Source organism: Blastomonas aquatica (assembly GCF_014639875.1).
GTDB lineage: Bacteria > Pseudomonadota > Alphaproteobacteria > Sphingomonadales > Sphingomonadaceae > Blastomonas > Blastomonas aquatica.
Genome location: NZ_BMGD01000006.1, coordinates 170,066 through 226,031 on the forward strand (window position 1 = coordinate 170,066; position 55,966 = coordinate 226,031).

Here is a 55,966-nt window from a genome sequence, read left to right on the forward strand (position 1 = left end):
TGCTGCGGTCGATGCCAACGTGCTGATCAATGAACGCATTCGAGAAGAACGCAAGAACGGCAGGCGCATCATCCAGGCGATCGAGGTCGGCTATACCGAAGCGTCGCGTGCCATTTTCGATGCCAACATCACCAATGTGATCGCGGCGGTGCTGTTGTTCCTGTTCGGCTCCGGGCCGGTTCGCGGCTTTGCGGTGGTGCTGATGATCGGCATCGTCACGTCGGTGTGGACTGCGGTGTATGTAACGCGCATGTTCGTCGCCATCTGGCTGAAGCGCGAACGTCCGCGCGAACTCGTAATTTAACAAGGCTTGATCCCATGAAGCTCCTCAAGCTCGTCCCGGACAACACCAATTTCCGCTTTCTGCGCTGGCGCAAGCTGGCCATGACGATCAGCCTGCTGACGATTATCGCGTCGATCGTTCTGGTCGGTGTGCGTGGTCTGAACCTTGGTGTCGATTTTGTCGGTGGCCAGATGATCCAGGTCACCTTCGATGAGGTCGAAGAGGCTCCGGTTGCGCAGCTGCGCTCCGATATCCAGGCGTTGAACCTGGGCGAATCGACCATCCAGCGCTTTGGCCAGCCCAATCAGGTTTCGGTGCGCATGCGGCTGGACGGCGACAATGCCGAAGAGGTCAACGCGGTGACGAGCCGGGTGACGCAGATGATCACCACGCAATACGCCGAGCAGGGCGCGCGGATCGACGGCGTGGATTCTGTATCGGGCAAGGTTTCAGGCGAGCTGCTATCGACCGGGGTTTATTCGCTGGTGTTCGCGATGATCGCCATCGCCATCTACATCTGGTTCCGGTTCGAATGGCAGTTCGGCGTCGCCGCGCTGTTCGCGCTGTTCCACGATGTCACGCTGACCTTCGGCTTTTTCGCGCTGACCCAGCTTGAATTCAATCTCAATATCGTGGCGGCCCTGCTCACCATCATCGGCTACTCGCTCAACGATACCATCGTCGTGTTTGACCGCGTGCGCGAGAACCTGCGCAAATACCGCAAGATGGACATGATTGCGCTGCTCGACCTTTCGACCAACGAGACGCTGGCGCGCACGATCATGACCACGCTGACCATGCTGATCGCGCTGATGGCGCTGCTGCTGATCGGCCCTGGCGTGATCTTCGGCTTTACTGCCGCTATGACCCTGGGCCTCTTCGTCGGCTCCTATTCGTCGGTCTATATGGCCAACCCCATCCTCGTGTGGCTGGGCGTGGGCGCGCACAGCTTTGTTCCGCATATGAGCGATGCCGACCGGGCCGAGGCCAAGCTGAAAGAGGGCATCGGCGGCGCCAAGCCTTGACAGGCCGTTGAGACATGGCTGAATTCAATCAGGACCCGCGCGCATCCGGCCCGGTGATCACCGGGTTCACCGCGCATGGCTTCAAGCTGGATGGCGACAATCTGGGTCCGCGCCGGGTGGAATCGAGCCTGGTGCTCACCCCCGTTTCGGCCATGCCCTGGAATGCGCCCGCCATCGATGCACTCGATATCGCGGCATTCGATCAGGTGCTGGCGATGTCTCCACCGCCTGAATTCATGCTGCTGGGAACCGGCCCCGGGCTGGCGCATCCGCCCCGGGCGCTCATCCGTGCCATGGAAGCGCACGGCATCGGTGTCGAAGTGATGGACAGCCGCGCCGCGGCCCGCGCCTGGGGCATCCTTCGATCAGAAGACCGCTGGATTGCAGCGGCGATCATGGGGCTCTGATCAGCCGCGAGGCCTTTCGTTCAGGCTGATGATCGGCGCCGTGCCCAAGGTGTCGTTCTGATCTGACAACCGAGAGTTTGGGCGTCGGCAGCAAGGTGCACTTCCTCGCCGTCGCGCCGAGCGCTCCGCAGATTACCGAACCATAATTTGACCAAGCCAGCCGCGGCTTGCTGTTGTGTGCCCCTGTCTGAATCAGGGGGGAGATCACGACATCATGGCCCATCGGCACTCTCTTGCCGCCATCGTGGCTTGCGCTGCGGTTCTGAGCGGATGCACCAGCCTGAGCGGAGCGCAACGGCCGGTGCTGGCGCCCTCCGATAGCGTCGCTGCGGCGCAGCAGTTCAAGCCTGAGGTTTCGATCCGCAGTTTCTATGCCAGCGCCAACAGCGCGCGACTTGACCTGTCCCCCATGGATTACCGCAATCTGGTCATCGCGCTGTACCTTGAAGCGATAGATGCCCGCTTTGCCGAGTTTCGCGCGCAGGCAGGGTCCGAAAGCCGGGCTTCGGGACTTGCCTTCGATATCGCCCTGCTGGGCCTTACCGGGGCCGCCGCTGTGGCCGAGGCGGACGAGGTCAATCCCTTCGCCACCGCAGCCGCCGCCTTTTTGGGCGCGCGCAGCGCGTTCGACAAGAACCTGTTCTATGACCGCACCTTGCCTGCGATGTTCGCAACAATGGAGGCCGAACGCGCGCGGGTTCGCACCGATATCGTCCGCGCGATGAAGAAGGATCACAAGACCTATCCCCTGCCGTTGGCCTTCGGCGATCTCGCCGCCTATCAGCGCGCCGGATCGTTCGAATATGCGATCGCCCAGGTGGTCAACCGCGCGGTCGAAGCCCAGACCGAGAATGAAGCCATTCTTGCCAATGCATTGACCGCCTGTACCTTTGCCGAAGATATGGAGGCCTCGACCGAGACGCTGGCAGAACTGCTGCAGGACGAAAAGGACGCAACCGTGCGTGCCCGTCGCATCGCGCTTGCCGCGCAGGAATTCGGAACGCCCGAAGGCGCGACCCCGGACGAGACGCTGCGCAACATCGGCATCGCGCTGGATACCAATTACTGCCGCGCAAAAGATCGCGAAGCCAAGGTTCTCGATATCCAGACCAAGATACAGGCAATGGAGGCAACACCGTGAGCGAAGACAGGAAATATCCGCCAACCTATACGCTGGCGCAATTGCAGACTGCACTGCGCACCGATGAAGCGTGGTGGGGGGCAATCACCGCGATCCGCGCCATCGGCGACTATACCGTGGTGACATTCGTACGGCCACGGCCCGCCAAAAGACCGGTCACGCTGCTGCCGATGATCGGCAATGCTGCCCCGCCCCCACCCGAAGGAACAGCGCTGGTCGTAACGGGGGAAGCGATGATCAAGTCGGTCTCGATGAAAATAGCGGCGTTTCGCAAAGGTTGACCGTTCCGCAGCCCTTGCCCGCTTTGGCTGGATGGGTAGCGCTTTTGGGACATTGCACATCTTCCAGCCCCGTGGCCTATTGTCATTCTCGATCTGGCTGATGGGTTTTCCTTGTTTGGAGGATAGGCAACCGTGCCCTAGCTTGGCATCCTAAAAACAATCAGGAGACAGGCAATGGACATGAAGACGAGTGGTATGGGCGGCAGCTGCCCATTTTCCGGAAGCGATGGCGGTGTTCGCTCGCTACTCGGGCGGACCAACCGCGATTGGTGGCCCGATTCCCTCCAACTTGATATTCTGACGCAGAACGGCACTTCGCCCGACCCGATGGGGCCGGACTATGACTATGCCGAAGCGTTCAAGAAGCTCGATTACGCGGCGTTGAAGGCCGACCTCAAGGCGCTGATGACCGACTCGCAGCCCTGGTGGCCGGCGGACTACGGACACTACGGACCGTTCTTCATCCGTATGGCATGGCACTCGGCGGGGACCTATCGCACCGCCGACGGGCGCGGCGGGTCGAGCAGCGGGCAGCAGCGCTTTGCCCCGCTCAACAGCTGGCCCGATAACGGCAATCTCGACAAGGCGCGCCGCCTGTTGTGGCCGATCAAGCGGAAATACGGCAAGCACATCAGCTGGGCCGATCTGTTCATCCTCACCGGCAATGTCGCGATCGAATCGATGGGCGGCCCGGTGTTCGGCTTTGGCGGCGGCCGCAAGGACGTGTTCGAGCCCGAGCGCGATGTCTATTGGGGCACCGAGGAAGCCTGGGTCGACAATGGCGCCGAAACCCGCATCCAGCCCGACAAGGGATGGGAGCTGGAAAACCCGCTCGCCGCGATCCAGATGGGGCTGATCTACGTCAATCCCGAAGGCCCCGGCGGCAACCCCGATCCTTTGCAGTCGGCACGCGACATGCGGCTGACCTTCGAGCGGATGGCGATGAACGACGAGGAAACCGTTGCACTGACGGCTGGCGGCCATGCCTTTGGCAAGTCGCACGGCGCGGTGCCTGCCGATCAGCTGAGCGGTGCCCCCGAGTCCGAGGCGATGGAACTGATGGGCTTTGGCTGGGCGACCGACGCCGAGCAGATCGAGCAGGGACATATCACCACATCGGGCATCGAAGGCGCCTGGACGCCCAACCCTACGGCCTGGGGCGGCGACTATTTCCGGCTGCTGTTCAAGTATGACTTCGAGCTGGTGCGCAGCCCGGCAGGCGCGCAGCAGTGGCAGCCGATCAATCCCGATCCCGAGGACATGGCCCCCGATGCACGCGACCCTTCCAAGAAGGTGCCGACGATGATGACCACCGCCGACATGGCGCTGAAGATGGACCCGGAATATCGCAAGATCTCCGAACGCTTCCGCGACGACCAGGCGGCGCTCGATGATGCCTTTGCCCGCGCATGGTTCAAGCTGACCCACCGCGACATGGGTCCCAAGGTCCGTTACCTCGGCCCCGAGGTTCCGGCCGAGGACCTGATCTGGCAGGATATCGTGCCCGCAGGTACGACGCCGTCGCAGTCCGACGTCGATAGCTTCAAGTCGGCGATCCTGGCCAGCGGACACAGTGTCAGCGAGCTGGTCAAGGCGGCCTGGGCCTCGGCCTCGACCTATCGCCGTTCGGACCATCGCGGCGGTGCCAATGGCGCGCGCGTCCGGCTTGCGCCGCAAAAAGACTGGGCGGTCAACGATCCGGCCGAGCTGGCGGCGGTGCTGGCGACCATCGAGCGCTTGCGTGGGTCTTTGTCGGTAGCCGACGCGATCGTGCTGGCGGGAACCGCAGCGGTCGAAAAGGCTGCGCGTGATGCCGGGTTCGATGTCACCGTGCCGTTCACCGGGGGCCGAGGCGATGCCACCGACGCGCAGACCGATGCCGCAAGCTTCGAGCCGCTCGAGCCGCGTGCCGATGCGTTCCGCAACTATCTGGCAACCCGGCAGAGCGTGAAGACCGAGGCACTGATGCTCGACCGCGCGCATCTGCTCGGCCTCTCGATCCCGCAGATGGCGGTGCTGGTCGCGGGCCTGCGCGTACTGGGTGCCAATGCCGGCAACTCAAGCCACGGCGTGCTCACCGATCGTCCAGGCCAGTTGACCAACGACTTCTTCGTCAACCTGCTCGATATGGGCACGGCGTGGAAGGTGGTGGACACCAGCAGCGACGAGGAGTTCGTCGGAACCGATCGTGCCACCGGCGAGCAGCGCTGGACCGCGACGCGGACCGATCTGGTGTTCGGATCGAACTCGCAGCTGCGGTCGGTCTCTGAGGTCTATGCCGAGCGTGGCAACGAGGCGAAGTTCGTGTCCGACTTCATCGCCGCATGGACCCAGGTGATGAACGCCGACAGGTTCGACATCGCCTGACCGGCTCAAAAGAGCGCCAAGACAAGAACCCCGGGCGGCAACGTCCGGGGTTTTTGCGTGGCCGCCTAGCCGATCCGGGCGAAACCCGCAGCGCCGTGCGGGACACGCGCGGACGGCTCGGCACTGACAGGCGTCTGCAGGGCCTGATGCAGCGCGGCAGCCGGATCATCCTTGCCCCCCATCATGGCCTCCATCGTCCGCAGGCACAGAGCCACCGTGTCGTCAGCCAGCGTGTAGAACACCTGCTTGGCCGCACGGCGGGTTCGGACCAATTCGGCGCGGCGCAGTTCGGCGAGCTGCTGGCTGAGCGCGGGTTGACCGATCGCGGTTGCGGCATCGATCTGCCCGACGGTCTTTTCCCCCGCCAACAGGCTCGAGAGGATCATCAACCGTTGCGGCTGGGCATAGGCGCGCAGTTTTTCGGTCATCGCCTCAGCCAGCGCGCGGCTTTGATAGATCGCGGTCATGATGCTGCGACCTTGCGGCAGAACCAGTCGGCTGCAGCCCCATCGGGCATCGCTTCAGGGTCGGGAGCCTGCAGCAGATCATCGCCAGGTTGCCAACCTTCCGGCGTCATCACCGATCCATCATCCGCGCGCTGCAATGCTGCCAGCAACCGCAGCATCTCGGCCACCGATCGGCCGACATTGTGCGGATAGGTCGTGATCGCGCGGACTATCCCCTGCGGATCAATGAAATAGGTGCACCGCATCGCCGCACTGCTCTCGGCCAGCTCATCGATCATGCCGTACGCGTGACCGATCGCCATCGACGGGTCTTCAACCACGGGAAAGCTGATGGTGACGCCGAAGCTTTCGCGGATCGCGTGCAGCCAGGCGTGGTGCGCGTACAGGCTATCGACCGACAGCCCCAGCAGCGCACAGTCCATCGCCCGGAACTGGTCCGCTGCGCGCTCCATGCCGATGAACTCGGTGGTGCAGACTGGGGTGAAATCCGCCGGGTGCGAGAAGAACACCAGCCAATGCCCACGATAGTCTCGCAACGACTTTTCCCCTTGGGTCGTACGTGCGGTGAAATCGGGTGCGGGATCGCCGATCCGGATCGCGCGCGCCGGGAGGCGGGTGGAGCTTTCATACAGGTTCATGTCGTGCGCCATCTCACATCTGTGGGGACCAAATCAATTGGCTTGACGGCCCCCTCTTACTTAATTACATAATTCCTGTAAATATGAATTTAAAGAGGATTCCCCATGTCCGACTCCGTCCTTGCAACCGCTTCCGCCCAGATTGCCAACGCCCAGCACGGCGTGCCCGTCATCAAGGCGTTCTTCGACACGGCCACCAACACGGTGTCCTATGTCGTCCACGATCCCGAATCCCTCCGCGGAGCGATCATAGACAGCGTGCTGGACTATGATCCCGCATCGGGTCGCACCTCCTTCTCTTCGGCAGATACGATCATCGATTATGTCGGGGAGAAGGAGCTTGCGATCGACTGGATGCTCGAAACGCACGCGCATGCCGATCACCTCTCGGCCGCACCGTATCTGCAGCAGCGCCTGGGCGGACAGATCGCCATCGGCGCATCGATCACCCTGGTGCAGAACGTGTTCGGCAAACTGTTCAATGCCGGCACCGAGTTTGAGCGCGATGGCAGCGATTTCGACGTGCTGTTCCACGATGGCGATCACTTCAAGATCGGCAATCTCGACGTGACCGTGATGCATGTTCCCGGCCATACGCCTGCCGATATCGCCTATGTCATCGGCGATGCGGTGTTCCTGGGCGATACCATGTTCATGCCCGATTACGGCACCGCGCGCGCCGATTTCCCCGGGGGCGATGCGCGCACCCTGTTTCGCTCGCTCCGCCGCATTCTCGAGCTTCCGGCGGATACCCGGCTGTTCATGTGCCACGATTACCTGCCCGAAGGCCGCGAGCACTTCGTCTGGGAGACGACGGTGGCCGACCAGCGCGCGCACAATGTCCATGCGCATGACGGCATCACCGAAGACGAGTTCGTCGCAATGCGCGAGAAGCGCGATGCGGGGCTCGATATGCCCAAGCTGATCCTGCCGTCGATCCAGGTCAACATGCGTGCAGGCCATCTGCCCGAGCCCGAAGATAACGGCGTGCGGTATCTCAAGATTCCGCTCAACGCACTGTGACGACGACAGCGCTGATGCTTCCGGGTTTTCCTGATGCGATGCCGCTGCAGGGGCTGGCTGGCGGGCTGATGATCGGTCTGTCCGCCGCGATCATGCTGCTGGCGCTGGGGCGTATCGCAGGCGTCAGCGGGCTTGCCGCGCGCGCGACCGGGCTTTCGGCCAGCGGCGCACCGCGCGGCATCGCGATCGCGTTCATACTCGGCCTGCCGCTAGGTGCGCTATTGATCAGCGTTATCAGCGACGGCGTGCAAACGACTTTCCCGATCAGCCCCTGGCCGCTCATCATCGGGGGGCTGCTGGTCGGCTTCGGCACCCGGCTGGGGTCGGGCTGCACCAGCGGGCACGGCGTGTGCGGCATGTCGCGCCTCTCGCCGCGCTCGCTGTTTGCCACCGCGATGTTCATGGCCAGCGGGTTCGTGACGGTCGGGTTGCTGCGGATGGGAGGATGGTTGTGAAACAGACTGCAATTGCCTTGGCCGCCGGGCTTATCTTTGGCGCGGGGCTCGCCGTTTCAGGAATGGCCGATCCGCAGCGGGTGCAGGCGTTCCTCGATCTGTTCGGCGCATGGGACCCGACGCTGGCCTTCGTGATGGGCGGCGCGATGATCCCGATGGCCATTGCCTGGCGCATCCAGCGGCGGATGGCAACGCCTGCTGCCGCTGGAAAATTCGAACTGCCCGGTACCACCGGTATTGACCGCAGGCTGGCAATCGGCGCGCTGATCTTTGGTGCAGGTTGGGGCATCGGCGGACTGTGCCCCGGCCCCGCCATCGCCGATCTCGCCATCGCGCCAGCGCCTGCCGCGATGTTCATCGCCGCGATGCTGGCGGGCATGGTGGTCCACAAGTTCGCATTTCGATAACGATACTCCGCCAATGCGCGGGACGGGAGAGACCTATGCAGATCACCAGACTGACCGACCGCATCAGCGTCTCACCGCAGATCGCCCCGCACGATATCGCTGAACTTGCCAGGCTCGGCTTCCGCGCGATCATCTGCAACCGGCCCGATGACGAGGAGACCGGCCAGGTCTCTGAGGCGACCATATGCGAAGAGGCGACACGGCACGGACTGGCCTTTGCCTATGTGCCCGCCGTGTCGGGCGCGATCACCGCCGCCGATGCCGAGGCGATGGCCAATGCGCTCGCCACCCTGCCCGCTCCGGTCCTGGCCTATTGCCGCTCGGGCGCGCGCTCGACCAAGTTGCATGAAATGGCCCGGGGCAGTGCAGAGCCGTTATCGTCGCTTGAGCACCACCCCTCTGCCAGAACCTTCGACGTCGTGATCGTCGGCGGCGGCAGCGCAGGTATCGCGACTGCCGCCAGCCTGCTCAAGCGCAACGCGAAGCTCAGCATTGCGATCATCGAGCCGTCCGAAGTGCATTATTACCAGCCCGGCTGGACGATGGTCGGCGGCGGCATTTTCGACGCCCCATTCACCCGCCGCTCGCAGGCGTCGGTGATGCCCGATGGCGTCGAATGGATCCGCGCATCGGCCAGCGGCTTTGCTCCGGAGGACGACCGCGTCATCCTGACCGATGGCAGCGACGTGCACTATCGCGTGCTGGTCGCCTGCCCCGGGATCAAGCTCGATTGGCATGCCATCCCCGGCCTGCCCGATACGTTGGGAAGCAACGGCGTGACCTCCAATTACCGCTATGACCTTGCGCCCTATACCCTCCAGCTGGTCGATGGGCTGCGCGGGGGACGCGCATTGTTCACCCAGCCGCCGATGCCGATCAAATGTGCGGGCGCACCGCAAAAGGCGATGTATCTCTCCTGCACCCGCTGGGAGAAATCGGGTATGTTGCCCAATATCGACGTGCAGTTCCACACTGCAGGCGCGGTGCTGTTTGGCGTGCCCGCCTATGTCCCTGCGCTGATGGAATATGTCGAGCGTTACAATGCGCACCTCAATTTCGAATCGAAGCTGGTCGCGGTCGATGGCGCTGGCGGATTCGCTACCTTCGAGCAAAAGCGGGGCGATACCGTGACCCGCGTCGAGGAGCGCTTCGACATGATCCATGTCGTGCCGCCGCAGACCGCGCCAGATTTCGTTCGCTCCAGTCCGCTCGCGGCGGCATCGGGATTTATCGAGGTCGATAAGGCGACACTGCGCCATGCCCGCTACGCCAATGTTTTCGCGCTGGGCGATGCCTGCTCAGCATCGAATGCCAAGACCATGGCCGCCGCGCGCAAGCAGGCGCCGGTGGTCGCGGTCAACGTGCTCGCCGCGCTCGAAGGCAAGCCGCCGGTCGCCGATTATGACGGCTACGGCAGCTGCCCGCTGACCGTGGAGTCGGGCAAGATCGTGCTCGCCGAATTCGGCTATGGTGGAAAGTTGCTCCCCAGCTTCCCCACATGGCTGATCGACGGGACCAGGCCCTCGCGGCTGTCGTGGCTGCTTAAGGATACCATCCTGCCGCCGATCTATTGGCACGGGATGCTCAAGGGCCGCGAATGGATGGTCAAACCGCATATGATCGGCGCCTGATCCATGGCGCTTGCCCGCTATCTGCCGGTGCTCGAATGGGGCCGGGGCTATAACCGCACTGTCCTGACCAACGATCTGGTTGCAGCAGCCATCGTCACGATCATGCTGATCCCGCAAAGCCTCGCTTATGCGATGCTCGCAGGACTGCCGCCCGAAATCGGGCTCTATGCCTCGATCCTGCCGATCGTCGCTTATGCCCTTTTCGGCACCAGCCGCGCGCTGGCGGTGGGCCCGGTCGCGGTGATCTCGTTGATGACACTGACCGCCGCCAGCGCCGTCGCCCCACCGGGTAGTGCGCAGTTCATCGCAGCGGCATTGGTGCTGGCATTCATGTCCGGGACGATGCTCATTGCGATGGGAGTGCTGCGGCTGGGGTTTCTCGCCAACCTGCTGTCGCACCCGGTGGTGTCGGGGTTTATCACCGCTTCGGGGCTGATCATCGCCACCAGCCAGTTGAAGTCGATCCTTGGGGTGAAGGCCAGCGGCGAGGCGATGCCCGAGCTGGTGACGACGCTGATCGCCAACCTTAACGCCACCAACATGCCGACATTGATCATAGGCGTTGTCTCGACCGCGTTCCTGTTCTGGGTGCGCAAGGGGCTGAAACCGATGCTGATCAGGCTGGGGCTGAAAGCCCGCACCGCTGACCTCACCGCCAAGGCCGGGCCGATCGCCGCGGTCGCGGTGTCTACGCTGGCGGTGGTATTGCTCGATCTCGAGGCGCAGGGCGTGCGGGTCGTCGGTCAGATACCGCAAAGCCTGCCGCCGTTCACGGTCCCGTTGTTTGATGCGGCGCTCTGGCAGCAGCTGGCGATCCCGGCATTGCTGCTCAGCGTCATCGGCTTTGTCGAGAGCGTCTCGGTGGCGCAGACACTGGCCGCCAAGAAGCGCCAGCGGATCAACCCGGACCAGGAATTGATCGGGCTGGGTGCGGCCAATGTCGCAGCCTCGTTCACCGGCGGCTATCCGGTCACCGGCGGCTTCGCACGCTCGGTGGTCAACTTCGATGCGGGCGCAGAGACCCCCGCAGCAGGCGCGTTCACCGCCGTTGGGATTGCCATCGCCGCGCTGTTCCTCACCCCGTTACTCGCCTCGCTGCCGATCGCAACGCTAGCGGCTACGATCATCGTTGCGGTGCTTAGCCTGGTCGACTTGAAAACACCGCGACATATCTGGCGCTATTCCAAGCCAGACTTCGCCGCGATGGCGGTGACGGTGCTGGTCACCTTGCTGGCGGGCGTGGAACCCGGCGTGATCGCGGGCGTCGGCCTTTCGCTGGCGTTGTTCCTGTGGCGCGCTTCGCGCCCGCATGCGGCGATCGTGGGGCGGGTGCCCGAGACCGAACACTTCCGCAACGTCAAGCGCCACAACGTGCTCACCGATCCGCGCATCCTGACGATCCGCATCGACGAGAGCCTGACCTATCTCAACGCGCGCTGGCTCGAGGAGTTCGTGCTCGAGCAGGTCGCCGAACATCCCCGGCTGCGTCACCTCATCCTGATGTGTTCGGCGGTCAACGGCATCGATGCGTCCGCGCTGGAGAGCCTTGAGGCGATCAATCACCGGCTTGCCGATGCCGGCGTCAAGCTGCACCTGTCCGAGGTCAAGGGGCCGGTGATGGACGCGCTCGAACGCAGCCATCTGGTTGCTGACCTGACCGGGAAAATCTGGCTGTCGCAAAACAAAGCATTTGCAGCGCTGCTGGTGGCTGCAGAAGATGAGGACGTGCCGCGCGTGCGAGATGATCCGTGGGCGGCCAGAGGGCTGATCTGACCTGCACCTCACACGAAAACGGCGGCGAACCTTTCGGTTCACCGCCGTCCGTCGACCTTCGAAGGGGAAGGTTTACTGGTTCGGGACAGTACCCGGCTGGTTCGTGACAGTGCCCGGCGTCACAACGCCAGCTTCACTGTCGATCTGGTTAGCACGTGCTTCACCAGCATCTTCCACGGCGTCAGCCTGCGCATCGAGCGCGTCTTCCTGCGCGTCGGTCGGGGCACGGTCAGCCATGTCTTCCAGAACTTCAGCTTCGGCTTCAGCCTGGTTCTCGACCCGTTCGGCTTCTTCGCTCTGACAAGCGCCGAGGCTGATGAGACCAACTGCGGCGATGCCGGTAAGAATCTGTTTACGCATAATTTGCTCCACTACCCTGTTTCATGCTCAATGCATGGACGAGTTTACGGGCGACGCCCGAGATGGTTGCAACGGTCCGCTCCTTTTTTTGCGATCCCTTGCAGGCCCGGAGATATCCACCCCAACAGGCTCGCCCTAGCCAAAGCCCGCCAAAGCTGCTTTAGAGCATGACCGATTTTGGGGTTGGAACAGTTCATTGACATCAGTGCCGCCGCCTCATGAGCCTCTGCGTCCGGATGCAATATCCGGCAGGCAGCAGGCTGTGCCGGCCGGTGAGCCGCTTGATGCAACCGCCAAGCCCGACGGTGATATCGCCAAGCTCGCAAAGGGCGGGCGCACCAACTTTTTCGGCTTTCTGCTCAGGCTCGCAGCCCGGCTGCCCTTCCTGTTCATCGCCGGACGGCTGTACGGCGCGGAATCGCTCGGTCGGTTTGCCTATGCGATCCTGGTGGTGGAGTTTGCCGCCCAACTCGCCACGCTGGGGCTGAAGCGTGGTCTGGCTGCGCAGCTGGCGCGGACATCGCGGCCGCATGCGCAGGTCGTGGCCGATGGGCTGCTGGTCAGCTTTGTCGCATCGGCGGCGGCGGCCACGCTACTCATGATATTCCCCGAACTGATGTTCCCTAACAGCACCGCGGGCGAGATCGACAGGCTGCTGCCGCTGATCATCTTTGCCGTCGCAGGATCGGACATTGCGCTGGCGGCGCTGGCCTATCGCTTCGATATCGCCGCCACGGTGCGTGCGCGATCAGTGATCGAGCCGTGGACGATCAGCATCACCGCGTGGATTTTCTTTTATTGGACCCCGGCGAACGGCCTGATCCTGTCCTACATCGCATCGATGGTGGCAGCGTTCATCGCTTCGCTATGGCCGTTGCTGCGCAATTATGGCCTGCCTTTTGGCTGGCAGCCCCAGCCGATGAAGCTCGCCCGGATGGCGCGGCGCAACGCACCGCTTGCAGCAGCCGATGCGATCGAATGGGGTAGCCGGCGGCTCGATCTGGCGATCCTCGGGCTGTTTGCAGCGCCTGCGGTCGTCGGCATCTATTACATCGCGCAACAGGTCGCCAGCCTGCCGCAAAAGCTCAAGACCAGCTTCGATCCGATCCTGGGTCCGGTGATCACCCGTAATCTTCAGGAAGGAAAACTGACCGAGATCGCCCGTCAGGTCAGCCAGGTCGGCTTCTGGATCATCGCGGCACAAACCGGAGTCGCGCTGGCGCTGGGCATCCCTGGCGAAGGCGTGATGGGGCTGGTCGGCCCGAACTTCGTAGGCGGAACCGGCGCACTCGCCTTCCTGCTGGCCGCCGAAGTCGTCGCCGCGACCGCTGCAGTCAGCGAAGCAGCGTTGGTTTACGTCGCGCGGCACCGCAATCTGATGATCTCGCTTGCCATGCTCGCCCTGCAGGCGGTGTTGAGCGTGGTGCTGATCCTGTCCGCGCAGGCATTGGGCCTGCCGCCACTGTTTCAGGCGGCCAGTGTCGCGCTCGCTTTGGCACTCGCGCTGGGATTTGCCTCGATCGTCAAGGCGCGGCTGCTCTCGAAGCTGCTCGGCGCGCCGGTCAACGGCTGGCGCTGGGCGCTGGTCTGGGCCGCAGCGGTCGCATCTTTGGTCGGCTGGGGCTTTACCAAGCTGCCCGAATGGGCCGAACTCGCGATCGGTATCCCGGCGATCATGGTCGTCTATGGCTGGATCATCTGGCGCCGCGGATTCGGCCCCGAAGACCGGAAATTGTTCCGCAGCAACAAGGGCGAAAGCAAGGAAGACAATCAGGGCGGCGGGGATTGACCCCACCGCCCTGTTGGCAGCTTAGTTCCCCACGCCCATTTCGGTCAGCAGCCTCTGCGCGCCGTCAATCTTTTCCATTGTCCACAGCATGAAGCGGCTGTCGACATGGATGGTGCGGTTGATGGCGGCATCATAAGACCAGTCCGAGACCACGCCGTCGAGCGTTCCATCGAACGCCAGCCCGACGAACTCGCCGCGCGCGTTGAGCGTGGCCGAGCCCGAGTTGCCGTTGGTGATGTCGACGGTCGAGAGATAATTGACCGGAAGCGTGCCCAGCTTTGCGTCGGCGTAAGTGCCGAAATCGCGCGCCTTGAGTTTGGAGATCGCCGCATCAGGCGCATCGAACTCACCGCGCCCGGTCTGCTTGGCGACCAGCCCCTCGGCGGTGGTGAACGGCGTCCAGATCAGGCCATCACGCTGCTTGCCGGTGACCTTGCCATAGGTGAAACGCAGCGATCCGTTGGCATCGGGATACAGCGTGCGACCTTCCGCCTTTGCGAACGCCAGCTGGCCTGCCATCACCTGAGAGCGAGCCGCCTGCATGCGCCCGGCGCGTTCCTTGGCCTTGTCCTCGGCGGTCTTCAGCCCGGGATAGGCGGCAACGGCTAGCTGGATGAAGGGATCGGTCGATGCGTCGAATTCTGACGCAGGCTTGTCCATCCAAGCCAACCGCTGGGCGGTATCGCCAAGCTGCGTGTCCGCATACAGCCGGTCAACGCCGGTGCTTGCGATCTTCGCTTCGAGGGGGGCGTTGCGCTTGTCCGCCGAGACCTTGGCATATTCGCCCAGCGCTTGCTGGAACAGCACCTTGTCCACACCCGCATCGAAGCGCCGCTCGACCTGGGTCAGCCGTTCGCGGATCGAAAGCCGGTCGCGATCCTGGAACCCGGGCTCGCGCTGGGCATCAGGCTTTTCGCGCTCCATCGCCCAGCGATACAGCGTCTGTGCCGCGGTCAGCAGCTGCGCGCGGTTGAGCGTGGCGAGCCGCAGGCTGTCCACCCGGGCCTGGTTCGATTCGCTGACCAACGCATCGAGGTCTGCCAGCGCCTGGCCGTATTGTGCAGTGCGCGCAGGGTCCGCCGCAACCCAGGCGCGGAAGTCCGCATCGGCCTTGTCCTTGCGGCCCAGCAGATCGATCGCATCGGCGCCTGCGATCTCGCCCAGCAGCTTCTTTTTGTAATTGTCCGACCCCTTGAGGATCGAGGCGTATTTGATTTCGGCATCCTTGTTGCCGCCTACCGCCTTTTCGATCGCCGTCGAGTAATCCGCACGCAGCTGCTGGTCGATCGCATAGACCTGCTCAAAATTGTGACGCACTTCAGCGGCGGTCCAGTGCCGCTGGGTAACGCCGGGGAAGCCCGCGACCATGACGAAATCGCCGTCTTCGAGCGGCTTGTCGGCGATCTTAAGCCATGACTTGGGCTTGTAGGGCACGTTGCTCGCCGAATAAGGCGCCGAGGATCCATCGGGCGCGACATAGGCACGGTAGAAGCCGAAGTCGCCGGTGTGGCGGGGCCACTGCCAGTTGTCGGTCTCGCCGCCGAAATTGCCGATGCCGCCGGCGGGCGCATAGACCAGCCGGACGTCCTTGATCTCGAGCTGCTGCTGCAAGAAATAGGTCTGCCCGCCAAAATACGGCCGAACGTCGCAACGTCGGTTGGCCTGCTTTTCGCACGCCGCGATCAGGCTTTTGCGATTGGCCTCGAGCCGGTTGTAGCGATCCAGCCCGTCCAGCTTGCTGGTTACGCCTTTGGTCATCGCGGCGGTCACATCGCGCAGATCCTCGATCACATAGATCCGCGATCCGGGGGCGGCCTGCACCTCATCGGCATTGGTTTTGGCGAGGAAACCATCGGTCAGGTAATCCTGGCCAGGCTTGGAATTGTACTGGATCGATCCGTAGACGCAGTGATGGTTGGTCGCGACCAGCCCTTCGGGACTGACGAACGAGGCCGAACATCCACCCAGCGAGACGATGGCGTTCAAAGGTGCGGTGGTCAGGTCGCCAAGGTCAGCGGGCGAAATCTCGAGGCCGGCCTGCTTCAGCGTGTCGCCCAGCGCAGGGGTCTGCCCGGGAAGCCACATACCCTCTTCTGCGATAGCGGGCGCAGACAAAAACAACGCGGTGGTCGCAAGCAATAGCGGATGACGCATAAAAGAAAACACTCCGGAACAGGGCAATGACGCCAGATAGCCCGGCGGCCGGGTGTCAGCAAGCGTGCGGTATGAGGGATACCCAGCGGTGGGGGCCCTAATCGGCAGCGGTTGGCTGATAGGCTTCGAAGCGCCCGAGCGCGATGGATCCGGTTGCAATCCCGGACATGCCGCCTGCGAGCTGCACGATGTCCCCCGCGCACAGATACGCGCCTCTGAGCCGGGTGATCAGGACCTGGTGCTGCTGCAGTTGCCGCACCCCGTGCCTGGGCCGGTTCAGCAACCGTCTGCGCCCGGCCATCTTATACACGATGCCCACACCCTCTACGATCCGCGTCGATTGGACCCGTGATGCCATGATGCAATCGACCTCGGGCCGGACGGGTCCGACCGCGTCGTCGGCAACGGGCGGAACAAAGATCAGGCCGGTGGTTGCTGGGGCAGATGCAGATGCAGGTGCTGCCGTGCCCGCATCGCTCGCTGCTGCCGAAACCAGCACCATCGCCAATATTGCGGTCTGCAGGTAAGCCACCGTTGCGATACTCCTGCCCTTCAGCCTGTAGGTTTGAGGCCCCTGAGCGGAAAGCTGGTCGAGACTTTCCGCTCAGGGTGCCTCCGGTCCGTCGGGGCCGACCGGACCGGTGCAAACCAGCCTGGGGTTTGGCTGGCTTTGCCCGGAAGACGCCGCCGGCCTGGCAAACCCGCATCGGGGTGTCGCGCAAAATTCTTCATGATCTGCGAAACGGCGTACGGTTGCTTGCAGCCTGTGACGTCTGAGTGCATGGGCCAAGCCCAATTTCCTCTTTTGAAATTGTCAGAAATCCGATCCGATGTCTCGCCAAGGTCTCGAAGCCGTCCTGATTGCCGAACGTGAGCCGTTGCTGCGGTTCCTGCGCGCACGTGGCGCGGGCGATGCGGCGGAGGACGTTCTGCAGGACCTTTGGCTGCGGGTGTCCGCGCTCGATTCCGGCCCGATTGCCGATCCGCGCGGCTATCTGTTCCGCGCGGCGAACAACGTGATGCATGACCGCTACCGGTCTGCGCAGCGCGCACGCCAGCGCGATTCCGACTGGCTGGCGGTCCAGGGCGGCGCGGGCGAGGCCTCCGATGCGCCGCTTCCCGACAGGCACCTGATCGCACGCGCCGCGCTCGATGAGGCCGAAGCGATGCTCAGAGCCGAAGGCGAGCGCGTGCTGCAGATATTCCGGTTGTTCCGGATCGAGGGCATCGGCCAGCGCCAGATCGCGCAGGATCTGGGATTGAGCCTGAGCGCGGTCGAGAAGGATCTGCAAAAGGCCTATCGCGCGTTGATCCACTGGCGGGAGAAGCAGGATGCGGATTGACAACCGCCGTGACGTCTTTGCTTCAGGACGGACGATATGACGAGCACCGAAGACCTTATCCGCCAGCAGGCGATCGAATGGGCGCTATCGTCCCAGGAAGCCGATTTTGCCGGTTGGGACGGGCTTGTCCGCTGGCTCGAGGCCGATCCGCGTCATACCGATGCGTACGACCGGGCGATGGCAGCGGGCAACGTCATTCCCGATCTCGCCGCGATCGCTGCACCGGTTCTGCCGCAACCCGCCAATGACGAGGACCGCGCCGCACCGCGGTCGTCCAGCCGCCGCGGCTGGATGTATGGCGCAATCGCCGCGTCGGTGCTGGCGATCGTTGCGGTTCCCGTCTGGCAGATGCGGCCTCAGCCCTATGCGGTGGCGACTGCGATCGGGGAGACCGAGAGCATTCAACTCGCCGATGGCAGCCGCATCCTGCTCAACGGCGGTACACTGATAACGCTCGACCGGCGCGACATCCGCTTTGCCCGGCTCGAAAGCGGCGAAGCGCTGTTCGAGGTGCGCCACAATGCAAGCGATCCGTTCGTGGTGGAAACCGGCGATGTCCGGCTGGTCGATGCTGGAACCGCGTTCAACGTCATCCGGAATGACACTTCGCTTGATGTCGCGGTCTCCGAAGGGGTGGTGATCGTCAATCCCGAGCGTGAGAATGTCCAGCTGCCCGCCGGTCGCCGGGCACGGGTCGATAACGTCACCGACCAAGTGACGGTCTCGGCCATTCCAATCGATCAGGTGGGCAGCTGGCGCTCTGGCCAGCTGAGCTTTGCCGATACCCCGCTGGCTGATGTCGCCGCCGCGCTCGAGCGGGGCCTGGGCGCGCGGATTGCAGTTGCACCTGCAATCTCTGCGCGCCCTTTCAGCGGGGTCATCCAGATTCGGGGCCGCGGCGCGCAGGCCGTCGCATCGATCGCGCCGGTGCTGGGTACCCGCGCCGTCCGCCGCGGTGATGGCTGGGAGCTGATCGGCAGCGATGCGAACCCCTAGCCTCGCCCTGCTGGCGCTTCCCGTTGCGATGCTCGCCTCGCCGGTGCTGGCGCAGGCACCGGTGTCGATCGATATCGCCTCGGGCCGGCTGGATGCTGCGATCATCGCGCTGGGGCGCCAAGCAGGAATCACTATCGGCATCGGTGACCCGCGGCTCGGCGCGCACCGGGTGCGACGGCTGCGCGGACGGATGACCCCCGAGCAGGCGCTCGAGCGGATGCTCAAGGACACCGACGCGCGTCCGGTCAGGCTCGCGACGGGCCATTGGCGGATTACCCGCATCACGTCGGCAAGCCGGCGCAGCGGCGCACCGATCCGCCTGGCGATAGCAATGCCAACCCAGGTTGCAGATCCGGTCGAGGAGATCGTCGTCACCGCGCGGCCGGCAACTGCCGAAACGCTGAGCCGAGACATGTTTGGTCACCTCCACCTCGATGGCGACTTCGTTCTGGGGCCTCAGGGCCGCGGATCCGATGCGCTGATCGAGCGGTTGCCCAGCCTGGGTTCGACCCAGCTTGGCCCAGGCCGCAACCGGCTGTTCCTGCGCGCTATCGCGGACTCGAGCTTTAACGGGCCGACACAGGCAGTGGTCGGCCAGTACCTCGGGACTGCACGCCTCAACTACAATGCCCCCGATCCCGATCTCAGGCTGGTCGATCTCAACACGATCGAGGTCCGGCAAGGGCCTCAGGGCACGCTTTATGGTGCAGGAACCTTGGGCGGGGTCATCCGGCTGCTTCCCAATATGCCCGATCTGGGGGACTGGCAGGGTGCGCAGTCGATCTCGCTTGCCGCGACCCAGCACGGCAACCCCTCGGTCGATGGAAGCGCGGTGCTCAACGCACCGATCGTGCCGGGTACGCTCGGCATCCGCGCGGTGGTCTATGGCAGCCGTGAGGGCGGCTACATCGACGACCGACTGCGCGAGCGTGACGACATCAATCGTGTCGACACCATCGGCGGGCGGATTTCGGCGCGGCTCGAGCCGGGCGATGGCTGGACCATCGACCTGATGGCTGCAGCGCAGAATATCGACGGGCGTGACAGCCAGTATGCCGACCGGATCGGCGACCGGCTCGACCGGGCAAGCCCGTTTGCGCAACCCTTCCGCAACCGATTTCGGTTGGGACAGCTCGCGGTCGGCAAGCAGTGGGACAGTTTCGAGCTGCTCTCGACCACCACCGCGACGCGTCTCGACCTGTCAGAAACCTTCGACGCAAGCCAGCCGGGCGCCGCACCCAGCCTGTTCCGCCAACACGGCGAGACACAGCTGATCACCAATGAGACACGGTTATCGGGCGAGGCTTCAGGTGGCATCGGCTGGCTCGCAGGGACCAGCGTGCTCAACAACCGCTATCGCATCCGGCGCGCGCGCGGTTCGGTCGAACGGTCATCAGCCATTACCGGGATCGAAAACGAGGTCGATGAAGCCACCGCCTTTGCCGAAGTGGCGATCCCGGCGACCGACAGGCTGTTTCTTGATGTCGGCGGAAGGGTGAGCCATGTCCGCCTATCTGGCGAGGCGCTCGACACGCCTTTTGCCGCAATCGCGGTCCTCGCGCGCAGCAGCGCGCGGCGTCAGCAGACTGCGTTCCTTCCGTCGGCAGGGTTGCGCTACCGGTTCTCTGGCGCGCTATCGGGGCATGCGCGTTATCAGGAGGGCTTTCGTCCCGGCGGAATCGGCGTGCGCAACGGCATGGTACGGCGCTATCTTCCCGACAATGTCTCTGCGGTCGAGGCGGGCCTTGCGTTTACCGGCAGCACATTGAGCGGCGATGTCACCATGGCCTATACCCGCTGGCGCAACATCCAGGCCGATCTCATTGACAGCGACGGACTACCGGCGACCGAGAATATCGGCAACGGCCGCATTGTCACGATCGATGCGACGCTGGCCTGGCAGCCGGTCCCCGCCGTGTCGCTCGAAGCCTCGGCGGTGTGGGCCGACAGCCGCCTAGTCAATCCGGCAGCGGGCATTTTCGTGCTGCCCGCCAACCGTGCCGGGTTCGATTTCGCCAGCATCCCGGCAGGCGCGGTGGTTGCCGAGAGCAACGACCTGCCCAATGTCGCGCGGCTTTCGGGACGGATGAGCGCGAGCTATCGGACGACGCTGGGCGCTGCTGGTGACCTGACCCTCGCTGGATCGCTGCGCTATACCGGGCGATCGCGTCTGGGCATCGGACCGGTGCTGGGAGTGGAGCAGGGCGATGTCCTCGACACCTCGCTTTCGGCCAGCATCACACGTGGCGCGCGGACGATATGGCTTCAGGCGACCAACCTGCTCGACAGCCGCGGCAATCGCTTTGCGCTGGGATCGCCCTTCACGCTGCCGCTGGGCGACCAGATCACGCCGCTGCGCCCGCGGACCATCAAAATCGGTGCAGACTTCAGTTTCTGAAGACTTTAATCGTTATTTTTCAATCAACTGAGCGCAGTATGAGTGTTCAGCCACACTCCGCAATACGGGTCTGAATCCTCCGCAGCGTCTTGGTCAGTGAAGCTCAAAGCTCTTCTCCAAAACTCTGAAAGGACGTTTCATGCGCCTGTTGCTGGCCTGTACCTGCTTGACCCCGATTTCCCTGCTGCTTCCCCAGGCTGCCGCGCTTGCCGAGACCAGCGTGAGCACCGCGCGCACCACTCCGATTGCCACTGCGACCGCGAACAACAATGCTGCCGACAGCATCAAGATCACCACCACCGGGTCGATCAAGCCGACATCGGGTGTCGCGGTAACGGTCAACAGCAACCACAATGTCACCAACGAGGGGACCATCCAGATCACCGATGCCAGCAACTCCGCCGGGATCGTTGCGCAGGCCGGGACCGCAGCGACAATCACCAACAGGGGCACGATCACGATCGACGAAAACTATACGCCGACCGACACCGACGGCGATGGCGATATTGACGGTCCCTTCGCACAGGGATCCAACCGGTTCGGCATCCGGACGCTCGGCGCGTTCACCGGGTCGGTCATCAATAGCGGCACGATTACGATCGAGGGGAATGACAGCGCCGCGATCAGCCTGGAAGGCCCCCTCACCGGATCGCTGACCAGCAGCGGTGCGATCTCGGTGCTGGGCAACAATTCGGTCGGCGTGCGCGCGGGTGCGGTGAGCGGAAACGTCGCGCTGACCGGATCGATCGTGGCCGCCGGAGCGAATGCTACCGGCGTGGCGCTGACCGGCCCGATCGGGGGGGCGCTCACCGTGCAGGGCGTCATTACCGCGACCGGGTATCGCAGCACCACCGCGCCCGCCGATGTGAGTAAGCTCGATGCCGATGACCTGCTCCAGGGCGGCCCGGCGCTGTCGGTGGCAGGATCGGTGGCCGGCGGCATCCTGTTCGATGCCCCACCGCGCAACACCAATCCTGATGACAAGGATGAAGACAAGGACGGCATCGACGACGCCAGCGAAGGCACAGCATCGATCACCTCATTCGGAACAGCGCCTGCGGTGCAGATCGGCTCGGCAACCGAAGCGGTGACCATCGGAGCGGTCGCGGGAACTGCGGCTGCAGGCAACGGAATGGTGATCAATGGCCGGGTCCTGGGCAGCGGCGTCTACAAGGACGTTGCCGCCAACGGTCTGGTCATCGGCGGTCTGGGCAACGCGACCACGATCACGGGCGGCATCCTCAACAACGGCTCGGTTGGGGCAGCATCGGTCGGCGGCAATGCCACCGCGATCCGCATAGGCGCGCAGGGCAGCGTTCCGGTATTGCGCAACACCGGCACGATCGAGGCTGCCGGTGGCAGCACCGCGACCAGCCAGGTGCGCGCGGTGGTGATCGATGCAGGCGGTACGCTCACCAGCCTGTCGAACAGCGGCAAGATCGCCGCGACCGCCGCCACCGACGGATCGGCTGGCGCGATCATCGACCTGTCAGGTTCGCTGCGTACCATCGAGAACACCGGCGCGATCAGCGCGATCAGCGCCAAGCCCGCGGCCGACCGCGCCATCGCGATCGATCTTTCGGCCAACACAACAGGCACCGCCGTGCGCCAGAGCGCGACGACGGCTACCGGCAGGCCGTCGATCACGGGCGACATCCGCTTCGGCTCGGGCGATGACCTGCTCGAGGTATCAGCGGGCAGCGTCACCGGCGCGATGCGCTTTGGTGCAGGCAACAACCGGCTCGTGGCCAGTGGCGAGTCCAGCCTGACAGGCGATGCGACCTTTGGCGCGGGCGCCGATACCGTGCAGCTTTCGGGCAAGTCTGTGTTTGCCGGAAAGCTCGATCTGGGCGGCGGCAATGACACGCTCGCGCTGTCGGGTACCGCGCAACTTCGCGGATCGCTGACCGGTGCAGGTCAGGCAGCGGTGACGGTATCGGGCGGAACGCTGGCGATCACCAGCCTCGGAACGGTGAACCTGGGCTCGCTTGCGGTCACCGATCAGGGCACCATCGGAGTTGCCATCGACGGTAAGGCGGGCACGTTCACCCGGATCGCGGTGGCAGGCCCCGCAAGCTTTGCGGCTGGATCGAAGCTTTCGGTCAGCCTCGCCAATGTCAGCAACTCGGAAGGAACCTACCAGATCGTCACTGCGGGGACGCTGACCGGATCTGCCAACATCGTCGCTTCCAGCGTCGCTCTGCCGTTCCTGTTCAAATCGGTGATCTCAGGCAACGACGCGGCGGGCACGGTGTCTGTCGACATCAAGCGCAAATCGACCACCGAGCTTGGCCTGTCGGCATCGCAGGCAAGCGCCTATGATTCAGTGTTCAAGGCACTCGACAGCGACGCTGCCGTCGCAGGCAGCTTCCTTGCGATCGGCAATGCCGAGCAGGCGAGCGCAGCAATGCAGCAGATGCTCCCCGATCATGCCGGCGGCACCTTCGCCACGGTGACGCAGGGCTCGCGCGCCATCGCGCGGTTCCTCACCGACACGTCGGCGCCCTATAGCGACCAGGGCAACTGGGGCTTCTGGCTGCAGCAGACCGTCTGGGGCAGCGCCAAGGACCGCGGTGGCACCGCCGCGTTCGACACCAGCGGCTGGGGCGCATCGGCCGGGGCCGAGATCAAGGCGGGGGATGTCGGCAATTTCGGCGTGTCGCTCGCGTATCTCAACGGCAGAAATGACGACACCGATACCGGCAACGAGGTCCGTTCGGGCCATTACGAGCTTGCCGCGCATTGGCGTGGCAACTGGGGGCCGTTGCGGGCGTTTGCGCGCGGCTCTGCTGCACAGATCGATTTCGAAGGCACCCGCCGGTTTGCCTATACGCTCGCAGGTGATCTGGTCGAGCGCGTGGCGCAGGGACAATGGTCGGGCCAGCTGTACAGCGCCTCGGCCGGATTTTCCTACGAGGCACGGATCGGCAAGCGCCTGGTTCTGCGGCCTGCTGCATCGATCGATTATTACCGGCTCGATGAGGACGGCTTCGCCGAGACGGGAGGGGGGGACGCTTTCAACCTCACCGTCGACAAGCGCAGCAGTGATGAGATCGCGGTCAACGGCACGCTGGTGGCCGGCTATGATCTGGGTAGCCTGGCTGCCGGTGATGTCTGGATCCGCGCCGAGATCGAGGGCGGACGCCGCCAGATCGTCGGCGGATCGCTGGGCGATACCACCGCGCAGTTCAAGAACGGCGCAGCGTTCACGCTGGCCCCCGATGCGCGCAACGATGGCTGGATCGGCGGTCTGCGCGTGATCGGCGGTCAGGAAGGCTTCTCGCTCGCGGGCGAGCTCGGCGCCGAAGAGCAATACGAAAAGCTCGCGCTCAACGCCCGCGTATCGCTGCGCGTCGGGTTCTGAAGAAGCAGACAGTCCGGGCCTTTGGTGAAGTCGCTGAAGGCCCGGATAGGTTCACAACAGTTGAAAGAGAAGTCACCAAACGTCGCTGCCGCTTAGCGATCGTCGACGAGCCGGTAGCGCCTTACCCCCGCCAATCAATCCAGTCGCCATAGGGGTCACAGACCGCCAGAAGCCGGGTGGTCTGTCCGGGCCAGGTTGTGAGCTTGAGGTGCACCTCAGTGCGTGCCTGGTTCCATTCGAACGATATCCTGGCCAGCGGGCGCTTGCTGCAAGCGCGATGCCCTGCCTCCTGGAACATTGTGCCCAGCGCCTCGCGCTGGTCGTGGCCCAGATATTGCAGCACCATGGAATGGACCACGACGCGGCATGTTCCTGCGGCTTGGGGCTCGGCGAACCGTTCTTCCAGCCAAATCTGCGCATCGGCGCCTTCCACGTCCGGGACTGCCAGCTGCGCGATCTCGAGCGCCTGCTCAAGACGTTTTGTGCGCCTGGGCTGGTCGGCCCACACATACGCCAACAACCGTTCACGCGTGGCCAGATCGCGCGGATCAAGCGGATTGAGATCGACCCCCCGGGCTTCAACGATCTCCAGCGGTTCTGCCGGTGGTGCGCTGCCGTTCCATCTGGGTGCGATATGCACCGCAGAATCCTGATTGCCGGCGATCCTGCCACCCAGGTCATAGCCATAGCGCCCCAGATTGAGGTTCAGCCCGCAGCTGGCCCCAAGCTCAAGCACCTCGGCGGGAAGACCCGTTGCGCCGCGGGCGACAAGCAGCGCGGCTGCCAGCGCTGCGGCACGGCCGACCTCGTTGGTCTGCGTCGGGCTACGCATCCAGTTGGCGATGAAACGGTCCTCGGTCTCGAATGTCGTGGCGAGCGCACCGTCAAAGTCGTTGTGCCTGTGGTCGAACAGTGCTTTGAGCACCGGCGGTATGCCACGCCGGGCCAGAGCGTGGACGGCTGAATTGAGCCGCAGTCCGAGTGCCGCAGCAGCCGCATCGCCCTGCCAGTTGGCGATCAGCGCCGCCGTACGAGGCGCGTGCACCAGTTGACGGTCTGCGGCGGCAAGCACGTCTGCGACAAAGGGCGACCCGAGCAGGCGCGCGCGCCAGGACTGGCGGCGCAACTCCGAGCTGCTACCGGGATGCACGATCATGTTCATGTCATTTTCCGCGCGCAATTGGAACACCATCTGTCCCAGGGCGGCGCCGACCGGGAGAGACCAGCAGTACGGCAAGCGCAACTGCCGGGAATCGAACCAGCGCAATCGTCGCTGGGAGGGCGAAAATCAGGTGAAGGCCCCGGCGACTGTCAAAGCCGCCGGGACATCACGCAAGACTGCGCCTCAGAAGCTGCTCCATTCGTCTGCGGAATCGGGCCTCGCCAGCGCAGCGACCGCCGCGGCCGGGAGATTGCGGGTAGGTCCGCCAAACTTGGCACTTGCCCCAGCAGGCTTGTTGTACCGGTTAGGCGCACCGACGTTGAACTTTCCGGCCTGCTCCGCCAGGTTGGTGACCTCACCTGCCAGATTGCGGGCTGCGGCCGAAGTCTGCTCCACCATCGCGGCATTCTGCTGGGTGGCATGATCCATCGTGCTGATGGCACTGCTGACTTCACCGATGGTCGACGATTGCGCATTGTTGTCATCGGCGATCCGGCCCAGCAACGCATGGACTTCCCTAACGTCGCCGGAGATGTTGGCGAGCGCGGAATCGACCTTCTGCACCATGTTGACGGCTGCCCCGATATCGTCCTGGGTGGCGGTAAGCTGATCGCGGGCGCGACCTGCTTCCTCCTCGGCACGCATCGCCAGCGCCGACACCAGATCGGCGACCACGGCAAAGCCGCGCCCCGCCTCGCCAGCACGGCCAGCTTCGACCGCAGCGTTCATCGCCAGCACCCGTGTCTGGAAGGCGATCTTGTCGAGACCTTCGATCACGCTATCGATGCCCTTGGCGCTCTCGCTGACCCGGCTCATCGCATTCACCGCCTCGTCGGCCACATCGCGGCCGTTTGATACGGTGTTGATGGCACCGTTGGCACGTTCCACCGTCTGGGTCGCGGCCTGCGCGGTTGCCTTCAGCCTCTGGTCCATCTGGTTGACGGCGGCCGACGTTTCCTCAAGGCTCGCTGCGTTGGCTTCGGTCCGTCGCGCCAGATCCTCGGACGCATGGGCGATCTCGTTGGAGCCGGTACGAATAGCCGCCGCCGCTTCAGCCACCGACGAAATCAATGCGCACAGGCCCGTTATCGCGTTGTTGAAATTGGTTTTTACCGAGCTGTAGCTGGCGGGGAACTCGGTCTCGATCGTGGCGGTGAGATTGCCGTTCGCCAGTTCCAACAGATGCGTGGATACGGTCTCGACGACCATCCGCTGGGCAGCCTCTGCCTTGGCGGCTTCGGCTTCGGCGGCCTGCTTGGCGACAGCTGCATCGCGGAACACCAGCACGGCGCGCGCCATATCGCCAAGCTCGTCGCCGCGCTCCACATCGGGCACTGCAATGTCAACCCGGCCATTGGCAAGATCGGCCATCGTCCGGGTCAGCGCGCTGACGGGCCGGGCGATGATACGGCTGAGCACGATCGCCAAGGTTGCGGCAATTCCGATCAGGGCCAGCGCCCCGACGAACAGCGTGATCCGGGCCGACGCGATTGCGCCATCCTGCAGGGCCGAATTCTCATCGATCAGCTTCACCGCTGCATCACGGACGTCACGCAGTGGCAACACCGCTGCGCTGACCAGCACCGCCTTGCCAGCCCGGCGAACCGCTTCCACGGCCTCGGCGCGCTGTCCAGCCTTGACCCTGGCAATCATCGGGTCGCCCCATTTCTTGCGCCAGGCCAGCGTCTCCTCGCGCGACTTGACCACCAGAGCCTTCTGCGCAGGATCTTCGAGAAGCTCCTCGAGCTCCTTCGAGGTCAGGTCATACTCTTCCCGGCCCTCGTCATAGGACTTGAGATAGCTGGTATCGCCGGTGACCAGAAAGCCGCGGAGTTGGCTGTTCTGTCTGAGCACCGCCGTTTCAAGCGTGATCGTTTTTGAATGGATCGACTGAGCCAGATTGTTTCCCGTCGTGGTCGATCCGATCAGGCTGATGTTCATGAAGAACACGAACATCACAATCGCTGCTGATGCGCAGATCAGCACGTATGACAGTGCGAGCTTGCGCGGAATGTTCATGGATTGAAGCATTGCAGAATCTTTTCCTGTGTCGGTGCGGGAAGCAAAATTGATCGGCCGACCGCCGGCAGCCTGAGCCGCCGGCGGTAGCTTGGGGTCAGAACGAGAATTGGGCAGAAGCTGACACCGTGCGACCGTTGATCGCGCGGCCCCAGCCGATACCGTTTGCGGGCACGGCGTTCTGGGCGATGTCGTAAAAGCCCAGGGTGTCGAACAGATTGTTGGCATTCAGCATCAGCTGGATGCGCTCGGTGGGGCGGAACTGCACGAAGGCATTGACCACCGTGAAGCCCGGCATCACCAGGCCGTTGCCGTCCTGCGCAAAGCTCTTGGTAGTGCCAACGATATTGGTACCCACAGTCAGTTGCTCGGCATCGTACTGCGGCGTCAGCTGGAAAATGAAGTCGGGCTGATGCCGCGGCGTGTTGCCGTTGAACGCAGCGTTGAGGTTGTCGTTGCGGATTTCCGCGTTGGTGTAGGTCATGTTGCCGGTGAGGCTGAACGGTCCGGTGCGATAGCTCGCCTCGACTTCAGCACCATAAGCCCGGTAGTTGCGCAGGATCTCAAGCCCGGTACCACCTTGAATGTTGCGATCGGTGGTATCCGCGAGAAAGCCGGTGACATTGAGCGTCATGTTGTCCTTGCGGAACTTGAAGCCCCCTTCGGTTTGCGTCACCGTGTCAAACGCGGCGGTACGATCGATAAGGCTGCCGTCAATCGCGCTCACCGAACTGGTGAACAGGATCTTGTCGGCGCTGGCGCGGGCGCCCTTGCTGTAACGTGCGAAGACCGCGAAAGGTTCGGAAATGCGCCAGTTTACGCCCGTCGAGTAGCTGATGTAATCATAGTTGTAGTCGACAGGTGCGGGGCGCGACAACGGCAGGAAGCCGGTACGCGTCTCTGCCAGTGAAAAGCTGCCATCGCCGTTGAAGTCGAAGGACGTGCTGCCCACCCGGCCACCACCCAGATCGGAACCGAACAGCTGTCCGCGTACCTTGCCGATGTCGTAGCGGATGCTGCCGCCGATCGCGATATCGCCGATATGGAAGTTCAGCGAGCCGTAGGGCGCAGTGATGTCATAATCGACATCGAACTTGCGGCGGAAGGTCCCGGGGGCAACGCCGATGGTCGGGCCCAGATCGAACGCGCGGAAGCCGTCCTGCGTCAGAAATGTGCCGGCTGCGTCGCGCACGTTGAGCAACGCTGCGTCGCCTCCGCCCAGCATTTCCTGCAGCGTGTTACCATAAAGCCAGACGCTCTTGATCGCCTGGTTCGATTTATACACGCCGACGGTGGTGGTCAGCTTGCCGCCGCCCACTTCCCAGACCCGCGTGGCGCGAAGGTCGTTGCTGGCATTGTCGAGCGATTCGGCATTGACCCGCGCGACGAGCATATTGCCGATAACGCCGTTGCCGTTGAGCGCGCCAGGGTTGGTGATGACGCTACCGCTGTTGGGTCCACCCGCATAGCTGAGCGACCCCCCTGCTGCGCCCAGCGACGCCAGAACGGTATCGCCTGAAAAAGCGCTGAAAAACTGGTTGCGCAGCGTGCTTCCCGAGATGTCGGAATAGCGGAAGCGCTCGGTGATCGTCCATCCGGCAAGATCAAACTGTGCCTCGAGCCCGATCGACTTGACCTGTGCGTGCATGCCATCGGACAGGTTGTAGTTCTGGGGCTGGTTGTTGCCGTCGAGCGTAACCAATCCCGGAAGATTGTTCGATAGGACCGAGTCCTTCTTCAAGTCGAAATTGGCGAACGAGGCATATGACGGGTTCGCGTCGGTACCGGTGATAGCGACAGGGGCCGTCGCATATTGCGGCGAGCGATCATCCAGCCACTTGGCGTGCAGCCGGATATAGCCGTTGGGCAGCTCCTTGGTGATGTTGAACTTGAGCTGGCCGCCCTTGTAGGCATTAAAGCCGACGTCGCGCGGACCTTCGCCCGAGCGATAAAAGCCGCCGATATGCATGCGCAGCGTGTCGGTCAGCTTGGTACCGTAACTGAAGTCGAGCCGCTTGGTATCAAAATCAAGACCAGTGGTGATGGCGATCGCACCGCCTTCGACGTCACCGGTCTTCGAGATCAGGTTGATCACGCCGCCAGGCGAGTTGGATGCGAAAGTCGATGCCGATCCGCCACGAATGGCCTCGACCTGACCAATGTTGAAGTCATACCGGATGAAGATGTCAGAGGCGACGTTGAAGATATCGCCGAACTCAAGCACCGGCAGACCATCTTCCTCGATTTGCATGTACTTCGAACCGCCAGAGGCGAGCGGAAGGCCGCGGATCGTGTAATTGGAATTGCCTTCACCGGTCGATGACTCGGTACGGATACCGGGAATATTGCGCAGCACCTCGGCCAGGCTGCGCGCACCCAGCTTCTCGATCTCCGCAGACCGGAGCACGCTGGTGGACGTCGCGCTATCGAGCGCGTCGCGACCCTTGGCGACGCCAGTCGAAAACATGTCCTTGGGCTGCTCCTTGGCAGCTTCTTGCTCTGCAGTAGCTTTGCTCTGGGGCGAGGCGTCTTGCGCAAATGCGGGAGTTGCTAGCGCAAGCGGAGCTACAGTCAGAAGAAGGCGTATTTTACTCATGAAAAGCGGTCCCATGTCACCGACGCATTGTTGAGATCGCCGGGGAATCGGCATCGACGTCGTTAGGCAAATTATAGACAGCTCGGTTTGAGCCGTGCCGCGATGGGACCTTTTTTTGCGAATCTGTTCGCATTTATCTGGGAGGTTGCGACGCTTTGGTCGCGTGCGGGCGCATTATCAGGACCCTGAATCAGCCTCAGCGCCTGGCTGTCGCGGCATGATCAGATGTCTGGAGCGAGAGCAATGGACGCCACAGGCGCGCTGCTTTGGCGCGTCGGGAAAGGCTTTGCGTCAGCTACGAAACCGCAGCACGCAGGTCACCGGCGACCTGCAATTTCAGTCGGCGAGCAACCCGCCGAAAAAAGCGATGCGCATCGCATCTGGCAGGCTCGGCACCTCAAGCTTTTCCATCATGTTGGCACGATAGACCTCGACCGTGCGGGGACTGATGCCCAATTCATGGCCGATGATCTTGTTCGATTTGCCGACCATCAGCCCTTCTAGAACGTCCCGTTCCCGGCCGGAGAGCCGCTCGAGCTTCTTGACGGCGGTGTCGGCGCGGGCGGCGACCAGGGTCGTCTTCTCCAGCAAGGAAAACGCGGTCTCGACCGTATCGAGCAGCTGTTTGGGGTCGCATGGCTTTTCGAGGAAATCGACCGCACCGGCTTTCATCGCCAGCACCGCGCGGGGAACATCGCCCCAGCCGGTCAAGATGATCGGGAGCAGGTCCGGACGCCCGTCGATGGCCTCGATAACCTCCATCCCGCTGGTGCCAGGCATGTTCATATCGAGCAGCAAAGGCCCGGGAGTGAGTTCGTCCAACTCTGCCAGAAACGCATCACCGGACGGAAATCCGCGAATAATCGTGTTTTTATAAACGGATAGCAAGGTATGCAATGAAGCCCTGATATCGTCGTCATCGTCCACAATGTAGATGCTGCGCATCAAAGTGATCCGCTCCTGTCTTCAAGCTATTCTCGAACTCTGGCTCGGTGAGCGCGCGATATCGATCTCACGTCAAGTCCGAGTTCTGTTTTTGGGCCAACTCCGGCAAGTGTTGTTGCAGTTTACGCCACTCTGAAGCTTTTTCAATAGCTGTCTGCATTATTCAACTATCTCGCTCCTGTCCGGTTGCTTGCCCGGTCCATACTGTATGTTCTCTCTGCCGGTGCGAAGTAAAATGCGGTAAACTCAGATAATGCGATGCATTGTCAGGGCGAAGTTTTCATGGGCTCGCACGGCCCAGACCTGCGAGGCCTTCCATAATGCTTCGATTGACTGAGATCAGATCGTCGATCGACTCACGGCCAGCGATAACGTCGCTTGAAAACCGATCGATCCACAATGCAAGGGATACAATCCCCGCGCGCAGCTGGTCGGGCAGGCCATTGCCCGGTGCTCCACAGTCGACTGCAAAAATGTTCCACATTTCGCGGTTTCTGTAGAGCGTGTCGACGAGTGCGGCACCGTGGATGCCTGCATCGCGCGCGACAATCATCTCGCCGGTGATTTGCCCCATCAGGCGGTGTTCGGTGGCCCGCGGCGCCTCGGACAGGCTTCGGACGCTCTGGTATGCGGAAAGCGACATCAACGGACTCCTCTGTCGATTGTGGGACCATTCTAGAGCGATCTTCGCCGCACGGTCGGTTTGACTGCAGCTTTTTAGACCAGGACAGGACCGGTCAGCGAGGAACCGCCAACAGCAACGTTGAGCTTCGCACGGTCGCCTGCAGGCATTTTGATGACGCAGCAAAAATGAAAATGGCATCGCTCGCCCCCGCCACCCGACATCTCGACTATAATTCCCAGAACAACCGTCCCTTGGGGTTTTGATTTGCATGCTGAATGGCGTTGGCCTTGTTGTAATTCTTGCTTGCGTCTTCGGCAGCTTCATCATGGCTGGCGGCAAGATGGACATCATTCTGCATGCGCTGCCGCATGAGATGATGGCCATCTGCGGTGCTGCGCTTGGAGCCTTCCTGGTCGGCAACTCGATGGCAGTAGTGAAGAAAGCCGGCAAGGGCCTCGTGCGTGCATTCAAAGCGCCACGCTGGAAGGATAGCGACTATCGCGATCTGCTCACCTTGCTGTTTGCACTGCTCTCCACCTTTCGCAAGGGCGGGGCGACCGCGATCGAGCCTCATCTCGATGCGCCTGCCGACAGCGCGATGTTCAGCCGTTACCCCCGCATCCTGGCCGACCACCATCTGGTGGAATTCATCTGCGACTATCTGCGGATGATGACGGTCAGTTTCGAAGACCCCAACCAGATGGCCGAAGCCATGGAAGCCGATATCGAACGCCACCACCACGAGGAACTGGGGCCGCAGCACGCGCTCCAGGTGATGGCCGACGGGTTGCCGGCGATCGGCATCGTCGCCGCTGTACTCGGCGTGATCAAGACCATGGGTTCGATCGATCAGCCCACCGAAGTTCTCGGTGCCATGATCGGCGGCGCGCTGGTCGGCACCTTCCTGGGAGTACTTCTGTCCTACTGCCTTGTGGGCCCGCTTGCCGCAAAGCTGCTGGAGACGATCGAGTCTGACTCGAAGCCCTTCGGCATCGCGAAGACCGCCATCATCGGCCATGCGCAAGGCTTGCCGACGCAGGTTGCGATCGAAATCGCCCGGCGCATGACTCCCTCGAGTTACGCGCCCTCCTTCCAACAGCTCGAAACCGCACTTGATGAGGCGAACAATGAACTCAACGCCAAACCAGCCTGATAGCCACGAACCTTTGCCGGTGCTCAAGCTTCCTGCCAACGGCACTACCGCCTCGGCAGAAAGCCTGCGGGCGCAGCTTGTGGCTTTGCTCGAAGGGCCCGGCCCTGCCGCGATCGACGCAAGCGAGGTCGAGAATATCGGCCAAGCCGTCCTGCAGCTGCTCGTCGCAGCTCAGACGGAAGCCCGCGCAGCCGGCCAGGCGATTGAAATTACTGACCCCAGTCCGGCCTTTTGCGAACGTGTCGACCAATGTCGGCTGGCCGAACCGATTGGCCTGCAACTTGAGGGAGCCGAAGCGTGACCAAACGTATTTTGACTGTCGATGATTCGATGAGCATGCGCATGCTGCTCAAGACGTCGCTTACCAAACAGGGTTTCCTGATCGAAACCGCCGATGATGGCGAGCACGGCCTAGCACGGATGTGCGAGGTTGGTCCCGATCTGCTGATCACCGACATCAACATGCCCAAGATGGACGGTTTCGAGCTGATCGAAGCCGTGCGCGCCATGCCCGAATTCCGCGGCATCCCGATCCTCGTTCTGTCGACGGAGTTTTCTGACGACAAGAAGGCCCGCGCCCGCAGCGCCGGCGCGACGGGCTGGATCACCAAGCCGTTTGATCCGGACAAGCTGGTATCGGCCATTCGCCGGGTCTGCCCGTGAGCGACGATTTCGACGATATCCAGGCGATCTTCTTTGAAGAATGCGCCGAAGGGTTGGCGACCGCCGAGGCGGGCCTCACCACCATGGCCGAAGGCGACAGCACCGCCGAGGTGATCGCGGGCGTGTTCCGTGCGGTCCACTCGATCAAGGGTGGTGCCGGCGCTTTCGGGCATGATGCGCTGCAGGGCTTTTCCCACCGGTTCGAGAACGTTCTCGACGAGGTGCGGGCCGGCAAGATTCCACCAACGCAGGAAGTCTGCCGCACGATGTTGCTGGCGTTCGACGTGCTGACTGGGCACGTCGAGGCCGCGCAGGGGCTTGCCGATCTGCCAGACGACACGCTGATGGTCGCAGCCTTGGAAGAGCTGCTTGCCGCTGAGCGGGCCGGCAACGCCGACGCGCAGGCGCCTGCCATCGCCGCGCCCACCGAACAGGCTGGAGGGGCGGATGAATTTGGCTTCTTACCTGTCGTCGTCGATCTCTTCGACCTTGATGCCGACCCGATGGCACTCGGCGACGCGGCAGCTGCCCCCGGCGAACACGGCGCGCAGGACGACAACCCTCGCTGGATCATCCGGTTCGCTCCCTCGCGCGATGCGATGGCCAATGGCGGCGAACCGCTGCTTGTGCTGCGCGAACTCGAACGCGTGGGCGGCGAGATCATCGCGGTCGAAACCGGATCGCTGCCATCGCTGCGCGAGCTCGACCCCGAGGGCGCCTATTTCACCTGGACCCTTACCCTGCCCGCAGGCGTGGAACGGTCGACGATCGACGAAGCTTTCGATTTCGTCGCTCCCGATTCGGTGATCCAGATTTCGCGCGAGGAGGCCCCAGCACCCGTCGTCGAACAGGTCGAACAGGCAGCAGGCGAAACGGCCAAACCTCTCGCTCCGCCTACGGCGGTGCCGAGCGCTGCCAAGGCGAGCGCGCCTGCGCAGCCAGCCGAATCCAAGGCAATCGAGGCGCAGCAGAACATCCGCGTCGATGTAGCCAAGCTGGACATGCTGCTGAACCTCGTCGGCGAGCTCGTGATACGCAACTCGATCCTGTCTGACCGGCTCTCGTCGGCGGACCAGCAACGGGTCGAATTGCCCGAACTGGCGCGGCTGACGCGCGAGATCCAGGACAATGTCATGTCACTGCGCGCCCAGCCCATCCGCCAGGCGTTCTCGCGCGTGCCCCGAATGTTGCGCGAGTTGTGCTCTGCAACCTCCAAGGACGTCGCGCTCGAGGTATCGGGCGAGACGACCGAAGTCGACAAGAGCGTGATCGAGAAGATCGGCGAACCGCTGACGCACATGATCCGCAACGCCATCGACCACGGCATCGAGAGCACCGAAGAGCGCATCGCCAAGGGCAAGCCAGCGCAAGGAAGGCTTCAGCTTTCCGCCGAACAGAAGGGCGCACGGATATTCCTGCGAGTTTCCGACGACGGGAAGGGGATCGATCGCGTACGCGTGCTCGCCAAGGCAGTCGAAAAGGGCATTGTCGGCCCTGACGAGAACCTGAGCGATGAAGAGATCGACAACCTGATCTGCGCCCCGGGCTTCTCTACCGCCGAGACGATCTCCGCGATCTCCGGCCGCGGGGTCGGCATGGATGTCGTTCGCAGCAATGTCGAAGCGCTTGGCGGACGCATTGAAATCATTTCCACGCCCGGCAAGGGCACCGCATTCACCATGATCCTGCCGCTGACGCTGGCGATCCTTGATGGAATGGTCGTCCGGCTTGCCGGACAGCGTTATGTCCTGCCGCTCTCGAACGTGGTGGAAACGGTCCAGCCGGAACCGGGCCAGTTGCGTCCGGTCGCGAACAGCTCGGAGGTCATCGCGATGCGGGGCACGTATGTCCCCGTCAGACGTCTGTCCGAACTCTTCCATCTGCCATCAAGCGAACGCGAGGCGGAAGACAGCGTGGTCATCATCGTCGAGACCGATGCCGGCAATGTCGGGCTGATGGTGGATACCATCGAGGATCGCCGTGAAGTGGTGATCAAGAGCCTCGACCAGAACCTTTACCCGATCCGCGGCCTGGGCGGTGCGACCATTTTGGGCGACGGATCGATCGCGCTGATCCTCGACATCGACGCCCTGATGGTCTCGCCCAGTGCATCCAGCAAATTCGCCTTGAAAGGAATCGCAGCATGAATACCCAGGAAACCGCCGCGCCCGCGACAAAGGCCTATGCGGCCGAAACCGTCAGCGCGATCGATACCGGCGACACATTGGCCGAGCGCAAGATCGTGACCTTCCTTCTTGGCCAACAGACCTTCGGCATCGAAATGTCCGCGCTGATCGAGATCCGCGAATGGGAAACCCCAACACCGCTCCCCAGCGTGCCTTCCTACATCAAGGGCGTGACCAACCTGCGCGGGCACGTCGTGCCAGTCGTCGGCCTGGCCGAGCGGCTTGGCTGGGAACCTAGTGTCCTTCACTCGCGCTCATGCATCCTGGTGGTCAATATCGAGGGCAAACATGCCGGCTTTCTGGTCGATGAAGTGGCCGACATCGTCTCGGTTGCCGATAGCGCAATCCAGATGGCGCCGGAGGTGGAAGTGACCGAAGCCAGCCTGATCAAGGGCCTGGTCCAGATCGGCCAGCGCAGCCAAGAAGGGTCCAGCGACAAGGACCAGACCATGGTTTCGCTGCTTGACCTTTCCAAGCTCAGCCCCACCCGCCACATCGACCTGGCCGTCTGATGACTTCCAGTTCCGTCTCCATGGCAGACGCGGCCACAGGAATCGAAGGCCGCCTCGAGCCCCGCGAGTTCAAGCGGATCGCAGCCATCGTGCAAGAGGATGCGCGCATTGACCTGCCGCCGTCGAAGGCGACTTTGGTGTTCTCGCGCCTCAGCCGGCGCGTGCGCGACCATGGGCTTTCAACATTTGTCGAATATCTGCAGTTCGTCGAGCAGGATCCGCAGGAGCGTGCGGCGATGGTCGTCGCCCTGACGACCAACCACACGCATTTCTTTCGCGAGAACCATCACTTCGACCATTTCCGCGAGCATGTTCTGGGCGAGCTGCAGAAGCAGGCCCAGGCCGGCCAGCCGGTGCGGCTCTGGTCGGCGGGGTGCTCGAGCGGCGAAGAGGTCTATTCGCTCGCGATGTGCATGCTGGGCACCTCGCGCCCCATGGCGCGCTGGGCGTTCGACAATGATGTCAAGTTCCTGGCCACCGACCTCTCACCCAAGGTGGTCGCTGCCGTCCGCAAGGGCGTGTATTCGGAGTTCACCGTCAAGCCGATTCCCGATGCCTACCGCCGCGAATGGGTTCGGCCCGAGGGCGAGGACTACGCGATTGTCGAGGATGTGCGGCGCCTGGTCACTGCGCGCGAACTCAATCTGTTCGCGACCTGGCCGATGCGTCAGCAATATGACGTGATCTTCTGTCGCAACGTCATGATTTATTTCGACGATCAGGCAAAGTCAGAGTTGATCGACCGGTTCGCGCAGCTCCTGCGCCCCGGCGGGTACCTCTATATTGGCCACTCGGAACGACTGATCGGGCCAGGTGCGGGTGGTTTCACCTGCTGTGGGCAGACGATCTATCGCAAGGAAAGCGCAAGCTCATGATTGTTCCAATACGGACACTTGTCGTTGATGACAGCGCCTCGATGCGCGCAATGCTCTGTTCCGCACTGAGTGCGGACCCAGAGATCGAGGTCGTCGGCGCCGCACCCGAACCCCATGCCGCCCGGCAGATGATGCGCGAGCTCAACCCTGATGTGGTGACGCTCGACGTCGAGATGCCGGGGATGGATGGCCTGTCGTTTCTTGAGAAAATCATGCGGCTGCGCCCGACCCCGGTGGTCATGTGCTCGTCGCTCACCACCCGCAGCGCCAAGGTCACGATCGAGGCATTGAGGCTTGGCGCGGTCGACTTCGTGGCAAAGCCTTCGGGCGCGGAAGGCGATACCGAGCGGGCCATGACCGAATTGCGCGAGAAGGTGAAGGCCGCGGCGCGCTCTCAGGTCAGACATACACCGCACTCTGCGCGCATGGACCCGCTGGGGCCGCTCGATCGCGATGATCAGGTCATCGCGATCGGCTCTTCGACGGGCGGTGTCGATGCGCTGTTCGCGCTGCTGCCCGCGCTGCCCATCGATGCTCCGCCGGTGCTCGTCGTCCAGCACATGCCCCCATCGTTCACACAGCAGTTGGCCGGACGCCTCAACGGTGTTTGCGCGGTCGAGGTGATGGAAGCCGAGGATCGGCACACCCTCAAGCGCGGAACCGTCTATATTGCTCCAGGGGGCAATCGTCACATGATCCTGTCGGGCCGGACGGTCCGTCTGGTGGAGGGCGAGCGGATCAGCGGCCACCGTCCTTCGGTGGATGTTCTGTTCAACTCGGCGGCCAAGCTGGGCAACAAGGCGGTGGGAGTCATCTTGACCGGGATGGGCAGCGACGGCGCGGAAGGGTTGCTGAAAATGCGCCAGGCCGGAGCCCGCACCTTCGGTCAGAACGCACAGTCATGCGTCGTCTACGGCATGCCCAGGGCGGCTGCCGAAATCGGCGCGGTCGAACAGGAATTGGATCTGTCTGCGATGCCAAGGGCGATCATCACCGCCTGCCGCAGCAAGTGAACGGGAGTTATTATGCCGGCAGCATCTGATATCAAGGTAATGGTGGTCGATGATCAGACCAGCATGCGTGCGATGATCCGTCGCACGCTGCAGGATCTGGGTTTTCGCGATGTGCGCGACAAGGCGGCTGCGGCCGAAGCGTTGGAAGACATCCGTACCAATCGCGTCCATCTGGTCATTTCGGACTACAACATGCCCGACATGGATGGACTGCAGTTCCTTCAGGAAGTGCGCAAGGATCCGGTCATCGGCAAGACGGTGTTCATCATGCTCACCGCTTCGGCGGAAAAGGAGATCGTCCAGAAAGCGGCGGCCATGGGAGTCAACAACTACGTGGTCAAACCGTTCACGCCGTTCGCGCTGAAGGACAAGATCGAACGCGTCTTTGGCGCTCTGACCTAACGCCATGCGCCGGATTGCCATCATCCAGGGCGAGCACCGCGTGCTCACCGAGCCCGACACCATGCTGACGACCGTCCTGGGCTCGTGCGTCGCCGTGTGCCTGCACGACCCGGTCGCCCGGGTGGGCGGCATGAACCATTTTCTGCTCGGGGAACCGATGGCAGGACATGCGCTCAAGCCGGAAGAACTGCATCGCTACGGCGTGCACGCGATGGAACTGCTCATCAACGCGATGATGCAGGCCGGGGCCGTGCGTGACCGGATGTGTGGGCACCTCTATGGCGGAGGCAACATCGTCGCCGGCCTGGGCCAGATCGGCAGCAGCAACGCCGCGTTCGCTCGCAGGTTCATGGAGACCGAAGGGCTGCAAGTGAAGCGCTGCGATCTTGGCGGCAACAGCGCTCGGAAAGTGGAATTCTTGCCCTATGACGGCAGGGTGCGCTCGCTGATCGTCAAGGACGTCGTACCCGAGGCTCGTCCGCAGCGCATCATGGCGCATGACGTCGAACTGTTCTGAGCTAGTTCGCTCTGTCCGCATCAGATTCCCGAGGTAACTATGACCACTCTAAACCAGCAGACCGCGAGCCTTTGCAGAGCCATCGCTGACGAAATCCGCCAGGTCAGCAACCTGGTCGAGGAACTCGCCAATGTGCTGGTTTGCGACGAGGAAGTTGCGATGAAGCACATTCACCGGCTTCAGGCCTTCGACCTGCTGGTGCAGCGCTCGGCAGAAAGTGCCAGGCTGCTCGACCGGATCGCATCGGGTGTGCAAACGCAGCTCGCGGTCGATGAGGTGTGCCTCGAAGAGCTCCAGCAGCGGCTGCGGGCAAAGGTTGAGGTCATCTAATCGTGGCGCAAAATTCCGATCGCCCCATCGTTATCAGAAGGGTGAAGAAAGTCGTCGGCGGCGGCCATCACGGCGGTGCCTGGAAAGTCGCGTATGCCGATTTCGTAACCGCCATGATGGCCTTTTTCATGCTGCTTTGGCTCACTGCCAATCCCGACAAGGAAAAGCTGAAGGGCCTTGCCGAGTATTTCACCCCGGTCGATCCGGGCGCATCATCGGCAACCCCTTCCGATTCCACCGCAGGCAACAGTCGTGCCGCGCAGTCGAGCAGGCCGGCCCCGGCAGGGACGCCGGCGAGTGAAGCTGCGACCGTCGGCGCGGCAAGGGGCGGCAGCGCCAATGTGCCCGATGCCTCTCTGCGAATCTTGGCTCAGGAATTGCGACTGGAGATCGATTCCTCGTCCGTGCCGGCCGACGCAGCGAACACCATCAAGATGGAGACCGACAATGGAAAGATCATCATCAGCCTGATGGACACTGCCAAGCGCCCGATGTTCCGCGACGGCTCGGGAGAACTAAACGCCTATGCCGTCGGCCTGTTGTCGCGGATTGCGCGCAAGGTCGTTGGCACCGGTGCCACGATCGCGCTTGAGGGGCATACCGATGCCGGCGGCGGGCTCAGCGAGGCCAACTGGAAACTGTCTGGTGATCGTGCACAGGCGGCGCGCAATGTGATGACGGCTGCAGGCCTGTCTCCGGATCGGTTCAGCCAGGTCGCGGCGCTGGCCAGCACGCGCCCGGTCTATCCCGACCAGCCCATGCGCGCAGAAAACCGACGCATCGCCATCGTGATCCAGTCCGATCAATCCGCCCTCCCCCCCGATACGACCTTCAAGCTTTAAGGAGCTGCAAGAGATGTCCGCTATCAAGAAAGCGCTGGGAGCGATCGCGCTGCTCGCTGCCGGATTGGGCGTGGGAAGTGGCGCAGGCTTCGCAACGACTATGTTGCTTGGCCAACCCTCAAAAACAGCCCCGGAAAAGGCCCCCAAGATCGAAACGACGTTCGTCGAAGTCGATGAGGTCGTTGCACCGCTTGTGCTGCCTGATGGTGAACGGCTTGCCGGCTATGTCTCCTTCCAGCTGGCGCTGGAAGTTGAGGACGATCAGGCTGACATCGTCGCCGCGCGGTTGCCCGTGCTGCGTCACGAAATCAACATGCGCGCCTATCTCAAGCCAATGGCGAGCGGACCCGACGGGACGCTGCCGACGCTCGAGATATTCCGCAAGGTGGTGGTCGAAGCGGCCGATGTCGCCTTCGGCGAAGGCGCGGTGAAGTCCGTCGCCATTGCCCGGGTCAACCCGGCTTGAATTCGAAGGGATACGCCAATGCTTCACGACCAGTCCTCATCCCTCCCTGCCTACGAGCAGGGCATTTCCGGCCCGGTGCAGAAATTTGCGGCACGGGACGAGCGGACGGTGACGCTGTTCATGCTGGGCCGGCTGTGGCACCAGGGCAGCGATACCATCTGCCGGATCCGCAACATCTCGCCCGGCGGAATGCGCATAGAGACCGCGATGCCGCTTCAGGCCGGGGAGAAGGTTTCGCTCGAAACGCGCAGCAGTAGCTACCTCGATGGGCAGGTTGCGTGGACCAAGGATCTCGCTGCGGGCATCCGCTTTGCCGATACGGTCGAACACGGCACGCTGCTCGTCGCGCCAGCCGGTCGCACAGGCAAGGCGCTGACCGTGCGCGCACCGCGGTTTCCCGCTGCCGTGCGTGCGACGATGCGCGTCGATGGCTGGAGGTCGAAGGTCCGGGTCGTCAACATCTCGCTGAGCGGATGCGCCGTGCTGGCGTCGACAACCCCTCCCCATGGCAGCGTGGGCGAACTGACCATTTCAGGCTTGCGCCCGTTGAAGTTTGCGCCCCGCTGGACACAGGACGGGCTTGCCGGGCTTACGTTTCTCGAGAGGCTGGGCTTTGGCGAGCTTGCGCACTGGCTTGGCAAGCCGGAAATGCGTTTCATGCTCGAAGGCGGCAAGATCCCCGAGGATCACGCGCGCTAAAGCGCGCGCGCCCGGTACGTCACCCGCTGCCGAAGCTCTTGAGCAGCGAGCCTGCCACCAGCGCCCAGCCATCGACCAGCACAAAGAACACGATCTTCATCGGCAGCGAGATGGTCGGTGGCGGAAGCATCATCATTCCCATCGCCATCAACACGGCGGACACCGCCAGATCGATGATCAGAAACGGCAGCAGCAGCAGAAAGCCGATCTCGAAACCGCGGCGCAGTTCGGAAATCATGAACGCCGGAGCCAGGGTCGTCAGCGGAATCTCCGCCCGGTCCCCCGCAGGTTTGCCTGACAGTTCGACAAAAAGCTGCAGATCGCTCTCGCTCACCTGCCCCAGCATGAACTGCCTGAACGGCTCCGAGGTGCGTTCGAACGCCTTCGTCTCCGATATCCGGCCCTCGGTATAGGGTACGACGCCACCGCTCCATGCCTTTTCGAAAGTAGGAGCCATCACGAAGAACGAGAGGAACAGGGCGAGGCTGATGATCACCGGATTGGGCGGAACGCCGGGAGCGCCGATCCCCGTGCGCAGCAGCGACAGCGCCACCACGATCCGGGTGAAGGAGGTGACCGTCATCAATATGCCGGGCGCCAGGCTCAGCACGGTGAGCATCAGGACAAGCTGGAGCACGTTGCCCGATACCGAACCATTGCCGTTCAGCGCGATCGTCGCGCTTTGTGCAAAGGCAACCTCGGGCAACGCGAGCAGAACGGTGCCGACGCCGCCCCTCAGGATACTGCGGTTCATGCCAGTTGCTCGCTTTTTTCAGCCGCCCGAGCGGTGTTTTGCTGGGGTAGGTGCCAGCGCGCGCGCTTGGGCCGTTCGCGCTTTCCTGCCTGCGCAGCGGCACGAGCCGGCGGGGCGTGAAGCACACTTATGGGCGCCTGCAACTCGGGTGGTTCGGGCGACCGCACAACCATATCTTCGGAGGACACCATGACATGGCCCTCGGGTGCGACGATAACGAGATGTTCGCGACCATCGCAACGGATCAACACCGCAGAACGGCGCTGGTCGATGGTAAGACGCTCGACCAGCTCGAGCCGCTGCTCGGCGCGGTGCCCCACCCTGCCCGGCAAGCGAAGATCAAACCGGCGGGTGGCCCATAGAGCGCCCGCCAGAATGCCCAGCAGCAGCGCCAGCGCGCCCAGCGCGCGCAACATTCCCAGAATGTCCATGGGTTAGCGTTTCGCGCTGACGAGCTCGGAAATTTCGAGCAGCATTCTGTCCCCATCGACGAGGATCTGTCCACGCGCGACCAGCTGGCCGTTCATGAATAGCTGCGTCGGATCGTCTTCATTGCGATCCAGAGGGATCATCGCGCCGCGCGACATTTTCAGCACCTGCCGGATCGGCAGCGTCGTCGAGCCCAGAACAATTGTGCATTCGACCGAGATGTCATTGAGTACGGACATGGCAGGCAACTCCCTTGGCCATATTCTAGGCAGAAAAGTCCATCCTCGAGCCGCAGCTAGGCAAAATTTTCCTATTAGAAGAACGACAGCGCTGCGGCGCACCACGATTTGGACGAACCATGACCCTTGAAACCTCGATTGGAATTTCAGCATCCGGCCTGCGCGCGCAATCACTCAGGATGCGGGTGATCGCCGAAAACCTGGCCAACGCCAATTCGGTGGCCGACACGCCCGGCGGCGATCCATACCGGCGCAAGGTGCCCATCTTCCGCGCCACAGTGGACCGCATGAACGGCGGGAGCACCGTCGAGGTGACCAGCATCAGACCCGACCAATCGGAGCTGCCGCGCATCTACCAGCCTGGCAACCCGGGTGCGGACGCTGAGGGGTACGTCAAGCAGCCCAACGTCAATTCGCTTGTGGAGACCGCAGACATGAAGGCCGCACAGCGCTCGTACGAGGCCAATCTCAACGCCATCGAGGCTGCGCGCAGCCTGACGATGCGCACCATCGATCTGCTCAAGTAAGGAACCCATATCATGTCCATCAGTGCTTTTGACGCAGTCGCCGCTTATGGCGGCATTCCCGCGATCAAGACAGGCGGCGCGGCTTCGGCAGGCAGTTTAGGCGGCGGCGTTGGCGGCGGAGAGGACGCCAGCTTCGGCGACATGGTCTCCGGGTTGGTCGCTGACACCGCAGGCAAGCTTCAGGCCGCCGAGCAGGCGAGCATCCGCCAGGTTGCCGGCAAGGGCGACCTTATCGATGTCGTGACCGCCATCGGTGCCGCCGAGACCGCACTCGATACCATGGTCGCGGTGCGCGACCGGGTGGTGAGCGCCTACGGCGAAATCATGCGGATGCAGATTTGACCGTCTGAGGGACCCAACACCATGGACTCCAACGACGCCATCCAGATCGCCTATGCGGCGCTGATCGTGGTCCTCACGGTTGCGGGGCCGCTGTTGCTCACCTCGCTGGTGATCGGGGTGGTCATCGGCCTGCTCCAGGCGCTCACGCAGGTTCAGGAAATGACGCTGACCTTCGTGCCCAAGCTCGTCGTCATGGGTCTTGTCTTCATGCTGTGCCTACCGATGATCGGTGATGCACTGTCGGGTTTCATGACGCAGGTCACCGACCGGATCGTGGCCGGCTGACCGCATGGACCAGCTGCCAGCCCAATTGTCAGGCTTCCTGATTGTCTTCGCCCGGCTCGGCGCGGTGCTGATGGTGCTTCCGGTGTTTTCCGAGGACGCCGTGCCCGGGCGCATCCGGCTGTTGATCGCGCTTGCCATTTCTTTCGCATTGTTCGCGCTGGTCGGCCCGAAGGTTCCGGCGGTGGGAAGCGATATCGAACTGGCAACGCTGGTCGTGGCCGAGCTGCTGACCGGGTTGGCACTCGGCATGATCGTGCGGATCATGTTCCTTGCCACCACCATTGCAGGTTCGATCATCAGCCTGCAGACCGGGCTGACATCGGCGGTGATGCCCGATGCCGCATTGGGCGGACAACTGCCGGTGCTTGCCAAACTGGTCAGTGTATCGGCTGCGGTCGTGTGCCTTGCGCTTGGCATCCATCACCTGTGGATCAAGGCGATGCTGAACAGCTACAACGTTTTCCCGATCGGCGGACTTCCGCCGGCTGCGGATTACGCCCAACTGGCGATCGCGACCATCTCGCGTGCGATGGAACTGGGGATCAGCCTGGCAGCGCCGCTGATCGTCTATGGCATTGTCTTCAATGTCGCATTGGGCCTTGCCGCACGTCTGGCACCGACCATCCAGGTGTTCTTCATCACCCAGCCGCTGAACATCCTGCTGGGATTGACCCTTTTTGCCGCCACCTTGGGCGCTGTGCTGACCGGCTTTGCCACTGCGATGGCGCAATGGATGCAGGGAGGCTGGGTCTGAGCGATGGCGGGCAGCGATTCAGGCGACAAGACGCACGATCCGACGGAGAAGAAGCTATCCGACGCGCGTAAAAAGGGCGATGTCGCCGGCGCACCCGAGATGCGCCACGCCAGCATGTTCGTTGCGGCGCTCGTCGCACTGGGCAGCCTGGGAACGTTTGCGGTTTCCCAGATGCTCACGATCTTCGTCAAACTGTGGGGCGATGCCGACGACATCCTGATCGATAGCGGAACCGGCCACCATTTTGCCGCGATGCTGCTTCGTGAGCTGGGTATGGCGATCGGCCCGCTGCTGGCGATGCTGCTCGGGTTCGCCATGCTGTCCTTCTTCCTGCAAAGCCATCCCACGCTCGCCTGGTCACGGCTCAAGCTCAAATGGGACAAGCTGTCCCCGCTGGCCGGCATCAAGCGGCTGTTCGGCAAATCGGCTTTTGTCGAGTTTGCCAAAACGTTGGCGAAGTTCAGCTTCGTCGCCACCGTGGTGCTGACCGTCATCTGGCCGCATGCGGGCGAGATCGAGGGTATGGTCGGTGCCTCTGCGGCAACCGTGGGCAAGACCGCGGCAGCGCTTGTCGTGATGATGGTCCAGGCCGCCGCGATCCTCGTCGTGGCGCTTGCCGGGCTCGATTTCTTCTACCAGCGCAGCGCCTTCTTCAAAAAGATGCGCATGTCGCTGCAGGAGATCAAGGACGAGTATAAGGAGAGCGATGGCGATCCCAAGATCAAGGCCAGGATCCGCGCGATCGGCATGGAACGGTCGAAGCGCCGGATGATGGCCAAGGTGTCGAAGGCGAGCGTCATCGTCACCAATCCGACGCACTATGCCGTCGCGCTGCAATATGACCATGGAGCGATGGCGGCGCCGGTGGTGGTGGCGAAGGGTGTCGACGAGATTGCGCTGAAAATCCGCGAGATAGCCGCCGAACACGGGATCCCTATCGTCGAGAGGCCGCCGCTGGCGCGCGCGCTCCACGCCAATGCACAGCTCGATCGTCCGATCCCGACCGAGCATTACGCGGCCGTCGCCGAGATCATCTCCTATGTGATGAAGCTTGCGCGAAAGGCGAGGTAAAACTGGCTCGCAAGCCAGGCTTGCCAGGTTAACGGCCCCTTACACTTCGATATCCAGCTCGGTCGGCGCAGCGCCTGCTCGCAGCTTGTCAGCCTGCATGCCGGCATTCAGGGCGGGATCGGCCGACAGCGTCAAATGGCGGACCGGTTCTGCCGGGAGGATGATGCGCTCGGCCGCTGCATATTGCGAACCTGGCTCTGCTGCCAGCCCTTCGGGATCGTCCGGGTACTTCCGGGCCGAACCGCCCTTGGCGCGTCGCCCTTCGCGCTGCGGATCGACGGCAGCAAGCGTCACCAGCATCTGGACCGAGGCGAGCGGATGCGGTTGCTGCGCTGCGACCGGCTTGGGCAGAGTCTCTGCGCCCGCCACCGGTTCCCCGCCAGCGCCGACAGATCGGGGTTGTCCGGTGATCACAGCAAGGATGCGCGATAGTGGCAAATGCGCGCCGATCTGCACGATAATCTCCTCCGGGAGAGCCCTTCTCCCCCCTTTCCATCCTATAAGAAAAAGACACGGACACGGGGTTTGAGGACAAGATTATGCGAATTGGAGCGATATTCGTTACCGCGGCGGTGATCTTGTGCGCAACATCCGTCCCAGCTTGGGCCGGATCACGGGTCAAGGATATCGTCGCCTTTGAAAATGTTCGCACCAACCAGCTGGTTGGCTACGGCCTCGTGGTCGGCCTTGCGGGCACGGGCGACAGGACCCGCAATGTGCCCTTTACCGAAGAATCGCTGCAGGCGATGCTCGAGCGCATGGGAGTGAATGTTCGAGACACCCAGCTTCGTACCAGAAACGTCGCTGCCGTCTCGGTCACCGCCACGCTGCCTGCCTTTGCACGCGCCGGATCGCGGATTGACGTTCAAGTCGCAGCGCTGGGCGATTCGACCAGCCTGCAGGGCGGGACGCTGCTGATCTCGCCGCTCCGCGCGCTTGATGGAGAGATCTATGCCGTGGCGCAGGGTCCCCTGGCGGTATCGGGCTTCAATGCCCGCGGGGCCGGCGCAAGCATCAGCCGCGGCGTCGCAACTTCCGCGCGGATCGCCAGCGGCGGCATCGTCGAGCGCGAGGTAGCCTATGCGCTCGGATCGGCCGAAACGCTCAAGCTCGCCCTCAACAACCCGGACTTTACCACCGCCCAGCGTGTCGCACAGGCGATCAACCGGCGCTTCCCGGGAGCGGCGCGGATGCTGGATCCGGCAACGGTGGAATTGCGGCGTGCCGCCAGTTCTGAAACGACGCTGCTCGACATGCTGCCCGAGATCGAAAATCTGGCGGTCGATGTCGATCAGCCGGCACGCATCGTCGTCAACGAGGCCGCGGGCACCGTCGTCATGACCGCCAATGTCCGCATCAGCCCGGTCGCGATCGCGCAGGGCGGCCTTACGATCAGTGTTTCAGAGAACCCGATCGCCTCGCAGCCGGCCCCGTTCGCCGAGGGCGAAACCGTAATACTGCCGCGAACCCAGATCACGGTGGACGATGGCGGCGGCGCCTCGATGGCCATGCTTGAGGGGGGCACCTCGCTGCAGTCGCTGGTGAGCGGTCTGAACAGCCTGGGCGTATCACCACGCGACCTCATCACGATATTGCTGGCCCTCAAGGGGGCTGGCGCACTCCAAGCGGAGATCGAAGTCCAGTGACCGACCCAATTGCCCCCACAGCCGGCCCGTCGTCGGCTCCCTCGCTGCCCGCGAACCATGCCGCCATCGCGCGCACAGCCGAGAACTTCGAAGCCGTGTTCATGGGCGAGATGGCCAAGCTGATGCTCGAGAGCGTCGATATCGGCGACACCTTTTCTGGTGGCCATGGCGAAGAGATCTTCCGGGGCATGCTGGGCGAGAAGCTGGGCAGCGAAATGGCCCGGCGCGGCGGCGTGGGGCTGGCCCCGGCAGTCATGGAACAAATGTTGAAGATGCAGGAAGGATCCTCATGATCGAAGACGTACTGGATGTGTCGGGATCGCTCACCCGGCTGATGCGCGATGAGAGCGCTGCATTGCTGGAGCAGGGCCGGTGCGCCGAACATGAACAGATCGTCGCCGCCAAACGACGGCTCGCAGGACTGCTCGATGGCGAGATCGCCAGGCTGAACCGGGTCATGCCGGACTGGCTGCAGCAGCTTGGAGAAGATGCCGGCGAGGCATTGCGTACGGCCATTGCTGATCTGCGCGAGGCGGCTGCGGCCAATGCCCGCATCGTCGAGCGCCATCTGAGCCTGTCGAACGACATGATTGCCGCAGTCGCCGACGAAGCGCGGCGGCTTTCGGGTAACCGGGGCTTCAACTACCAGGAATCGGGCACCATGATACACCGCGACGGAACCAGCCCGATCTCGGTCAACACCCGCCTGTAATCGGCCTGCCCTAAGCGAACTGGCCTGAACACCCGGGCTGGAAAGAGTTTTGCGCGCAGCCGTAAAGGGCTGCGCGCATTGCTTTGTGCGCTGTTGGCGGACAGCGATCAGCCGCCGCCGTTCTTGCCCACCGCGGTCTTCATCAGCTGCATCTGTTTGCGGTAGAGGTTGGTCAGCGCGGCAAATTCGGCCTGGATCGCGCCCAGCTTCATCACCTGCTCTTCGAGCGTGACATTGTTGCCATCGGGCTTGGTCTCGGTCACGTCCTCGTCCGGTATGATGCCCGCCGCAGTCTGCTGCGAAGCGCCAAGCGCCTTCATGCCACCCGTCAGCTGAACCTGCGGCCGCGATACATGGGGCGCGCCGCCTGCATCGACCATATAGGCAAAGCTGGGGGCCTCCATCTCGCGGGCCTTGAACCCGGGGGTATCGCTATTGGCGATGTTCTGCGCGATGACATGCTGACGCCGGGATAGGTGACCCATCGCCTGGCTGATACCGCGCATCAACGGGGGAACTGTCTCGCTCATCATGAACTCCCTGGAAAATCAGAATCTGGTGGTGCCGAAACCGAACGTCAGGCTGGATATCCGGGTCAGCGCATCCTGATAGCGGGCGATCTGCGCCTGCTGATAGGGCGACGCGCTGCCGCCGGACGCGCCGCGGCTGCCGTCAACGATCCGGGCCTTGCCATCGTCCCAATACAGCGAGCGATAGGCGGTCTGGGTCATCGAGATGGCGCTCTTGACTCTGGCGAGCGCGACGGCGGCGCTTTCCTTGCTCGAAAGGTCGAGCGCGTGCGTGAGATCCAGGCCATAATTGCCGCCCGGGCGGACCTTTGGCGCAAGCGCTCCCAAGACCGGCGGCGCCACCAGCCTGGCCGCGGGCAGGCCGAGCTTGGCGAGCGCATCGCGCCCCGCCCCGCCGGCGACCAGTTCGATCCGGTTGCCGGACTTGGCCACGATGCTGAGCGACCGCATGCCATCGACCGCAGGCGTGGTCACAATCGCTTTCGAACCCGTGATCTTGCTCACCTTGTCCGCGAGCGTCGTCAGCGTCTCGCCCGCATCGATCGTGATCCGCCGCGCCGCGCCATCGCCGACCCGGATAGCGAACTGGTCACCCGCGCGCAGACTGGTCTGCGCGGTAAGGTCAATCGAAGGCTGATCGCCAAGCGCGCCGCGCCGCAGGCCCAGCGCACCGAGAACGGTTGATCCGCCCGTTGCTGCAGCAATCCGCACCGGTTCGGTCCGAAGCGTGGAAAGACCAAATTGATCGACACGCGCGACCGCGCCGGTGGCACCGTCGAAGCGGGCCACGAAGCCGTCCACGCTGCCGCGACGGGCGCCTGACAGATCGCCAGCGGTTCGTCCGCCCGCATACAGTGTGCCATTCATGAAGGTGAGGCTGTCGATCTGATCATCGCCGCCGGTGCCGACATAGGTAACCAGGGTGTTAGCCAGATCCGCGCTGACCCGCGCGACAAAGCCGTCACGCGCGCCACTGATGGCGTTGACCTGGCTTCCCGGAACGGCCGAGGACGCAGCGCCGCCCACCGCGATCATCCCGTCGGCGTCGATCGCAAGCACGCGCGCATCGGTGCGGCCGAGGTCGAGCACGCCCAGGTCTGTGGCCAACGAGGTACCCGCGATCCGCCGCAGCGTCGCCTGACCGCTCTCGCTCGTCAGCACCAGCACATTGCCGTCCTGGCCGACCGCCAACGCGGTAACGGAATCGCCGCCGCCGCTGTCGATGCTGCGCCGTTCGCGCAGCGTGCCTGTCGCATCGAGCCTGGCGACGAACGCATCGCCGCCGCCTGTTGCTGCCCGACCGCCGACATAGATCGAGCCATCTGCCCCAACCGCCAGCGCGGTGGCGACATCGCTGCCGCGCGCGCGAACCAAGGTGGATGAAAGTTCGGCGCCTTCGGCATCGAAGCGGACGACGATCATGTCGCCATCGCTCTGCGCGCCATCGAAGCTGCCGGTGACGGTCCCCGCGACGACGATCTCGCCGCCCGGCCCGATCTGGACCGCCGCACCGTTCGCGGCCCCGGTTGCGCCGAGCTCACGCTGCCAGACAACCCGCCCCTCGCTGTCGACCTTGGTCAGGAAGAGGTCCTGCGAACCGGCGATCCGGTTGGCGGCAAGATCGCCTGCCGTCGTTCCGACGATGTAGCTTGCGCCATCGGAGCCGGTGACGATCGCCTGCGCGGAGGTCGCAGCCGCGCGCTCGGTAGAGGGTCGCTCGACCCCTTCGATCGCCTTGAATTTTGGCGCGGTCAGCGCGGCGCGCTCGCTTGCCAGCCGATCGCTTGCCGAAATCTGCGACAGCGTAAGCCTCTGCAGGTCGCCCGCAGGGTCATCGAACCGCATCATCTGCACCGATGTGGGCTTTGCAGGATCGGTCATGCCGGTCGCCACCACCAGCGCATCGCTGGCACCGATCTGGTCGATCGAAACCTGTTCGTTGCCGGGGTTTTCGATCCTGAAGCCCCAGCTCCCCGTGCTCTTGTCGGGGACGAAGCGGACCAGCCAGCGCGGCGTCGGATTGCCGTTTGCGTCGAGATTGGGGCTGCCATCGGGCTGGCGCAGAGGAACCGCGGCGATCGCTTGGTTGATCGCCTCCGAGACCGAATCCAGCGTCGGCGGCTGGGGACCACCGGCCAGATCGACCGAAATGGTGTCGCTGGCGCTGCCGCGCGCGATGGTCACGACGAACTGCTCGGTGCCTGTCAGCGCAGCCAGAGGCGCATTTCTGGCCTCGGCAACACCCTTGCCAATGATCTTGCCCACGGGTCCGGCCGTCGCAATGGCGACCGACTTTGCGCTGCTGCTCGATCTTTCGAAGGCGAGAGTCAGCAAGTCGCCCGGGGCAGTGCCGATGAAGGCTTCGAGATCCTTCAAGCCTTTGGCGAAGACGGCTTGCAGCGGCTTGCGAACCACGTCGGTCGAACCGGCCACCGCCGCTTCGGCAAGCACACGCAGCCGGTCGAGCGCCTTGTACGTCGTAAATGTCGCGGCAACATCGTTGGTCAGCTTCTGGCCGCCACTGGGCTTGCTATCGACGATCGACGTCAGGCGGCGGATCGCTGCAACCTGCGAAGATACGGGCGATTCGGCGCCCGCCTGCCTCCAGGGTGGTGTCGTCTCGGGCGTTGTGAAGGCCGCCTTGGCCCTGCGCACAGCGAGGGTTTCCACCGTCAGCGCGTTGCTGCCCCAGGTGCCAAAACTGTTGGTGCCGGTAAGAAGGCTCAGGCCGGCCAGGCTGCTGTTGAGGTTCAGTGTCATGTGTTGATCCACCCCGCCAATTGACTGCCAAAGCCTCTATAATAGGACACAAGGCCTGCTCATACGCACGGGTGCGCGGGAATCTTTAGCGTTGGGGAGAAAATCATGACGATGCTGAGCACGATCGGGGAGCCTCCCGAGCTGAAGAAGTATTCCAATCCTCAGCGCGCCGCAGCCTTGTTGCTGGCGCTGGGCAAGGTGTACGGCGCGCCGATCTGGGAACAGTTGAGCACCGAAGAGGTGAAGGAGGTTTCATCGACCATCGCGCAACTCGGCCGCCTGCCCTCTAAGGCCGTTGAATATCTGCTGGTGCAATTTACCAGCGAAGTCTCGAGCATGGCCTCGTTGCATGGATCGTTTGAAACAACCGAGCGGCTGCTGACCGGAATGCTTTCCGACGAGCGGGTCCGCGAAATCATGGAGGACATCCGCGGTCCTTCAGGACGTACGATGTGGGACAAGCTGTCGAACGTCAGCGAGGTCGTGCTGGCTGCCTATCTGCGCAACGAATACCCGCAAACCGTTGCGGTGATTCTGACCAAGCTGAAGTCGGAGCATGCGGCCAGGGTGATCTCCGAACTGCCGGGGGATTTTGCGATCGACGTTATCCAGCGGATGCTCCGGATGGAGCCGGTCCAGAAGGAAATCGTCGCGGAGATTGAAAACACCCTCAAAAGCGAATTCATGACCAATCTGGCCCGTTCGCAAAAGCGCGATCCGCACGAATTGATGGCCGACGTGTTCAACGCGCTCGACCGCGCGACCGAGGAGGCGATGCTCTCTGCACTGGAGAACTGCAACCCCGATGCTGCCGAGCGGATCCGCGCACTGATGTTCACCTTCGAGGATCTGGCAAACCTGTTGCCGGCATCGATCGCCTCGATCGTCAAGAATGCCGACAAGCGGATGATGGCGCTGGCCTTGAAGGGCGCGCCGGAGGATATGCGCGTGATTTTCATGAACGCGATGACCGAGCGCGCTGCGAAGATGTTGCGCGAGGACATGGCCGCGATGGGTCCTGTGCGTGCCCGCGAATGCGACGAGGCGCAGTCGGGTCTCGTGCGGCTCGCCAAGATTCTGGCCGATCGGGGTGAAATCGTGCTCGTCGACCCCAAATCCGATGAATCGATGGTCTATTGACGGTGGAAGCAGTTCAGAACCGCCGCCAGATCCTGCCTTTTGCATTCGATCGCACATTTCCTTCACAGACGGGCGACGGGCCCAGGATGCATCGCAGAAAGACCGATGCCATCGCGCTGGCGAACGAGGTTGAGGCTTTGCAGGAGCAGATCGCCCGGCTGGAGGAAGGGCATCGCGACGAACTCGCGCTTGTGCGGTCCGAGGCTTTCGCCGCGGGACTGGATCACGCCCGCACCGAGCGCGAAGAAGCAATCCTCGCGGCGATCGACGCTGCGCAGGCATCGCTCGAGACTCTCGCCATTCAGCACGAGGAACTGCGCCACGAGGTTGTCGCAGACGCCTGCCAGCTCGCTCTGACGGCGGCGGAAATACTCGCCGGTTGTGCGATCGACCGCGAACCCGGGCGCCCGATCGACGAGGCAATCGGGCGCGCGCTGCTTCTGGTCACCCGGGGCCAGGAAATAGAAGTGCGGGTCCATCCCGATCTGGTGGAAGATATCACGCAGCGCATCGCCGTGCGCCAGGCGGGCGACCGCCGGCGCCTGTTCCTGAGCGTTTCGGCCGATCCGGCGATTGTGCCGGGCGATGCCGCGCTGACCTGGGAGCGCGGCGGCCTGTTGGTCGATGCCGCCAGCCGCCGCCAGGCAGTGCTCGACGAGCTCGAGCCGCTGACGGCAGCCAGCGAGGCTGACAGCCAAGTCTGATCCGAAAGGCTGATCCGCGGGGCTGATCCGCTGGGCTGATCCACAGGGTTGATCGGCGCGGCCGGGACATCTGACTGGCCTGACGAGAATTGCACCAGGCGGCAAATTTTTCCTACCGGCAAAAACTGCCGCCTGTCGGCTGCACTATAATGATCCTAAGGGTCGGCTGCTGAGCTGGCGACAATCATCGGGGCCACCTTGGAAGCACTGCGCAACTTTGCCAACCAGCTCGGACCGCGGCGGCTCCTTCTCATGGGAGGTGTCGCGCTGGCCATCCTCGCCTCGCTGGCGGCGGTGGCGATGAGCGCGGGATCATCCGACCGGATGGGGTATCTCTATACCGATCTCGATCCGTCTGCGGCCCAGTCGATCATCGAAAAGCTGCGCGCGCAGAACGTCCCGTTCTCGCTCTCGGGCGATGGAACCGCGATCCTGGCACCCGAAGACCAGCTACCCGAATTGCGGATGAGCATGGCCGGCGACCAACTTGGCGGCAAGATCGGCTATGAGGTGCTCGACGAGCAGCAGCCCTTCGGCATTTCAGCATCGCGCGAGAAGCTCAACGAGACCCGCGCCATCGAGGGCGAGCTGGGTCGGTCGATCTCGACCCTGCAGAACATTTCGAATGCGCGCGTCCATATCGTGATGCCCGAACGCGCGCTGTTCGCCCCCGAGGCACGCAAAGCGAGCGCGTCCGTCACCGTCAAGACCCGCGGGCGCCTGGCGTCCGGCAATGTCGAGGCGATCCGCTACCTTGTTGCCTCTGCGGTGCCCGAGCTCGCACCCGAGTCGATCTCCATCGTCGATCACACCGGTGCGCTGCTGGCCCGCGCGGGAGAAGCAGGCCAGGCGGGGGCCGCGCAGGCCGACGAGCGCCAGATCGCCACCGAAGCCCGGTTCCGCAGCCAGATCGAAGCGCTGCTTGAACCGATCGTGGGCGTCGGCAAGGTTCGGGCCGAAGTCTCAGCCCAGATAGACCGCGACCAGACCCGCGAGGAGGCCGAGATATTCGATCCCGACGCCCAAGTCATCGCCCGGCAGATTTCGGTGGATTCAGGCGACGAGAGCCAGGAGAACACGGCCGAAGCGCAAGGTGCGACCGTCGGCGAACAGCTGCCCGAAGCCGAAGGCGACATCGGCGGCGGCGATAACCCGGGCCGCAAGAGCGCGCGCAACGAAACCTCCGAAGACACCACCTACCAGAACAGCAGTCGGCGCACGGTCAAGGTCAGCTCACCCGGCAGGATCTCGCGACTCAGCGTCGCCGTGATGGTCGATGGCGGCGCGAAGGGCGTGCCCCAGGAACAACTGCAGCGTTTGACGCGCGTGGTGGAAAACTCGGTTGGCTTCGATGCCGAACGTGGTGACAGTGTGATCGTCGAGGCTATGGCCTTTGCACAGCCCGATGAACTGGACGGCGCGGACGAAGGCCTGTTTTCCAACCTGCCCGTCGATCAGCTTTTCGGTATCGCCAAATTGCTTTTGATCGCTGCGGTGGGGCTTGTCATCCTGCGCATGCTGCGACCCAAGCCTGCTACCGGTTCGGGTGGTCCTGCTGCCTCTGGCGACCCGATCATGCTGACGCCCCAGCCACGCGGCGATGGCACGCAAGATGGCGAGACGACGCCAGCGCTCGGCGGCCCGCAGCTCGAAGAGGAAATCGCCCTTGCCCAGGTGGAGGGCAGTCTCAAGGCCTCCGCGCTCAAGCGCGTGGGTGATGCAGTCAACAGCAGCCCGAACGAAGCTGCAGCGGTTATCCGCCAATGGCTCAATGGATGATGGAGAAACCGGTGAACAATCAGGACATGAACGACGCAGCAGCCATCGGCCTGCCGGAAGAGCCTTCTACCGCACCGGACTTCCCGGTGTTTGGTGAGACCGCGCTGGCGGTTCCGTTCGATGATCTTGCCTCTTTCGATCCGGCAGCGACCATGAACGACGGGCTCGACGCGGTGAACGACGTTCCCCTCACCATGCAGGCCGTTCTCGGGCGTGCGCGAATGACGATTTCGGAACTGGTGCAGATGCGGCCTGGCCGGGTGGTCGAGCTGGATCGCAAGGTAGGCGAGCCGGTCGACATCTACGTCAACGACCGGCTGATCGCGCGCGGCGAAGTCGTGCTGATCGACAAGGTCTTGGGTGTGACGCTCACCGAGATCGTGCGCGAAGAAGATTGATGCGGATGACCCACGTCAAACCGGTACGCGTCATCCTCATCGCCGCCCGCAACGCTACCTCCTGCGGGGTGGATGCACTGGCGCGCAAGGCCGGCGCGCTCGTCACCCGGGTCGCCAGCGAGGCGACAGCGGTGGAATACCTGCGCCGCGCCGAAGGCGATCTGGTGATGATCGAGGTCGATCTCGATGTTCCAGCCTTCGTTGCCAGGCTTCGTGCCGAGCGGATTGCGGTGCCTGTCATCGCCTGCGGCAGCGATCGCGCCGACGCGCGGGTCATGCTGGCAGGGCGGAACACACCAGACGACTACGTTCAACTGCCCGTCCAGCACGAACCGGTCACGACCGCAAACCTGTCGGGCGAGGCCACACCCTGGTTTATCGTCGCCGGGTGTGACGCGATGAGAGGGGTGGTGCAATATGGTCTCTCGATGGCGGCCACCACCGCGCCGATCCTGATCCAGGGCGAAACGGGCACAGGCAAGGAGCTGATGGCCCGCCTGATTCATGCCGGGTCGAACCGCCCTGGACACTTTCTGACGATCGAATGCCAGGGTGTGGCCCCCGAAATCCTGGAGATCGAATTGTTCGG

The 55,966-nt window shown here is 63.3% G+C and carries 58 protein-coding genes (2 of these 58 cut by a window edge); 42 read left to right on the plus strand and 16 right to left on the minus strand.

The annotated features are described in order from the left end of the window. From secD to katG, 6 genes are all read left to right on the plus strand, one after another. On the plus strand, positions 1 to 304 hold the 3' end of the coding sequence (gene secD / locus IEW00_RS15815; RefSeq protein WP_188515384.1) for a protein translocase subunit SecD. It extends 1,301 nt beyond the left edge of the window; only the last 304 of its 1,605 coding nucleotides appear in the window; its start codon lies beyond the left edge, outside the window; its stop codon occupies positions 302 to 304. A gap of 14 nt (positions 305 to 318) precedes the next feature. Further along, complete coding sequence (gene secF, locus IEW00_RS15820; RefSeq protein WP_188515385.1) at positions 319 to 1,308, plus strand: protein translocase subunit SecF; 990 nt, start codon at positions 319 to 321, stop codon at positions 1,306 to 1,308. A 14-nt stretch (positions 1,309 to 1,322) separates the two neighbouring features. Beyond that, on the plus strand, positions 1,323 to 1,715 hold the full coding sequence (locus IEW00_RS15825; protein WP_188515386.1) for an Mth938-like domain-containing protein: 393 nt from the start codon (positions 1,323 to 1,325) through the stop codon (positions 1,713 to 1,715). Positions 1,716 to 1,929: 214 nt separating this feature from the next. After that, positions 1,930 to 2,856, plus strand: coding sequence for a hypothetical protein (locus tag IEW00_RS15830; protein WP_188515387.1), 927 nt, complete (start codon positions 1,930 to 1,932; stop codon positions 2,854 to 2,856). Beyond that, positions 2,853 to 3,137, plus strand: coding sequence for a hypothetical protein (locus IEW00_RS15835; protein WP_188515388.1), 285 nt, complete (start codon positions 2,853 to 2,855; stop codon positions 3,135 to 3,137). The genes IEW00_RS15830 and IEW00_RS15835 overlap by 4 nt, the downstream gene beginning before the upstream one ends. A 174-nt stretch (positions 3,138 to 3,311) precedes the next feature. Further along, a complete protein-coding gene (gene katG / locus IEW00_RS15840) occupies positions 3,312 to 5,504 on the plus strand; it encodes a catalase/peroxidase HPI (RefSeq protein ID WP_188515389.1) in 2,193 nt (730 codons plus the stop codon). Positions 5,505 to 5,569: 65 nt separating this feature from the next. On the opposite strand, the gene IEW00_RS15845 is transcribed toward katG, so the two are convergent. Then, complete coding sequence (locus IEW00_RS15845) at positions 5,570 to 5,971, minus strand: ArsR/SmtB family transcription factor (protein ID WP_188515390.1); 402 nt, start codon at positions 5,969 to 5,971, stop codon at positions 5,570 to 5,572. After that, the gene (locus tag IEW00_RS15850) at positions 5,968 to 6,609 is read right to left on the minus strand and encodes a peroxiredoxin (protein WP_188515391.1); all 642 of its coding nucleotides are present in this window, start codon (positions 6,607 to 6,609) and stop codon (positions 5,968 to 5,970) included. The genes IEW00_RS15845 and IEW00_RS15850 overlap by 4 nt, the downstream gene beginning before the upstream one ends. Before the next feature lie 105 nt (positions 6,610 to 6,714). On the opposite strand from IEW00_RS15850, the gene IEW00_RS15855 reads away from it, so the two are divergent. Genes IEW00_RS15855 through IEW00_RS15875 form a run of 5 tightly spaced genes read left to right on the plus strand, consistent with a single transcriptional unit; the run spans position 6,715 to position 11,898 of the window. After that, on the plus strand, positions 6,715 to 7,632 hold the full coding sequence (locus IEW00_RS15855; RefSeq protein WP_188515392.1) for an MBL fold metallo-hydrolase: 918 nt from the start codon (positions 6,715 to 6,717) through the stop codon (positions 7,630 to 7,632). A 14-nt stretch (positions 7,633 to 7,646) separates the two neighbouring features. After that, positions 7,647 to 8,087 carry a YeeE/YedE family protein gene (locus IEW00_RS15860; protein ID WP_188515393.1) on the plus strand — a complete coding sequence of 147 codons (441 nt, stop codon included), beginning with the start codon at positions 7,647 to 7,649 and terminating at the stop codon, positions 8,085 to 8,087. After that, positions 8,084 to 8,494, plus strand: coding sequence for a DUF6691 family protein (locus IEW00_RS15865; protein WP_229737086.1), 411 nt, complete (start codon positions 8,084 to 8,086; stop codon positions 8,492 to 8,494). Before IEW00_RS15860 ends, IEW00_RS15865 begins: the two co-directional genes overlap by 4 nt. A gap of 35 nt (positions 8,495 to 8,529) precedes the next feature. Next, positions 8,530 to 10,125, plus strand: coding sequence for a bifunctional protein tyrosine phosphatase family protein/NAD(P)/FAD-dependent oxidoreductase (locus IEW00_RS15870; RefSeq protein WP_188515395.1), 1,596 nt, complete (start codon positions 8,530 to 8,532; stop codon positions 10,123 to 10,125). Between the two features lie 3 nt (positions 10,126 to 10,128). Continuing rightward, positions 10,129 to 11,898, plus strand: a complete 1,770-nt coding sequence (locus tag IEW00_RS15875) for a SulP family inorganic anion transporter (protein WP_229737087.1) — start codon at positions 10,129 to 10,131, stop codon at positions 11,896 to 11,898. 72 nt (positions 11,899 to 11,970) lie between these two features. Here IEW00_RS15875 and IEW00_RS15880 read toward each other — a convergent pair whose 3' ends face one another. Continuing rightward, on the minus strand, positions 11,971 to 12,258 hold the full coding sequence (locus tag IEW00_RS15880) for a hypothetical protein (protein WP_188515396.1): 288 nt from the start codon (positions 12,256 to 12,258) through the stop codon (positions 11,971 to 11,973). A gap of 262 nt (positions 12,259 to 12,520) precedes the next feature. Here IEW00_RS15880 and IEW00_RS15885 point away from each other — a divergent pair, with 262 nt between their 5' ends. Beyond that, the gene (locus IEW00_RS15885; RefSeq protein WP_188515397.1) at positions 12,521 to 14,047 is read left to right on the plus strand and encodes a lipopolysaccharide biosynthesis protein; all 1,527 of its coding nucleotides are present in this window, start codon (positions 12,521 to 12,523) and stop codon (positions 14,045 to 14,047) included. Positions 14,048 to 14,068: 21 nt separating this feature from the next. Here IEW00_RS15885 and IEW00_RS15890 read toward each other — a convergent pair whose 3' ends face one another. Continuing rightward, entirely contained in the window at positions 14,069 to 16,201 is a 2,133-nt protein-coding gene (locus IEW00_RS15890; RefSeq protein WP_188515398.1) for a S46 family peptidase, read from the minus strand. A gap of 97 nt (positions 16,202 to 16,298) precedes the next feature. Beyond that, positions 16,299 to 16,733: a hypothetical protein gene (locus IEW00_RS15895; RefSeq protein ID WP_188515399.1), complete on the minus strand. Its 435-nt coding sequence runs from the start codon at positions 16,731 to 16,733 to the stop codon at positions 16,299 to 16,301. A 298-nt stretch (positions 16,734 to 17,031) separates the two neighbouring features. On the opposite strand from IEW00_RS15895, the gene IEW00_RS15900 reads away from it, so the two are divergent. The 4 genes from IEW00_RS15900 (at position 17,032) to IEW00_RS15915 (ending at position 24,302) form a co-directional block, all read left to right on the plus strand. Next, on the plus strand, positions 17,032 to 17,544 hold the full coding sequence (locus IEW00_RS15900; RefSeq protein ID WP_188515400.1) for an RNA polymerase sigma factor: 513 nt from the start codon (positions 17,032 to 17,034) through the stop codon (positions 17,542 to 17,544). A 36-nt stretch (positions 17,545 to 17,580) separates the two neighbouring features. Next, positions 17,581 to 18,540, plus strand: coding sequence for a FecR family protein (locus IEW00_RS15905; protein WP_188515401.1), 960 nt, complete (start codon positions 17,581 to 17,583; stop codon positions 18,538 to 18,540). Beyond that, positions 18,527 to 20,938, plus strand: a complete 2,412-nt coding sequence (locus tag IEW00_RS15910; protein WP_188515402.1) for a TonB-dependent receptor — start codon at positions 18,527 to 18,529, stop codon at positions 20,936 to 20,938. The genes IEW00_RS15905 and IEW00_RS15910 overlap by 14 nt, the downstream gene beginning before the upstream one ends. 166 nt (positions 20,939 to 21,104) lie before the next feature. Then, on the plus strand, positions 21,105 to 24,302 hold the full coding sequence (locus IEW00_RS15915) for an autotransporter outer membrane beta-barrel domain-containing protein (RefSeq protein WP_308419342.1): 3,198 nt from the start codon (positions 21,105 to 21,107) through the stop codon (positions 24,300 to 24,302). Between the two features lie 121 nt (positions 24,303 to 24,423). Here the strand turns inward: IEW00_RS15915 and IEW00_RS15920 are convergent, their stop codons facing one another. The 5 genes from IEW00_RS15920 to IEW00_RS15940 form a co-directional block, all read right to left on the minus strand. Beyond that, entirely contained in the window at positions 24,424 to 25,464 is a 1,041-nt protein-coding gene (locus tag IEW00_RS15920; protein WP_188515404.1) for a DUF2332 domain-containing protein, read from the minus strand. Positions 25,465 to 25,647: 183 nt separating this feature from the next. Next, positions 25,648 to 27,483, minus strand: a complete 1,836-nt coding sequence (locus IEW00_RS15925; protein WP_229737088.1) for a methyl-accepting chemotaxis protein — start codon at positions 27,481 to 27,483, stop codon at positions 25,648 to 25,650. Positions 27,484 to 27,580: 97 nt separating this feature from the next. Beyond that, positions 27,581 to 29,950 carry a TonB-dependent receptor domain-containing protein gene (locus IEW00_RS15930; RefSeq protein WP_229737089.1) on the minus strand — a complete coding sequence of 790 codons (2,370 nt, stop codon included), beginning with the start codon at positions 29,948 to 29,950 and terminating at the stop codon, positions 27,581 to 27,583. Between the two features lie 465 nt (positions 29,951 to 30,415). Continuing rightward, entirely contained in the window at positions 30,416 to 31,024 is a 609-nt protein-coding gene (locus IEW00_RS15935) for a response regulator transcription factor (protein WP_308419344.1), read from the minus strand. 280 nt (positions 31,025 to 31,304) lie between these two features. After that, positions 31,305 to 31,667 carry a flagellar biosynthesis regulator FlaF gene (locus IEW00_RS15940; RefSeq protein WP_188515408.1) on the minus strand — a complete coding sequence of 121 codons (363 nt, stop codon included), beginning with the start codon at positions 31,665 to 31,667 and terminating at the stop codon, positions 31,305 to 31,307. Between the two features lie 250 nt (positions 31,668 to 31,917). Between IEW00_RS15940 and motA the strand changes: the two genes are divergently transcribed. Genes motA through IEW00_RS16005 form a run of 13 tightly spaced genes read left to right on the plus strand, consistent with a single transcriptional unit; the run spans position 31,918 to position 41,307 of the window. Further along, positions 31,918 to 32,802: a flagellar motor stator protein MotA gene (gene motA / locus IEW00_RS15945; protein WP_188515409.1), complete on the plus strand. Its 885-nt coding sequence runs from the start codon at positions 31,918 to 31,920 to the stop codon at positions 32,800 to 32,802. Then, complete coding sequence (locus IEW00_RS15950) at positions 32,777 to 33,103, plus strand: STAS domain-containing protein (protein ID WP_188515410.1); 327 nt, start codon at positions 32,777 to 32,779, stop codon at positions 33,101 to 33,103. The genes motA and IEW00_RS15950 overlap by 26 nt, the downstream gene beginning before the upstream one ends. Next, a complete protein-coding gene (locus IEW00_RS15955) occupies positions 33,100 to 33,465 on the plus strand; it encodes a response regulator (RefSeq protein ID WP_188515411.1) in 366 nt (121 codons plus the stop codon). The genes IEW00_RS15950 and IEW00_RS15955 overlap by 4 nt, the downstream gene beginning before the upstream one ends. Continuing rightward, the gene (locus tag IEW00_RS15960) at positions 33,462 to 35,612 is read left to right on the plus strand and encodes a chemotaxis protein CheA (protein ID WP_188515412.1); all 2,151 of its coding nucleotides are present in this window, start codon (positions 33,462 to 33,464) and stop codon (positions 35,610 to 35,612) included. Before IEW00_RS15955 ends, IEW00_RS15960 begins: the two co-directional genes overlap by 4 nt. Beyond that, entirely contained in the window at positions 35,609 to 36,163 is a 555-nt protein-coding gene (locus IEW00_RS15965; RefSeq protein WP_188515413.1) for a chemotaxis protein CheW, read from the plus strand. Before IEW00_RS15960 ends, IEW00_RS15965 begins: the two co-directional genes overlap by 4 nt. 20 nt (positions 36,164 to 36,183) lie before the next feature. After that, positions 36,184 to 37,038: a CheR family methyltransferase gene (locus tag IEW00_RS15970; protein WP_229737090.1), complete on the plus strand. Its 855-nt coding sequence runs from the start codon at positions 36,184 to 36,186 to the stop codon at positions 37,036 to 37,038. Continuing rightward, positions 37,035 to 38,051, plus strand: coding sequence for a protein-glutamate methylesterase/protein-glutamine glutaminase (locus IEW00_RS15975; RefSeq protein WP_188515415.1), 1,017 nt, complete (start codon positions 37,035 to 37,037; stop codon positions 38,049 to 38,051). Before IEW00_RS15970 ends, IEW00_RS15975 begins: the two co-directional genes overlap by 4 nt. A 12-nt stretch (positions 38,052 to 38,063) precedes the next feature. After that, the gene (locus IEW00_RS15980; RefSeq protein ID WP_188515416.1) at positions 38,064 to 38,453 is read left to right on the plus strand and encodes a response regulator; all 390 of its coding nucleotides are present in this window, start codon (positions 38,064 to 38,066) and stop codon (positions 38,451 to 38,453) included. A gap of 4 nt (positions 38,454 to 38,457) precedes the next feature. Then, complete coding sequence (locus IEW00_RS15985; RefSeq protein WP_188515417.1) at positions 38,458 to 38,970, plus strand: chemotaxis protein CheD; 513 nt, start codon at positions 38,458 to 38,460, stop codon at positions 38,968 to 38,970. Between the two features lie 39 nt (positions 38,971 to 39,009). Continuing rightward, on the plus strand, positions 39,010 to 39,300 hold the full coding sequence (locus IEW00_RS15990; protein WP_188515418.1) for a DUF8776 family protein: 291 nt from the start codon (positions 39,010 to 39,012) through the stop codon (positions 39,298 to 39,300). A gap of 41 nt (positions 39,301 to 39,341) precedes the next feature. After that, positions 39,342 to 40,142, plus strand: coding sequence for a flagellar motor protein MotB (locus IEW00_RS15995; protein WP_229737091.1), 801 nt, complete (start codon positions 39,342 to 39,344; stop codon positions 40,140 to 40,142). A 13-nt stretch (positions 40,143 to 40,155) separates the two neighbouring features. Continuing rightward, positions 40,156 to 40,608, plus strand: coding sequence for a hypothetical protein (locus tag IEW00_RS16000; protein ID WP_188515420.1), 453 nt, complete (start codon positions 40,156 to 40,158; stop codon positions 40,606 to 40,608). 18 nt (positions 40,609 to 40,626) lie between these two features. Further along, positions 40,627 to 41,307 (plus strand): PilZ domain-containing protein, encoded by a 681-nt coding sequence (locus IEW00_RS16005; RefSeq protein WP_188515421.1) that lies wholly within the window; start codon positions 40,627 to 40,629, stop codon positions 41,305 to 41,307. A 19-nt stretch (positions 41,308 to 41,326) separates the two neighbouring features. On the opposite strand, the gene fliP is transcribed toward IEW00_RS16005, so the two are convergent. The 3 genes from fliP to IEW00_RS16020 are packed head-to-tail and all read right to left on the minus strand — an operon-like array spanning position 41,327 to position 42,729. Beyond that, positions 41,327 to 42,061 (minus strand): flagellar type III secretion system pore protein FliP, encoded by a 735-nt coding sequence (gene fliP / locus IEW00_RS16010; protein ID WP_188515422.1) that lies wholly within the window; start codon positions 42,059 to 42,061, stop codon positions 41,327 to 41,329. Further along, on the minus strand, positions 42,058 to 42,492 hold the full coding sequence (locus IEW00_RS16015; protein ID WP_188515423.1) for a flagellar biosynthetic protein FliO: 435 nt from the start codon (positions 42,490 to 42,492) through the stop codon (positions 42,058 to 42,060). The genes fliP and IEW00_RS16015 overlap by 4 nt, the downstream gene beginning before the upstream one ends. Before the next feature lie 3 nt (positions 42,493 to 42,495). Beyond that, positions 42,496 to 42,729, minus strand: a complete 234-nt coding sequence (locus IEW00_RS16020; protein ID WP_188515424.1) for a FliM/FliN family flagellar motor switch protein — start codon at positions 42,727 to 42,729, stop codon at positions 42,496 to 42,498. A 119-nt stretch (positions 42,730 to 42,848) separates the two neighbouring features. On the opposite strand from IEW00_RS16020, the gene flgC reads away from it, so the two are divergent. Genes flgC through flhB form a run of 5 tightly spaced genes read left to right on the plus strand, consistent with a single transcriptional unit; the run spans position 42,849 to position 45,708 of the window. Next, positions 42,849 to 43,256, plus strand: coding sequence for a flagellar basal body rod protein FlgC (flgC, locus tag IEW00_RS16025; RefSeq protein WP_188515425.1), 408 nt, complete (start codon positions 42,849 to 42,851; stop codon positions 43,254 to 43,256). Positions 43,257 to 43,268: 12 nt separating this feature from the next. Next, positions 43,269 to 43,598, plus strand: coding sequence for a flagellar hook-basal body complex protein FliE (gene fliE, locus IEW00_RS16030; protein WP_188515426.1), 330 nt, complete (start codon positions 43,269 to 43,271; stop codon positions 43,596 to 43,598). 21 nt (positions 43,599 to 43,619) lie between these two features. Further along, on the plus strand, positions 43,620 to 43,883 hold the full coding sequence (locus IEW00_RS16035) for a flagellar biosynthetic protein FliQ (RefSeq protein WP_188515427.1): 264 nt from the start codon (positions 43,620 to 43,622) through the stop codon (positions 43,881 to 43,883). Between the two features lie 4 nt (positions 43,884 to 43,887). After that, a complete protein-coding gene (fliR, locus tag IEW00_RS16040; protein ID WP_188515428.1) occupies positions 43,888 to 44,637 on the plus strand; it encodes a flagellar biosynthetic protein FliR in 750 nt (249 codons plus the stop codon). A gap of 3 nt (positions 44,638 to 44,640) precedes the next feature. Beyond that, complete coding sequence (gene flhB / locus IEW00_RS16045; protein WP_188515429.1) at positions 44,641 to 45,708, plus strand: flagellar biosynthesis protein FlhB; 1,068 nt, start codon at positions 44,641 to 44,643, stop codon at positions 45,706 to 45,708. Positions 45,709 to 45,747: 39 nt separating this feature from the next. On the opposite strand, the gene IEW00_RS16050 is transcribed toward flhB, so the two are convergent. Then, positions 45,748 to 46,164: a hypothetical protein gene (locus IEW00_RS16050; protein ID WP_188515430.1), complete on the minus strand. Its 417-nt coding sequence runs from the start codon at positions 46,162 to 46,164 to the stop codon at positions 45,748 to 45,750. An 83-nt stretch (positions 46,165 to 46,247) separates the two neighbouring features. On the opposite strand from IEW00_RS16050, the gene IEW00_RS16055 reads away from it, so the two are divergent. From IEW00_RS16055 to IEW00_RS16065, 3 genes are read left to right on the plus strand one after another with little or no spacing between them, the layout of a single operon-like run. After that, positions 46,248 to 47,354, plus strand: a complete 1,107-nt coding sequence (locus IEW00_RS16055) for a flagellar basal body P-ring protein FlgI (protein WP_188515431.1) — start codon at positions 46,248 to 46,250, stop codon at positions 47,352 to 47,354. Continuing rightward, on the plus strand, positions 47,351 to 47,647 hold the full coding sequence (locus IEW00_RS16060; RefSeq protein WP_373282659.1) for a rod-binding protein: 297 nt from the start codon (positions 47,351 to 47,353) through the stop codon (positions 47,645 to 47,647). Before IEW00_RS16055 ends, IEW00_RS16060 begins: the two co-directional genes overlap by 4 nt. Then, positions 47,644 to 48,066, plus strand: coding sequence for a hypothetical protein (locus IEW00_RS16065; protein ID WP_188515432.1), 423 nt, complete (start codon positions 47,644 to 47,646; stop codon positions 48,064 to 48,066). The genes IEW00_RS16060 and IEW00_RS16065 overlap by 4 nt, the downstream gene beginning before the upstream one ends. 107 nt (positions 48,067 to 48,173) lie before the next feature. On the opposite strand, the gene IEW00_RS16070 is transcribed toward IEW00_RS16065, so the two are convergent. Together IEW00_RS16070 and IEW00_RS16075 are read right to left on the minus strand one after the other, a co-directional pair. Then, positions 48,174 to 48,596, minus strand: a complete 423-nt coding sequence (locus tag IEW00_RS16070; RefSeq protein WP_229737092.1) for a flagellar basal body protein — start codon at positions 48,594 to 48,596, stop codon at positions 48,174 to 48,176. An 18-nt stretch (positions 48,597 to 48,614) separates the two neighbouring features. Further along, the gene (locus tag IEW00_RS16075) at positions 48,615 to 51,356 is read right to left on the minus strand and encodes an NHL repeat-containing protein (protein WP_188515433.1); all 2,742 of its coding nucleotides are present in this window, start codon (positions 51,354 to 51,356) and stop codon (positions 48,615 to 48,617) included. A 105-nt stretch (positions 51,357 to 51,461) separates the two neighbouring features. On the opposite strand from IEW00_RS16075, the gene IEW00_RS16080 reads away from it, so the two are divergent. The 5 genes from IEW00_RS16080 to IEW00_RS16100 form a co-directional block, all read left to right on the plus strand. Then, positions 51,462 to 52,496 carry a flagellar motor switch protein FliG gene (locus IEW00_RS16080; protein ID WP_188515434.1) on the plus strand — a complete coding sequence of 345 codons (1,035 nt, stop codon included), beginning with the start codon at positions 51,462 to 51,464 and terminating at the stop codon, positions 52,494 to 52,496. A gap of 86 nt (positions 52,497 to 52,582) precedes the next feature. Then, positions 52,583 to 53,200, plus strand: a complete 618-nt coding sequence (locus IEW00_RS16085; RefSeq protein WP_188515435.1) for a FliH/SctL family protein — start codon at positions 52,583 to 52,585, stop codon at positions 53,198 to 53,200. A 252-nt stretch (positions 53,201 to 53,452) separates the two neighbouring features. Beyond that, positions 53,453 to 54,979 (plus strand): flagellar basal-body MS-ring/collar protein FliF, encoded by a 1,527-nt coding sequence (fliF, locus tag IEW00_RS16090; protein WP_188515436.1) that lies wholly within the window; start codon positions 53,453 to 53,455, stop codon positions 54,977 to 54,979. A gap of 26 nt (positions 54,980 to 55,005) precedes the next feature. Next, positions 55,006 to 55,377: a flagellar motor switch protein FliN gene (fliN, locus tag IEW00_RS16095; RefSeq protein WP_188515437.1), complete on the plus strand. Its 372-nt coding sequence runs from the start codon at positions 55,006 to 55,008 to the stop codon at positions 55,375 to 55,377. A gap of 5 nt (positions 55,378 to 55,382) precedes the next feature. Continuing rightward, positions 55,383 to 55,966, plus strand: the 5' end (the start) of a protein-coding gene (locus IEW00_RS16100; RefSeq protein WP_188515438.1) for a sigma-54-dependent transcriptional regulator. It continues 742 nt past the right edge of the window; the window shows 584 of its 1,326 coding nt (coding positions 1-584); it begins with the start codon at positions 55,383 to 55,385; its stop codon lies beyond the right edge, outside the window.

Bases quoted from the DNA above. Each gene is read 5' to 3' on its own strand.
- secF (WP_188515385.1), top strand. From the start codon at position 319: ATGAAGCTCCTCAAGCTCGTCCCGGACAACACCAATTTCCGCTTTCTG.
- IEW00_RS15825 (WP_188515386.1), top strand. From the start codon at position 1,323: ATGGCTGAATTCAATCAGGACCCGCGCGCATCCGGCCCGGTGATCACC.
- IEW00_RS15830 (WP_188515387.1), top strand. From the start codon at position 1,930: ATGGCCCATCGGCACTCTCTTGCCGCCATCGTGGCTTGCGCTGCGGTT.
- katG (WP_188515389.1), top strand. From the start codon at position 3,312: ATGGACATGAAGACGAGTGGTATGGGCGGCAGCTGCCCATTTTCCGGA.
- IEW00_RS15845 (WP_188515390.1), bottom strand. From the start codon at position 5,971: ATGACCGCGATCTATCAAAGCCGCGCGCTGGCTGAGGCGATGACCGAA.
- IEW00_RS15850 (WP_188515391.1), bottom strand. From the start codon at position 6,609: ATGAACCTGTATGAAAGCTCCACCCGCCTCCCGGCGCGCGCGATCCGG.
- IEW00_RS15855 (WP_188515392.1), top strand. From the start codon at position 6,715: ATGTCCGACTCCGTCCTTGCAACCGCTTCCGCCCAGATTGCCAACGCC.
- IEW00_RS15860 (WP_188515393.1), top strand. From the start codon at position 7,647: ATGCTTCCGGGTTTTCCTGATGCGATGCCGCTGCAGGGGCTGGCTGGC.
- IEW00_RS15870 (WP_188515395.1), top strand. From the start codon at position 8,530: ATGCAGATCACCAGACTGACCGACCGCATCAGCGTCTCACCGCAGATC.
- IEW00_RS15875 (WP_229737087.1), top strand. From the start codon at position 10,129: ATGGCGCTTGCCCGCTATCTGCCGGTGCTCGAATGGGGCCGGGGCTAT.
- IEW00_RS15880 (WP_188515396.1), bottom strand. From the start codon at position 12,258: ATGCGTAAACAGATTCTTACCGGCATCGCCGCAGTTGGTCTCATCAGC.
- IEW00_RS15890 (WP_188515398.1), bottom strand. From the start codon at position 16,201: ATGCGTCATCCGCTATTGCTTGCGACCACCGCGTTGTTTTTGTCTGCG.
- IEW00_RS15900 (WP_188515400.1), top strand. From the start codon at position 17,032: ATGTCTCGCCAAGGTCTCGAAGCCGTCCTGATTGCCGAACGTGAGCCG.
- IEW00_RS15905 (WP_188515401.1), top strand. From the start codon at position 17,581: ATGACGAGCACCGAAGACCTTATCCGCCAGCAGGCGATCGAATGGGCG.
- IEW00_RS15910 (WP_188515402.1), top strand. From the start codon at position 18,527: ATGCGAACCCCTAGCCTCGCCCTGCTGGCGCTTCCCGTTGCGATGCTC.
- IEW00_RS15920 (WP_188515404.1), bottom strand. From the start codon at position 25,464: ATGAACATGATCGTGCATCCCGGTAGCAGCTCGGAGTTGCGCCGCCAG.
- IEW00_RS15925 (WP_229737088.1), bottom strand. From the start codon at position 27,483: ATGAACATTCCGCGCAAGCTCGCACTGTCATACGTGCTGATCTGCGCA.
- IEW00_RS15930 (WP_229737089.1), bottom strand. From the start codon at position 29,950: ATGTTTTCGACTGGCGTCGCCAAGGGTCGCGACGCGCTCGATAGCGCG.
- IEW00_RS15935 (WP_308419344.1), bottom strand. From the start codon at position 31,024: ATGCGCAGCATCTACATTGTGGACGATGACGACGATATCAGGGCTTCA.
- IEW00_RS15940 (WP_188515408.1), bottom strand. From the start codon at position 31,667: ATGTCGCTTTCCGCATACCAGAGCGTCCGAAGCCTGTCCGAGGCGCCG.
- motA (WP_188515409.1), top strand. From the start codon at position 31,918: ATGCTGAATGGCGTTGGCCTTGTTGTAATTCTTGCTTGCGTCTTCGGC.
- IEW00_RS15950 (WP_188515410.1), top strand. From the start codon at position 32,777: ATGAACTCAACGCCAAACCAGCCTGATAGCCACGAACCTTTGCCGGTG.
- IEW00_RS15965 (WP_188515413.1), top strand. From the start codon at position 35,609: ATGAATACCCAGGAAACCGCCGCGCCCGCGACAAAGGCCTATGCGGCC.
- IEW00_RS15970 (WP_229737090.1), top strand. From the start codon at position 36,184: ATGGCAGACGCGGCCACAGGAATCGAAGGCCGCCTCGAGCCCCGCGAG.
- IEW00_RS15975 (WP_188515415.1), top strand. From the start codon at position 37,035: ATGATTGTTCCAATACGGACACTTGTCGTTGATGACAGCGCCTCGATG.
- IEW00_RS15980 (WP_188515416.1), top strand. From the start codon at position 38,064: ATGCCGGCAGCATCTGATATCAAGGTAATGGTGGTCGATGATCAGACC.
- IEW00_RS15985 (WP_188515417.1), top strand. From the start codon at position 38,458: ATGCGCCGGATTGCCATCATCCAGGGCGAGCACCGCGTGCTCACCGAG.
- IEW00_RS15990 (WP_188515418.1), top strand. From the start codon at position 39,010: ATGACCACTCTAAACCAGCAGACCGCGAGCCTTTGCAGAGCCATCGCT.
- IEW00_RS16000 (WP_188515420.1), top strand. From the start codon at position 40,156: ATGTCCGCTATCAAGAAAGCGCTGGGAGCGATCGCGCTGCTCGCTGCC.
- IEW00_RS16005 (WP_188515421.1), top strand. From the start codon at position 40,627: ATGCTTCACGACCAGTCCTCATCCCTCCCTGCCTACGAGCAGGGCATT.
- fliP (WP_188515422.1), bottom strand. From the start codon at position 42,061: ATGAACCGCAGTATCCTGAGGGGCGGCGTCGGCACCGTTCTGCTCGCG.
- IEW00_RS16015 (WP_188515423.1), bottom strand. From the start codon at position 42,492: ATGGACATTCTGGGAATGTTGCGCGCGCTGGGCGCGCTGGCGCTGCTG.
- IEW00_RS16020 (WP_188515424.1), bottom strand. From the start codon at position 42,729: ATGTCCGTACTCAATGACATCTCGGTCGAATGCACAATTGTTCTGGGC.
- flgC (WP_188515425.1), top strand. From the start codon at position 42,849: ATGACCCTTGAAACCTCGATTGGAATTTCAGCATCCGGCCTGCGCGCG.
- fliE (WP_188515426.1), top strand. From the start codon at position 43,269: ATGTCCATCAGTGCTTTTGACGCAGTCGCCGCTTATGGCGGCATTCCC.
- IEW00_RS16035 (WP_188515427.1), top strand. From the start codon at position 43,620: ATGGACTCCAACGACGCCATCCAGATCGCCTATGCGGCGCTGATCGTG.
- fliR (WP_188515428.1), top strand. From the start codon at position 43,888: ATGGACCAGCTGCCAGCCCAATTGTCAGGCTTCCTGATTGTCTTCGCC.
- flhB (WP_188515429.1), top strand. From the start codon at position 44,641: ATGGCGGGCAGCGATTCAGGCGACAAGACGCACGATCCGACGGAGAAG.
- IEW00_RS16055 (WP_188515431.1), top strand. From the start codon at position 46,248: ATGCGAATTGGAGCGATATTCGTTACCGCGGCGGTGATCTTGTGCGCA.
- IEW00_RS16065 (WP_188515432.1), top strand. From the start codon at position 47,644: ATGATCGAAGACGTACTGGATGTGTCGGGATCGCTCACCCGGCTGATG.
- IEW00_RS16070 (WP_229737092.1), bottom strand. From the start codon at position 48,596: ATGAGCGAGACAGTTCCCCCGTTGATGCGCGGTATCAGCCAGGCGATG.
- IEW00_RS16075 (WP_188515433.1), bottom strand. From the start codon at position 51,356: ATGACACTGAACCTCAACAGCAGCCTGGCCGGCCTGAGCCTTCTTACC.
- IEW00_RS16080 (WP_188515434.1), top strand. From the start codon at position 51,462: ATGACGATGCTGAGCACGATCGGGGAGCCTCCCGAGCTGAAGAAGTAT.
- IEW00_RS16085 (WP_188515435.1), top strand. From the start codon at position 52,583: ATGCATCGCAGAAAGACCGATGCCATCGCGCTGGCGAACGAGGTTGAG.
- fliF (WP_188515436.1), top strand. From the start codon at position 53,453: ATGGGAGGTGTCGCGCTGGCCATCCTCGCCTCGCTGGCGGCGGTGGCG.
- fliN (WP_188515437.1), top strand. From the start codon at position 55,006: ATGAACGACGCAGCAGCCATCGGCCTGCCGGAAGAGCCTTCTACCGCA.